This is a genomic window from Paenibacillus sp. ACRSA (assembly GCF_022346845.1).
Lineage (GTDB): Bacteria > Bacillota > Bacilli > Paenibacillales > Paenibacillaceae > Paenibacillus.
The window spans coordinates 865,071-922,741 of record NZ_JAKRNP010000001.1 but is presented as its reverse complement, the minus strand read 5'-3'; the positions used below and the strand labels follow the sequence as shown (position 1 = coordinate 922,741).

Annotated in this window: 54 protein-coding genes (2 of these 54 cut by a window edge); 34 read left to right on the top strand and 20 right to left on the bottom strand. The window is 44.2% G+C overall.

Annotated elements, in window-relative coordinates; all coding sequences use genetic code 11:
- Positions 1 to 25 carry the 3' portion of a hypothetical protein gene (locus MH215_RS04240; RefSeq protein ID WP_239288400.1) on the top strand. 572 nt of this gene lie to the left of the window's left edge, so only the last 25 of its 597 coding nucleotides appear in the window; the start codon falls outside the window, past its left edge; it ends in the stop codon at positions 23 to 25.
- Positions 26 to 205: 180 nt separating this feature from the next.
- Positions 206 to 1,183, top strand: coding sequence for a diaminopimelate dehydrogenase (locus MH215_RS04235; protein WP_481857419.1), 978 nt, complete (start codon positions 206 to 208; stop codon positions 1,181 to 1,183).
- Between the two features lie 225 nt (positions 1,184 to 1,408).
- Here the strand turns inward: MH215_RS04235 and MH215_RS04230 are convergent, their stop codons facing one another.
- Together MH215_RS04230 and gdhA are read right to left on the bottom strand one after the other, a co-directional pair.
- Entirely contained in the window at positions 1,409 to 2,299 is an 891-nt protein-coding gene (locus MH215_RS04230) for a pentapeptide repeat-containing protein (protein WP_239288398.1), read from the bottom strand.
- 205 nt (positions 2,300 to 2,504) lie between these two features.
- Positions 2,505 to 3,881: an NADP-specific glutamate dehydrogenase gene (gene gdhA / locus MH215_RS04225; protein WP_239288397.1), complete on the bottom strand. Its 1,377-nt coding sequence runs from the start codon at positions 3,879 to 3,881 to the stop codon at positions 2,505 to 2,507.
- A gap of 395 nt (positions 3,882 to 4,276) precedes the next feature.
- On the opposite strand from gdhA, the gene MH215_RS04220 reads away from it, so the two are divergent.
- The 5 genes from MH215_RS04220 (at position 4,277) to MH215_RS04200 (ending at position 8,904) form a co-directional block, all read left to right on the top strand.
- Positions 4,277 to 4,750 (top strand): GreA/GreB family elongation factor, encoded by a 474-nt coding sequence (locus MH215_RS04220; protein ID WP_239288396.1) that lies wholly within the window; start codon positions 4,277 to 4,279, stop codon positions 4,748 to 4,750.
- Positions 4,740 to 5,246, top strand: coding sequence for a cation:proton antiporter regulatory subunit (locus MH215_RS04215; RefSeq protein ID WP_239288394.1), 507 nt, complete (start codon positions 4,740 to 4,742; stop codon positions 5,244 to 5,246). The genes MH215_RS04220 and MH215_RS04215 overlap by 11 nt, the downstream gene beginning before the upstream one ends.
- Positions 5,247 to 5,249: 3 nt before the next feature.
- A complete protein-coding gene (locus MH215_RS04210) occupies positions 5,250 to 6,455 on the top strand; it encodes a cation:proton antiporter (RefSeq protein WP_239288393.1) in 1,206 nt (401 codons plus the stop codon).
- A 298-nt stretch (positions 6,456 to 6,753) separates the two neighbouring features.
- Entirely contained in the window at positions 6,754 to 7,680 is a 927-nt protein-coding gene (locus MH215_RS04205; RefSeq protein WP_239288392.1) for an NADP-dependent oxidoreductase, read from the top strand.
- Between the two features lie 486 nt (positions 7,681 to 8,166).
- Positions 8,167 to 8,904: a cyclase family protein gene (locus MH215_RS04200; RefSeq protein ID WP_239288391.1), complete on the top strand. Its 738-nt coding sequence runs from the start codon at positions 8,167 to 8,169 to the stop codon at positions 8,902 to 8,904.
- A 73-nt stretch (positions 8,905 to 8,977) separates the two neighbouring features.
- Here the strand turns inward: MH215_RS04200 and MH215_RS04195 are convergent, their stop codons facing one another.
- Positions 8,978 to 9,178: a hypothetical protein gene (locus MH215_RS04195; protein WP_239288390.1), complete on the bottom strand. Its 201-nt coding sequence runs from the start codon at positions 9,176 to 9,178 to the stop codon at positions 8,978 to 8,980.
- Positions 9,179 to 9,399: 221 nt separating this feature from the next.
- Here MH215_RS04195 and MH215_RS04190 point away from each other — a divergent pair, with 221 nt between their 5' ends.
- Complete coding sequence (locus MH215_RS04190) at positions 9,400 to 9,855, top strand: hypothetical protein (protein WP_239288388.1); 456 nt, start codon at positions 9,400 to 9,402, stop codon at positions 9,853 to 9,855.
- 93 nt (positions 9,856 to 9,948) lie between these two features.
- On the opposite strand, the gene MH215_RS04185 is transcribed toward MH215_RS04190, so the two are convergent.
- The 3 genes from MH215_RS04185 to MH215_RS04175 form a co-directional block, all read right to left on the bottom strand.
- A complete protein-coding gene (locus MH215_RS04185) occupies positions 9,949 to 11,775 on the bottom strand; it encodes an ABC transporter substrate-binding protein (protein ID WP_239288386.1) in 1,827 nt (608 codons plus the stop codon).
- Positions 11,776 to 11,826: 51 nt separating this feature from the next.
- Positions 11,827 to 13,341, bottom strand: a complete 1,515-nt coding sequence (locus MH215_RS04180) for an ABC transporter permease (protein WP_239288384.1) — start codon at positions 13,339 to 13,341, stop codon at positions 11,827 to 11,829.
- A 65-nt stretch (positions 13,342 to 13,406) separates the two neighbouring features.
- Positions 13,407 to 14,849 carry an ABC transporter permease gene (locus tag MH215_RS04175; protein WP_239288382.1) on the bottom strand — a complete coding sequence of 481 codons (1,443 nt, stop codon included), beginning with the start codon at positions 14,847 to 14,849 and terminating at the stop codon, positions 13,407 to 13,409.
- A 145-nt stretch (positions 14,850 to 14,994) separates the two neighbouring features.
- On the opposite strand from MH215_RS04175, the gene MH215_RS04170 reads away from it, so the two are divergent.
- A complete protein-coding gene (locus tag MH215_RS04170) occupies positions 14,995 to 16,737 on the top strand; it encodes an ABC transporter ATP-binding protein (protein ID WP_239288679.1) in 1,743 nt (580 codons plus the stop codon).
- A gap of 110 nt (positions 16,738 to 16,847) precedes the next feature.
- Here the strand turns inward: MH215_RS04170 and MH215_RS04165 are convergent, their stop codons facing one another.
- The 3 genes from MH215_RS04165 to MH215_RS04155 all read right to left on the bottom strand — a co-directional run bounded on the left by MH215_RS04165 (position 16,848) and on the right by MH215_RS04155 (position 19,664).
- Entirely contained in the window at positions 16,848 to 17,636 is a 789-nt protein-coding gene (locus MH215_RS04165) for a hypothetical protein (protein ID WP_239288380.1), read from the bottom strand.
- Between the two features lie 153 nt (positions 17,637 to 17,789).
- A complete protein-coding gene (locus MH215_RS04160) occupies positions 17,790 to 18,551 on the bottom strand; it encodes a LuxR C-terminal-related transcriptional regulator (protein ID WP_239288379.1) in 762 nt (253 codons plus the stop codon).
- Positions 18,552 to 18,599: 48 nt separating this feature from the next.
- Positions 18,600 to 19,664, bottom strand: a complete 1,065-nt coding sequence (locus MH215_RS04155; protein WP_239288378.1) for a suppressor of fused domain protein — start codon at positions 19,662 to 19,664, stop codon at positions 18,600 to 18,602.
- A 134-nt stretch (positions 19,665 to 19,798) separates the two neighbouring features.
- Here MH215_RS04155 and MH215_RS04150 point away from each other — a divergent pair, with 134 nt between their 5' ends.
- The 6 genes from MH215_RS04150 to MH215_RS04125 all read left to right on the top strand — a co-directional run bounded on the left by MH215_RS04150 (position 19,799) and on the right by MH215_RS04125 (position 26,687).
- Complete coding sequence (locus MH215_RS04150; protein WP_239288377.1) at positions 19,799 to 20,092, top strand: antitoxin Xre/MbcA/ParS toxin-binding domain-containing protein; 294 nt, start codon at positions 19,799 to 19,801, stop codon at positions 20,090 to 20,092.
- A 353-nt stretch (positions 20,093 to 20,445) separates the two neighbouring features.
- A complete protein-coding gene (locus tag MH215_RS04145; protein WP_056701609.1) occupies positions 20,446 to 21,903 on the top strand; it encodes a glycoside hydrolase family 1 protein in 1,458 nt (485 codons plus the stop codon).
- 177 nt (positions 21,904 to 22,080) lie between these two features.
- On the top strand, positions 22,081 to 23,514 hold the full coding sequence (locus MH215_RS04140; RefSeq protein WP_275445963.1) for a glycoside hydrolase family 1 protein: 1,434 nt from the start codon (positions 22,081 to 22,083) through the stop codon (positions 23,512 to 23,514).
- A gap of 83 nt (positions 23,515 to 23,597) precedes the next feature.
- Positions 23,598 to 23,771, top strand: coding sequence for a hypothetical protein (locus tag MH215_RS04135; RefSeq protein WP_239288376.1), 174 nt, complete (start codon positions 23,598 to 23,600; stop codon positions 23,769 to 23,771).
- A gap of 23 nt (positions 23,772 to 23,794) precedes the next feature.
- Positions 23,795 to 24,646, top strand: a complete 852-nt coding sequence (licT, locus tag MH215_RS04130) for a BglG family transcription antiterminator LicT (RefSeq protein WP_056701613.1) — start codon at positions 23,795 to 23,797, stop codon at positions 24,644 to 24,646.
- 127 nt (positions 24,647 to 24,773) lie between these two features.
- Positions 24,774 to 26,687 (top strand): beta-glucoside-specific PTS transporter subunit IIABC, encoded by a 1,914-nt coding sequence (locus tag MH215_RS04125; protein ID WP_239288375.1) that lies wholly within the window; start codon positions 24,774 to 24,776, stop codon positions 26,685 to 26,687.
- 225 nt (positions 26,688 to 26,912) lie between these two features.
- Here MH215_RS04125 and MH215_RS04120 read toward each other — a convergent pair whose 3' ends face one another.
- Positions 26,913 to 27,836 carry a LysR family transcriptional regulator gene (locus tag MH215_RS04120; RefSeq protein WP_239288373.1) on the bottom strand — a complete coding sequence of 308 codons (924 nt, stop codon included), beginning with the start codon at positions 27,834 to 27,836 and terminating at the stop codon, positions 26,913 to 26,915.
- A 174-nt stretch (positions 27,837 to 28,010) separates the two neighbouring features.
- On the opposite strand from MH215_RS04120, the gene MH215_RS04115 reads away from it, so the two are divergent.
- Positions 28,011 to 29,354, top strand: a complete 1,344-nt coding sequence (locus tag MH215_RS04115; RefSeq protein WP_239288372.1) for a uracil/xanthine transporter — start codon at positions 28,011 to 28,013, stop codon at positions 29,352 to 29,354.
- Positions 29,355 to 29,426: 72 nt separating this feature from the next.
- Here MH215_RS04115 and MH215_RS04110 read toward each other — a convergent pair whose 3' ends face one another.
- Entirely contained in the window at positions 29,427 to 29,804 is a 378-nt protein-coding gene (locus MH215_RS04110) for a PilZ domain-containing protein (protein ID WP_128103088.1), read from the bottom strand.
- 303 nt (positions 29,805 to 30,107) lie between these two features.
- On the opposite strand from MH215_RS04110, the gene MH215_RS04105 reads away from it, so the two are divergent.
- From MH215_RS04105 to MH215_RS04065, 9 genes are all read left to right on the top strand, one after another.
- On the top strand, positions 30,108 to 30,569 hold the full coding sequence (locus tag MH215_RS04105; RefSeq protein ID WP_239288371.1) for a DUF6386 family protein: 462 nt from the start codon (positions 30,108 to 30,110) through the stop codon (positions 30,567 to 30,569).
- Positions 30,570 to 30,590: 21 nt separating this feature from the next.
- Positions 30,591 to 31,247, top strand: coding sequence for an SMI1/KNR4 family protein (locus MH215_RS04100; protein WP_239288370.1), 657 nt, complete (start codon positions 30,591 to 30,593; stop codon positions 31,245 to 31,247).
- Between the two features lie 38 nt (positions 31,248 to 31,285).
- Positions 31,286 to 31,612 (top strand): hypothetical protein, encoded by a 327-nt coding sequence (locus MH215_RS04095; protein ID WP_239288367.1) that lies wholly within the window; start codon positions 31,286 to 31,288, stop codon positions 31,610 to 31,612.
- Positions 31,613 to 31,794: 182 nt separating this feature from the next.
- On the top strand, positions 31,795 to 32,346 hold the full coding sequence (locus tag MH215_RS04090) for an RNA polymerase sigma factor (RefSeq protein WP_239288366.1): 552 nt from the start codon (positions 31,795 to 31,797) through the stop codon (positions 32,344 to 32,346).
- Positions 32,336 to 33,508 (top strand): DUF4179 domain-containing protein, encoded by a 1,173-nt coding sequence (locus MH215_RS04085; protein ID WP_239288365.1) that lies wholly within the window; start codon positions 32,336 to 32,338, stop codon positions 33,506 to 33,508. Before MH215_RS04090 ends, MH215_RS04085 begins: the two co-directional genes overlap by 11 nt.
- Before the next feature lie 206 nt (positions 33,509 to 33,714).
- On the top strand, positions 33,715 to 34,761 hold the full coding sequence (locus tag MH215_RS04080) for a pectate lyase family protein (RefSeq protein ID WP_239288364.1): 1,047 nt from the start codon (positions 33,715 to 33,717) through the stop codon (positions 34,759 to 34,761).
- A gap of 293 nt (positions 34,762 to 35,054) precedes the next feature.
- On the top strand, positions 35,055 to 36,539 hold the full coding sequence (locus MH215_RS04075; protein WP_239288363.1) for a methyl-accepting chemotaxis protein: 1,485 nt from the start codon (positions 35,055 to 35,057) through the stop codon (positions 36,537 to 36,539).
- Positions 36,540 to 36,758: 219 nt separating this feature from the next.
- The gene (locus tag MH215_RS04070; protein ID WP_239288356.1) at positions 36,759 to 37,817 is read left to right on the top strand and encodes a serine hydrolase domain-containing protein; all 1,059 of its coding nucleotides are present in this window, start codon (positions 36,759 to 36,761) and stop codon (positions 37,815 to 37,817) included.
- A gap of 50 nt (positions 37,818 to 37,867) precedes the next feature.
- The gene (locus tag MH215_RS04065; protein WP_239288355.1) at positions 37,868 to 38,536 is read left to right on the top strand and encodes a Type 1 glutamine amidotransferase-like domain-containing protein; all 669 of its coding nucleotides are present in this window, start codon (positions 37,868 to 37,870) and stop codon (positions 38,534 to 38,536) included.
- Positions 38,537 to 38,669: 133 nt separating this feature from the next.
- On the opposite strand, the gene MH215_RS04060 is transcribed toward MH215_RS04065, so the two are convergent.
- Positions 38,670 to 39,836, bottom strand: a complete 1,167-nt coding sequence (locus MH215_RS04060; protein ID WP_239288349.1) for a serine hydrolase domain-containing protein — start codon at positions 39,834 to 39,836, stop codon at positions 38,670 to 38,672.
- Positions 39,837 to 40,008: 172 nt separating this feature from the next.
- On the opposite strand from MH215_RS04060, the gene MH215_RS04055 reads away from it, so the two are divergent.
- A complete protein-coding gene (locus tag MH215_RS04055) occupies positions 40,009 to 40,452 on the top strand; it encodes an Lrp/AsnC family transcriptional regulator (RefSeq protein WP_239288348.1) in 444 nt (147 codons plus the stop codon).
- Between the two features lie 110 nt (positions 40,453 to 40,562).
- Here the strand turns inward: MH215_RS04055 and MH215_RS04050 are convergent, their stop codons facing one another.
- Complete coding sequence (locus tag MH215_RS04050) at positions 40,563 to 41,762, bottom strand: MFS transporter (RefSeq protein WP_239288347.1); 1,200 nt, start codon at positions 41,760 to 41,762, stop codon at positions 40,563 to 40,565.
- A 229-nt stretch (positions 41,763 to 41,991) separates the two neighbouring features.
- Entirely contained in the window at positions 41,992 to 43,125 is a 1,134-nt protein-coding gene (locus MH215_RS04045) for a hypothetical protein (RefSeq protein WP_239288342.1), read from the bottom strand.
- Between the two features lie 135 nt (positions 43,126 to 43,260).
- On the opposite strand from MH215_RS04045, the gene MH215_RS04040 reads away from it, so the two are divergent.
- Complete coding sequence (locus MH215_RS04040) at positions 43,261 to 43,962, top strand: DUF4274 domain-containing protein (protein WP_239288340.1); 702 nt, start codon at positions 43,261 to 43,263, stop codon at positions 43,960 to 43,962.
- Positions 43,963 to 44,150: 188 nt separating this feature from the next.
- Here the strand turns inward: MH215_RS04040 and MH215_RS04035 are convergent, their stop codons facing one another.
- Together MH215_RS04035 and MH215_RS04030 are read right to left on the bottom strand one after the other, a co-directional pair.
- Entirely contained in the window at positions 44,151 to 44,516 is a 366-nt protein-coding gene (locus tag MH215_RS04035; protein ID WP_239288339.1) for a VOC family protein, read from the bottom strand.
- Positions 44,517 to 44,672: 156 nt separating this feature from the next.
- Positions 44,673 to 46,286 (bottom strand): alkaline phosphatase, encoded by a 1,614-nt coding sequence (locus MH215_RS04030; RefSeq protein ID WP_343224518.1) that lies wholly within the window; start codon positions 46,284 to 46,286, stop codon positions 44,673 to 44,675.
- Between the two features lie 719 nt (positions 46,287 to 47,005).
- Between MH215_RS04030 and MH215_RS04025 the strand changes: the two genes are divergently transcribed.
- Positions 47,006 to 49,243, top strand: a complete 2,238-nt coding sequence (locus MH215_RS04025; protein WP_239288337.1) for a carboxylesterase/lipase family protein — start codon at positions 47,006 to 47,008, stop codon at positions 49,241 to 49,243.
- A 132-nt stretch (positions 49,244 to 49,375) separates the two neighbouring features.
- On the opposite strand, the gene MH215_RS04020 is transcribed toward MH215_RS04025, so the two are convergent.
- Both MH215_RS04020 and MH215_RS04015 read right to left on the bottom strand, forming a co-directional pair.
- Positions 49,376 to 49,936, bottom strand: coding sequence for a DUF1697 domain-containing protein (locus tag MH215_RS04020; protein WP_239288675.1), 561 nt, complete (start codon positions 49,934 to 49,936; stop codon positions 49,376 to 49,378).
- A gap of 31 nt (positions 49,937 to 49,967) precedes the next feature.
- The gene (locus tag MH215_RS04015) at positions 49,968 to 50,624 is read right to left on the bottom strand and encodes a hypothetical protein (protein WP_239288336.1); all 657 of its coding nucleotides are present in this window, start codon (positions 50,622 to 50,624) and stop codon (positions 49,968 to 49,970) included.
- A 180-nt stretch (positions 50,625 to 50,804) separates the two neighbouring features.
- Here MH215_RS04015 and MH215_RS04010 point away from each other — a divergent pair, with 180 nt between their 5' ends.
- Together MH215_RS04010 and MH215_RS04005 are read left to right on the top strand one after the other, a co-directional pair.
- Complete coding sequence (locus MH215_RS04010; RefSeq protein WP_239288335.1) at positions 50,805 to 51,191, top strand: hypothetical protein; 387 nt, start codon at positions 50,805 to 50,807, stop codon at positions 51,189 to 51,191.
- Positions 51,192 to 51,459: 268 nt separating this feature from the next.
- A complete protein-coding gene (locus tag MH215_RS04005; protein ID WP_239288334.1) occupies positions 51,460 to 53,091 on the top strand; it encodes a DUF1593 domain-containing protein in 1,632 nt (543 codons plus the stop codon).
- Positions 53,092 to 53,240: 149 nt separating this feature from the next.
- Here MH215_RS04005 and MH215_RS04000 read toward each other — a convergent pair whose 3' ends face one another.
- Positions 53,241 to 53,813, bottom strand: a complete 573-nt coding sequence (locus MH215_RS04000; protein ID WP_239288333.1) for a TetR/AcrR family transcriptional regulator — start codon at positions 53,811 to 53,813, stop codon at positions 53,241 to 53,243.
- Entirely contained in the window at positions 53,806 to 55,020 is a 1,215-nt protein-coding gene (locus MH215_RS03995; protein WP_239288332.1) for an MFS transporter, read from the bottom strand. The genes MH215_RS04000 and MH215_RS03995 overlap by 8 nt, the downstream gene beginning before the upstream one ends.
- Before the next feature lie 215 nt (positions 55,021 to 55,235).
- Here MH215_RS03995 and MH215_RS03990 point away from each other — a divergent pair, with 215 nt between their 5' ends.
- The 4 genes from MH215_RS03990 to MH215_RS03975 form a co-directional block, all read left to right on the top strand.
- Positions 55,236 to 56,042, top strand: a complete 807-nt coding sequence (locus MH215_RS03990) for an alpha/beta fold hydrolase (protein WP_239288330.1) — start codon at positions 55,236 to 55,238, stop codon at positions 56,040 to 56,042.
- A gap of 23 nt (positions 56,043 to 56,065) precedes the next feature.
- Entirely contained in the window at positions 56,066 to 57,040 is a 975-nt protein-coding gene (locus MH215_RS03985) for a sensor domain-containing diguanylate cyclase (RefSeq protein WP_239288328.1), read from the top strand.
- Positions 57,041 to 57,165: 125 nt separating this feature from the next.
- Positions 57,166 to 57,465, top strand: a complete 300-nt coding sequence (locus tag MH215_RS03980) for a hypothetical protein (RefSeq protein ID WP_239288326.1) — start codon at positions 57,166 to 57,168, stop codon at positions 57,463 to 57,465.
- Positions 57,466 to 57,559: 94 nt separating this feature from the next.
- Positions 57,560 to 57,671, top strand: partial view of a DUF2625 family protein gene (locus tag MH215_RS03975; protein WP_239288324.1) — the 5' portion only. The gene runs 545 nt beyond the window's last position; the window shows 112 of its 657 coding nt (coding positions 1–112); the start codon lies at positions 57,560 to 57,562; its stop codon lies off the right edge, out of view.

Here is a 57,671-nt window from a genome sequence, read left to right as displayed (position 1 = left end):
GACACTTACGTGGGCTGAATCTTGATAGCTGGAACAACTCAATATAGAACATATGATATGTCTTGCCTTACATTGTCGGTGGCTCTGTTGCCACATAAATGTAAGGTTTTTTTCATTTAGAACTGGAAACACAACAGGTTACATGGTATGTTATATCTTTATAGAAAGATAGACAACTACTGACGAAGACAGGAGAGGATTGAACATGGTTAAAGTGGGTATTGTGGGTTACGGTAACTTGGGTAGAGGCGTTGAGAAAGCAATTAAGCAAAATGATGATATGGAACTTGTTGCTATATTTACACGTCGTGATCCAGAGCAGATGGTAGGCGAAGATACATCCGCTCGTTTCGAACATATCTCTGCCGCTGAGCAATACATAGGCAAAATTGATGTGATGTTGCTGTGTGGAGGTTCGGCTACAGATCTTCCGGAGCAGACACCTGTCATTGCACGTCTATTCAACACGGTAGACAGCTTCGATACACATGCGAAAATCCCTGAATTCTATGCAGAGGTGAATGCCGCTGCAGAGCAAGGTGGACATGTAAGTGTCATCTCTACGGGCTGGGATCCAGGATTGTTCTCCATGAATCGTCTGTTGGCACAATCCATTCTGCCTCAAGGTAAAGAATATACATTCTGGGGAACTGGCGTTAGCCAAGGTCACTCTGATGCGATTCGTCGTGTACCAGGTGTCAAGGCCGGAGTTCAATACACTGTACCTGTAGAAGAAGTGATTAACCGCATTCGTGCAGGTGAAACGCCAGAGTTGTCTACTCGTGAGAAACATTTGAGACAATGTTACGTTGTGGCTGAAGCAGGAGCGAACGAGGATGAAATCCGTGAAACGATTGTATCCATGCCGAACTATTTTGCTGACTATGATACAACGGTAACCTTTATTACGGAAGAGCAATTGAAAGCTGAACACGAAGGTATGCCGCATGGTGGATTCGTGATTCGCAGTGGAGTTACGGGAACAGCTTCCAAGCAAATTATTGAATTTGGTCTGAAATTGGATAGTAACCCTGAGTTCACGGCAAGTGTACTGGTTGCATATGCAAGAGCTGCACATCGCCTGAGCGCTGAAGGTCACAAAGGTGCCAAAACAGTATTTGATATTCCACTGGGTCACCTGTCTCCTAAATCCGCTGAAGAGCTTCGTCGTGACCTGCTCTAATCAAGTGGCTTAGAATTTATAAAATGAGAGCTTTACCGCCATACTCACGTTTGAAAAGAGTAGGGGACGGATGAAGTTCATACAAAAGAGCCCGTCCTTCGCTTGATTGAAGGACGGGCTCTTAGTTGTCACATTAGGATCACCAGATAATGCCGGTGAGTGTATTCATACTGCTGCTGTTGTGAGGACGTACGATCTCTCAGTATGCATGCTGTACACTTGATCTTATGGAGTCCAGTGATCAGGCATTGTCAGATGAGTGGGCAGCTTCGTCGCGCTAGTTCCCTTGGCTGAGTTAAGCTGTGACTGTGTTAGAAAAAGACTTCCTCTTAGATCTGCCCCTCCAAGGTCTGCATCCCGTAAGTCAGCACCGATGAAGTCGGCTGCTCTTAAGTCTGCATTTCGTAGATCTGCCGCGATCATAAGTGCTCCCCTGAAGCTAGTACCGCGAAGATCTGCTCCTTTGAGGTTGGCACCTAGATAGTCCATACCACCGGTACGTTTATTACTTTTGGACTTTGATTTAGATTTTCCATGACCCGATGCTGTACCAGTCTGTTTCATGCTGGAGGTCGCTTGGGTACGGATCATCTCGCTTCCTTGCAGCAAGAGCTCACTTATACTGGCTCGATGAGTCGGGATATCGAGCCGTAAAATGGCTGCCGGCTCCAGCAGAGTGAGTTGCTCTGTTTCTTGATATTTTTCACGCAGACGTGAATGAATCGACTTTGTTTCTGGATACGTCAGCATCTCATTCACATAGCTCATCATTTCCTGTAGCTGTCTCATCACAGGTAGGCAGTCGAACATTTCCGAAGCAAGCTCGGGGTGATCCCGCCAGTCCTTACCTGCATATGTAAGCTGTGAGAGCTTCTGTCCCGCTCCAAAACAATCGTATACCGTACAACCTTTAAATCCTTTTTGTCTAAGTTCTGTATGAATGCCGCATCGATTATCGTTGCGGAGGTTCGGGCATGGCGTGCCACTAGATTTATCAAAAGCAAAATCGGAAGATTTGCCATAGGGCAGTGCCACGCAGCATAAGCCAAAACATTGCTCGCAGTCTGCGCTCAGATGCAGGGGGGCCTCCGTGCTGACGAAGGGTTGGTTAGACATTATTGTACACTTCCTTTAATTTATAGCAGGTTCATTTCCTAATCATTACTACTTTACCATCACCGTATTATTTCAACAATTCAAAAAGTAAGGGCAGCGTCCGTCTCACGGATCGCTGCCCTTTGTCATGCACATCTTAATCTGGTGCATATTTATACCGTTACCATACGAACCTGCTCAGACTATTTATGCAGGTTTCGGAGAATTATACAATACCTTGAGCCAGCATAGCATCAGCCACTTTACGGAAGCCAGCAATGTTCGCTCCTACAACGAGGTTGCCTGAGCAGCCGTATTCTTCTGCAGCTTCTACGCAGCTTGTGTAGATGTTTTTCATAATTTGGTGCAACTTCGCGTCTACTTCTTCAAATGTCCAGGACAACCGCATGCTGTTCTGTGACATTTCAAGTGCAGACACAGCCACGCCGCCAGCGTTAGCTGCTTTTGCTGGTCCAAACAGGACGCCTTTTTCGAGGAAGAGGTCAATAGCTGCCAGCGTTGAAGGCATGTTGGCTCCTTCGCCAATTGCTTTTACTCCACCTTCGATAAGTGTAGATGCCGCATGTTCATCAATCTCGTTTTGAGTTGCACAAGGCAACGCGATATCACAAGGAATAGACCAGATTCCTTCACAACCACTGGTGTATACCGCATGAGGATGTTCCTTCACATATTCACTAATCCGGAGACGATTCTCTTCTTTCAGGCGTTTCACGGTTTGCAGGTTAATTCCTTCTGGATCATGAATGTATCCGCCAGAGTCGCTACACGCAACAACTTTGGCGCCAAGCTCCTGAGCTTTTTGGATCGCGTAGATGGATACGTTGCCTGAGCCGGAAACAACAACCGTGCTGTCCTGGAAGCTTAATCCTTTGGCTTGAAGCATCTCGTTCACGAAGTACACACAACCGAAGCCAGTCGCTTCTGTACGAGCAAGGCTACCGCCGTAGAGCAGACCTTTACCTGTCAGGACACCTGCTTGGTGACCTCCGCTAATGCGTTTGTATTGTCCGAACATATAACCGATCTCACGGGCACCTACACCGATGTCGCCTGCAGGAACGTCTGTGTCTGCACCGATATATTTATAGAGTTCGGTCATGAAGCTTTGCGTGAACCGCATCACTTCCTGATCTGATTTACCTTTTGGATCGAAGTCCGAGCCGCCTTTACCTCCTCCGATCGGAAGACCTGTTAAAGCGTTTTTGAAAATTTGCTCAAAACCAAGGAATTTAACAATGCCTGAGTATACGGATGGATGGAAGCGAATTCCACCTTTGTAAGGGCCGATAGCACTGTTGAACTGTACGCGGAATCCGCGGTTAACTTGAACCTTGCCTTGATCATCCACCCAAGGTACACGGAAGGTAATTACACGTTCAGGTTCAACCAATTGTTCCAGCAGACCGTTCTCCATATATTTAGGATGAGCCTCGATGACAGGAATGAGTGAGTCCAGAATCTCTTTTACCGCTTGGTGGAATTCGTTCTCCTGCGGATTTCTAGCGACTACGGATTCATAGACGGAATGAACATATTGTGAAGCGATAGACTGAGTAGATTCTTTCGTTAGTGTGGACACTTTTCTGATGCACTCCTTTGTCGTGTTAAAGTCTGTAATTACCCATTTGCATAAATTGCACAAAAGTTTGTAGTTAAATATACAGGAAATGCTATAAAAATACGAGATAGAAATCCATAAAATGTTTTTTATGACGTTATTAAAATGTTCTATAGATCTACCATATGATGTTAAGGATAGGGTGAGTCTGAAAATTCCGAAGAGCGTGTTTTGAGACACGTCCTAAGGGCAAGTTACCTATTTAGCTGGATTTAATAATTAGTTTTGGTAAGATGGGTGTAGAGGTCTCGGCAATCGGGATCTTCATTTTATATTCAAGGAGGCATACAAGATGTTGCAAAGACTCAGACACATGAACCAAGAGAACAAGGCTTGTATAGGAGGTGAGATCTATTATGAACCATAGATCCCATTGCCATAATTGCAGAGAGATGCTGGTGAGCCAGCTCATTACTTTGGGTGAAGAGAAAAAAACATTTCTCAACGCCTATTTTGACGTGCGTGAACCTGAATGGTTTCAGATGGAACGAATGCTTACTACGTACACAGAACATGTAGAGAAGCTGTTGCTGGGATCAGATAAACTGTTGAATTCAACTGTGCTAATTGGAAGCCGTATCACCTTCGAATATGTGGACTTCCATACATCGGATTCGTTCTGGATCGTAATGCCGGAAGAGGCAGATGCAGATGAGAGTCGCATCTCGTTCCTTTCCCCGGTGGGAAGACAATTGTTGCTTGCTCACAAAGGGGAAACCCGGAGTGTGAATATCCCTGCAGGTTCCATGCGGGTGCGCATTACAGATATTCAATTGCAGCGCGAGCCGGTTACCCGGAAGGTCGAAGGGGGTGCAGATTATGCACTTTAAAGAGACGGATCTGCCGGGCATTGGTCGAAAGTACTGGCTGCACACACGCAGCGGTGAGCATCTGGTGATTGTCATTCATAATGACGAGCGGCGGGATCTTTTTCATATGGAGTCTGGAGATGTACCGGATGAACCTGGAGATATGAGGTCTTTGGTGACACTGGATGATGATGAGGCAAGAGCGGTCGCCGCTATCGTAGGTGGGATGACGTATAAACCGCAATTTCAGGAGCAACGCGAGGTTATGCTAGATGGGTTGCTGATTGAATGGTTGCGGATTGAGCCACACGCAGCAAGTGTTGGGCAGACCATTGGGGATCTGAACATCCGCCAGGCTACAGGCGCAGTCATTCTGGCTGTGGTGGAGAAGGATAGAGCGAAGCAGCTTAACCCAGGGCCTGAGTATGCGTTTACCGCAGGGGCAACCCTGGTTGTTGCAGGAGAGCGTGAGCAGCTTAGAGAGCTCAAACGTTTGCTTGTTGATGGAAGGCTATAGCCTATGGATATGCTCATATTTGAGGTGGGAATTGCCGTTGCGCTAATTACACTTACAGGATTAATATCTGCACGACTACGGTTTTCGGTTATTCCATTTTACATCCTGGTCGGTATGGCTGTTGGACCGCATGCACCACAGTTTGGCATTGTGGATTTACGATTTATCGAAAGCTCGTCTTTTATTGAGTTTATGGGCAGGCTGGGTATTTTATTTTTATTGTTTTATCTGGGACTGGAGTTCTCGGTCTCCCGCTTGTTGAAATCGGGTAAAGCCATTCTTACGGGTGGTATATTCTATGTAGGTCTTAATTTTGTCTCAGGTTTGCTGTTAGGCTGGTTGATGAGCCTGCCCCTTCAGGAAACGATGGTTGTGTGCGGCATTATGACCAGCTCATCTACGGCGATCGTAGCCAAAGTGCTTGTGGATTTGAAGCGGACGGCGAACCCTGAAACGGAAATTATTATGGGCATGATTATGTTTGATGATCTATTCATCGCAATCCATATCTCGATTCTGACTGGACTTGTACTGAGCGGGGCGACCTCGTTCCTGAGTGTGCTGTTAGTATCGCTCTCTGCTCTGCTTTTTATCGTATTGTTCCTGATTATTGGCAGGAAGAGTATCAAAGCTATTGATAAAGCACTCAATATCAAGTCATCGGAATTATTCTTGCTTACCATCATGACACTCCTGTTCCTCGTGGCTGGATTCTCGGAAACGCTCCATGTCGCTGAGGCCATCGGTGCGTTAATGATTGGACTTGTACTTGGTGAATCCAGACATGTCAGCCGAATTGAACAGCAAATTATGCCGTTTAAGGACTTTTTTGGTGCGCTGTTTTTCTTCAGCTTTGGCCTGACCATTGAGCCGTCTTCCCTCGGTGGAGCTGTTGGGATGACAATGATTGCCGTCGTTCTGACTATTCTCAGCAATTACGGTGCAGGCTTGATTGCTGGTAAAATGGCTGGAATGTCGACGAAGGCTTCGTTGAATGTAGGTTTTACCCTAGTTTCGCGGGGAGAGTTCTCCATCATCATGGCGAATATCGGTAAGGCAGGAGGTCTAATGGCTTCCATCCAGTCTTTTGCCGTGTTATATGTGTTAATTCTAGCGGTACTTGGACCTATTCTGACCAAAGAATCTCCTCGCCTGTATGCGAGGTATGAACGGTTCCGGAATCGGGCGAAACAAAAGGAAATCGGCTAAGCGGGTAATTATAATAGCCGTGATAGACATAATAAGCTGCGCGGATTATGTATAAGGCAAGAAAAGGCGCCACATTTCGTTGGAGAATTATCGTCTCCAAGGTGTGGCGCTTTTTTTGCGTAATAAGGGAGAAACCGTAGTTTATGTAACGGATCGTCATTAGCATCCTGACTTATGAAATGAAAATGCTGTGACATCATGTCAAGTAAACCGATGAATGGGGTAATTATAAATAGAGAAGATTAAGAGAATAACCTATCACATGTCATTCCATTTTTAAGAAAGGCAGGGATTCAATATGAAAGCTATAGTGATTGAAGCATTTGGCGGATCTGAGCAATTGAAGGAAAAGGAAGTCGATAAACCGGCATGCGGTGTGAATCAAGTTTTGATCCGCACACAGGCGACATCAGTTAATCCAGTTGATTTCAAAATAAGACAAGGTCACTTGAAAGAAGCGGCAGATCAACTACCGATGATTCTGGGTGGTGACGTCGCAGGTACTGTGGTTGAAGCCGGTTCAAACATTACCCGTTTCAGAGAAGGAGATCGGGTATTTGCACGTCCACGTCAATTCGGAACCTATGCGGAATATGTTGCTGTAGATGGGGATATTGTTGCACGTATACCGGAGCAGTTGAGTTTTGAGGAAGCAGCTGCGATTCCGCTCGCCGGGATGACAGCTTGGCAGGCACTGGTGGATCATGGCCGTTTGGGCAAAGGACAGAAGGTGCTCATTCATGCTGGTGCGGGTGGAGTAGGCACATACGCCATTCAAATCGCCAAATCGTTGGGCGCTGAAGTCGCTTCCACCGCAAGTGCAGCAAACGAAGAATTACTTCGTTCGTTAGGTGTGGATCATTTCATTAACTATAAGGAACAGGATTTCTCCCAGATTCTCTCAGACTACGATGTTGTATTGGATACGATGGGCGGCGACATACAGCGGAACAGCTTCAAGGTGTTGAAGTCTGGAGGACGTCTGGTATCCCTTGTAGAGCAGCCAGATGAGAAGCTGGCGAAGGAAACCGGCGTGACAGGCAGCGTGTTCATGATGGAGCCCAAGGGAGATCAACTTGAACAGTTGGCCGAGCTTGCGGCTGAAGGGAAGTTGAAGTCGATCATTGATGAAACGTATCCGTTAACGGAACAAGGATTGCGCGATGCGCACGAAAAAAGTGAATCACATCACACACGGGGCAAGCTGGTTATTACCGCGAATTAGTTTGCAATTGGTGAGTTGATCAAGCGAGTTAAAGACGAATAAAGGTGAATACTACGGTCGGTAAAATCAATACTTTTCAATCTCAAGATCCTACGCCGTTCTCCACACAGGAGTGCGGTTTTTTTTGCTTCCTTTCGGTTGTATGAAGTTTACAGCACGCGATACTTGTGTGTTCCAAAATAAATTAAATCAATTTCTTCACCAATGTGCAGCGTTGAGATATAATAGAGGTTGTTCAAAAAGTCCGCTTTTGATTACGAAGGATGCCCTGAGGCATCTCGACGTCGAAGATGGAATTCAGCCGAAATAAGTTGATGCTTACGAAGCTTGTTTCCTTCGGAAACAATGTAGTTGCTCACGTAGTTTTGCCTACGCTCCGCTACTCCATTTCTATCTTCATCCCATCTTCACGGTACTGAAAACCATCCTTTTTGAACACGTATTAATAGTGGGAATTTACTCCATTCTACATATGAGGTGATCCTGATGTCGACTGAACTTATTCAAGCTATTCAATTGTTAAAAGAAAAAAAGTGGGTAGATCTGACACATACCTTTGGGCCAGATTCACCTCACTTCTCAGCCTTTGATGCAGCTCAATTTGATACGCTATTCAATCACGACCAAGGATTTTTTGCACAAAGCTTTCGATTTCCTGGGCAATATGGCACGCATCTAGATGCACCGATCCATTTTGTGCGTGATACTCGTTATCTGGATCAACTCGGGTTGAAAGAGTTAGTATTACCACTAGTTGTAATTGATCAGTCGGCAGCCGTAGCGAGCAATCCTGACTTTACGCTGGATGTAGAGCATATCCTAGCATTCGAGCAAGAATACGGTGAGATTGAAGCGGGCAGCTTCGTCGCTCTACGTACCGATTGGAGCAAGCGTTGGCCAAGCCACGAACTATTTAATAATAAAGATGCTAATGGGGACAGCCATGCACCAGGATGGTCGGTGAGCGCACTGAAATTTCTGTTCGAAGAAAGGAGCGTAAAGGCGATCGGTCACGAGACCTTTGATACAGATTCGGCAATAGATTATCGCAGAAATGGAGCTTTACTCGCCGAATACTATGTCTTGGCACAGGATACATATCAAGTAGAGCTGTTGGCGAACTTGGATCAGGTTCCTGCCAAAGGCGCAGTCATCTTCAATCTCGTTCCCAAAGCGGAGAAAGCGTCCGGGTTCCCGGTCAGATCCTTTGCTATTTTGCCATAAATTTAGCTCAGCTACCGTCTTATAGAATCGTATTATGTAAAATGCAAGGGAGGCGAGAGCCTCCTTTTTCTAATTACTTATGATCCGATGATGAAGCTTGATTAAATCGTTCCGTAATTTTCTTCTGTTCCTTCTTGCGCCGAATCCAACGTTTGAATGCATTCTCTGCTTTTCTTCCTTCTAACGTTTCTTTCAAGCCTTGAATCATGAATTCAGATCTGCGTCTGTCATCCCGACTAATCTCGCGTAATTCCTTAATAAATTTGTCGTCCATATCTGCCTCTCGCTTATTCAGGATAGATTTCTATTATACCGAACGTACGTTCTTTTATCAAGTTTTTCCATGATACATATTGTCGAATCCTTGTAGTGACAAGAAGCATAGGAACGTGGTGCACCTTGTGTGAAAATGTTCTTAGTGTTCAGATCTAACCGTCGTGTATAGTAGCGTTTTGGCAGGAGTTTTAATAATGAGTTGAGTGGGAGGCGGAGTTCATGGTACAGCCGACATTAGGCAGATCGTGGTTACTTGCAATGATGCATGGGATATTAGGGGTTGGAGCACTTGCTGGTGGAATAATGTTAATGATAGATCCGACGGGGAACGTAATTGGTTTACCGAATACTTTATTGGAGCATTCTCCATTCGCTAGCTTTCTGATCCCGGGCATATTGTTAATGTTAGTTCTTGGCGTGTTGCCTATAATCATTGGTATTTCGCTCATCCACCACATTCGCTCAGCGCTCTGTGAGAAGCTTAATCTCTTTCCTGACCGCTACTGGGCGTGGACGTTCTCCTTATATGCCGGATTTGCGCTCTTGATCTGGATTATGGCACAGGTGTACTGGATTCAGGCCGCTTCGCTGATCCACTTGATCTATTTTGCATGGGGCATTGGAATTCAGATCGTAACCTTACTGCCTGGGGTACAACGAAGATATTCGCAATAAAAATAGCTATTGAAGATGCTTTTAAAAATTGGATACAAAACGGCTGTACCACGATCAAGAAGAGATCTGGTACAGCCGTTTGTTGTTGACCATTTATTTTGAAGCGTTGTAGTTGCTTAAGAACTCTTTTACTTTTGCTGGATCAGCCTTCAATTCATTCCCTGTGTCAACCAATGGACTTAATGTGGAGAATGCTTTGAGTTTGTTGTTTTTGTAGAACTGTAGAATTTCATCCTGATTGATAGAGTATAGCACAGCTTTTCTCAGGTCACTGCTCTTGGATACTTCACGGTTTGCTGTGTTGAACAACAGGTAAGATACCGCGTTGCTCGGGGTGCTCTGTAGGTGCAGCTTACTGTCACTCTCAACGATGTCATACTTCGTTTCAGGCACGCCGTAGTAAAGGTGGATCTCACCGCTACGCAGAGCAGAAAGTGCGCTGTCTGCATCTGCGATAAACCGTACATTTACTTGTGAAATTTTCGGTGCATACTCGGTTCCTGTGCGATAACCAGGATTTTTGAGGAATACACCTTCATAGTCATTTTTGTATGACAAAATGTATGGCCCGCTTGTATACAACGTATTGTTGTACGCTGCTCCTTCGGTTACTGTGTTTTGATCACCGTAAGGGATGTCTTTGTTCACATCAAAGGATGCCACGTCATAAGTGTTGATGCTTTCTACTTGTTTCTTGGACACGATACCAGCCGATTGGTGAGCCAGGTAGTTCAATACTTGCGGGAACGGTTCAGTCGTAGTCAGTTTGATAACTTGATATTTACCTGCTCCGTTGTCTGCTTTGGTTTTGTCAGATACAAGCTCTGTAATTTTGCTGTCCAATCCTTGCTCCAATGCATCCTTGATTGAACCACCACCACCAGATTGTTGCGTAGATTCCAGTGCGCTCAGGTCTGTAACCAGCTCGGTTTTTTGGATGTGCTCATGCAAGCTGTATGTCCGATGATCAGGTACGGAATCTTTATTTTTGGCACGATCCATGGAGAAGATTACGTCGTCCGCACCAACGCGTTCACCCGTATCCACTGCTTTTTTGTTGTCAATCTTCGCAAAGTTAATATCGTCTCTCAAAACGAAGTAGTACTCGGAGTTTCCATCCGCGATGCTGAAGTTGTGGGACAGGGATCCTTCAGCAGTCAGTTGATCATCATCCGTCAGGTTGACTAGACGTACATACATATTGGTATTCAGTTGGTTGATGGAACCATCGTTACCTTTGATCGGATCAAGAGAGGTTAGAACAGACGCACTTTGCGTCAAGATCAGAGGATCTGTTTCATTTTTGGAGCTGTCTTTGAATTGAATTGGTTCCCAAGCCATTGCACGAGATTTGGACAAGCGTACAGTATCTTGGTTAATCACATCTTTATTAAGTGCCTGATTTTTGAGTGAGTTATAGACTGGAGCGATATACGCTTGATCGGTTACTAAACGTTGCTCCAAATTTTTATACGTTTCTTTGTATTGATCTGGTGTTTGAGTAGCTGCTTCGTCAATCAACTTGTCGATTTCTTCGTCAGCCAGGATGCTGTAGTCTCCGCCTGTTTTGAAAAGTGAACGTACGGCATAGTCTGGGTTCCCCGTCACTGTTGTCCAGCTTGATAAAGCAATGTCATAATTCCCAGCATCCTGTTGGGATTTGTAGCTACCGTAATCCGGTTGCAGGTTCAGCTTCACGTTGAATCCATTCTTAGTCAGTTGGTCACGGATGATGTTTACATCGTTCTCGGAAGAACTTTGTGCCAGCAATGTAATATCTACAGGTGCTTGATTCGTGGTAGTCTCCGTTGTATCCGAAGTTGACGATTCAGCTTGAGTGTCGCTCTTCGTTTTTACGCTGCAGCCAGAGATCACAATAACCAAGATAAGTAGCAGCGAAATGAGTGTACGTTTTTTCATGAAAATACCTCCTGTTGGAATGAAATTAATGAATTATTAAATTTAATGAAGTTATGCTTTTTCAAGCTTAGGATCAAGCGCATCGCGCAGTCCATCACCGAGAAAGTTAAACGAAAGAACAAGTAGAATAATGGCAAGACCAGGATAGATGGCCAGATACGAATGTGTCTCTAGATACGTACTGCCTAGTTTGAGAATGTTACCCCATTCCGGAATATGCGGCTCAACGCCGAGCCCAAGATAACTCAAGCTACTCGTGGCGATGACGGCACCACCAATCGTAAGTGTAGACTTGATGATCATAGGAGCTAGCGAGTTCGGAATGATGTGTTTGAAAATGATGGAACGGTTGTTATACCCGAGTGCACGTGCTGCCTCAACAAATTCAAAGGTAGATACGTAGAGCACGCTCGCTCTCATTGTTCGGGCGTAGGTCGGGATGGAGCCAAGGCTAAGGGCCAGGATCAGGTTGACGGTATTCGCTCCAAATGCTGCGATGATCGCAATTGCAAGCAGGATACCTGGAATAGCGTACAGTACATCAAGCAGTCGCATGATGATATTGTCTGTATGTTTACCATAGAAGCCTGAGAATGCTCCGAGCACCCCACCAATCAATACGGGAATGATGGTCGACATACAACCTACAATGAGAGAAATTCGAGCACCGAATACAATTCGGGAGAACAGGTCGCGTCCAAAATCATCCGTCCCAAGCGGGTAGGCGAGTGAAGGAGGTTGTAATAGGGCTGAGTAATTGTTCTCCACAGCTACGCTATAATCGAACGTGTAGAAGCTACAGATCGAGATCGAGAATAGAAAAACGATGAAGAACAAGCCTGACATCGCAGTTACATTTGGAGCAAGTCGTTCCCACAAATCGTTCCAGAAGTTAGATTTTTGCTTTCCTTGGCGGCGTATCCTTCCAAGAAGGGTAACACCAAGCAACAGAGCAAACAGGTTGCCTGTAATTGAGGTCAGGATAAGCACTACACTGACGATCAGCATCCAGCGAGGAAGCATCTGTGCTGGCGCATACTGGGATACGATGAACAGCACGATCAGATCAATGACCATAATGAGAAGAAGTACCGCCATTGCTGGAAGAAATGTATCCGCCACGTAGGGTTTGAATATATTCAAGCCAGATACGCCAATCACGAAGAGCTGAGTCAGCGCGGTATACACAGCGAAGGTATACTCAACGCTCTTACCTCTTCGAATCAGATGACAAGCAGCCGTGACAATAAAAATATTACCTGTGATGATGGCGAGAAGTTGAATCCACCCTATCCTGCGAGTCCAGATAGAGATTGTGCCATCGCGCATCAGGTCTTTGCGTAATTTATATGTCACGAAGCTCTGAACGAGTGTGAAGAACAGGTAAGCCAGAGATGCAGTCAGAATAAATGGTCTGAACACGTTATCCCCATAATCATAGCTATTGAACATTAAGAGCAATGTCAGAAGTAGCGAAGTGATCCAGGCGAAGTTAGCCTGACTATACTCTGAAGAAGACTTCAGTCGAAAACGCATCTCTTGTGTAATAGAACCTGATTTTGTCATTTAAATTGCACCTGCTTTAAGCGGTTGTAAGAAAGATAAGGAAGACCAGACTTTGAACACGCACTTTAATATTGTTTCATCTTGGAACGTACCCTCGGATCAATAAAAGCGTACATCAGATCGACGATCACATTAATAATTGAAATCGTAATCGCAGTGTATACTACTCCGCCCATAATACTCGGAATATCGGGTATAAATTGCTTATCCACAATGTAGCTGCCCAGACCGCTGATGTTAAACACTTTCTCTGTTACCGCGGCTCCGCCGAGCATTCCGCCAAATTGCAGACCAACAACCGTCACGATCGGAATCAATGCGTTACGAACTGCATGCTTCATTAAGACATGTCGTTCACTAAGTCCTTTAGCCCGAGCGGTCATGACATAATCTTCATGAATGACTTCGAGTGTAGAAGAACGGGTCATCCGTGCAACAGCCGCCGTGAGTCCGGTTCCTAGAACGATAGTTGGCATAATCATGGATAACCAGTTCTGCGGATTAAAGGTAGCGGGTAGCCATTGCATTTTGATCGAGAAATTCAGAATGAAAATAAGTCCTTGCCAGAAGTTTGGAATCGATAATCCGATCAATGCGATAAACATGAACGTATAATCAAACCATGAATTTGGCTTGATTGCTGAGATAATGCCAATCGGCAGTGCGATCACAATGGCAATCAATAGTGAGATGACAGCCAAAGTTAGCGTAATCGGAAACTTCCGAGCTATGGTGGCTGTGACATCCTCATTTCCCGCAAACGACTTCCCAAGATCAAATAAGGCAATGCCTTTGATATTATTCCAGAGCTGCACGAGATAAGGCTGATCTAGTCCATATACGTGATTAAAAGCTGCAATCTGTTCTGGCGTTGCTGTCTCTCCCAGAATGTTAGCTGCTGGATTAAATGGTGAAAGATATAAAATGGTGAATACAAGTGTGGCTACGCCCATTATGACGAATATCGTCATGAGTAGTCTTTCAAATATGTACTTGAGATAGGGATTGCCATACAACAATAAAATGCCGTACATCAGACAGCCTGGAATAAGTGATAACACGAAAAACCACGGATGGTTAATCAGTGAGCGGAAGGTATCCGCCATCGTCGTTCGTTGTTGTCCTTTTTCCCGAAGTTTGAATGTTGTACGCTCGTTCACCTCTTTGCGAAGCGTTTCTTCTAGCCATTCTTGCGTTTCACGTTGGAATTCGCTCTCACTGACTTGCTGCTTGAAGAAGCGATGCTTCCGTCGAAGTTGTTCTTCTATTTCTCCGCGAAGTTGATCTCGATAGGCATGAGTCAGCATTTCCTGTTCTGCTTCTTGCTTAGCGACCTTCCAGCCATCCTGTTGTCTTCTGGATCTCCAGACCAATAACACGATTAAATTAACGGGCAAGCCGAGAATGAATAGAACATATCGATAGGAGGGGTGAAGCAACATTTTGTCGTAGATAAAGCCCAAGGTGTGTGCAAGCCGTGACATTCTGCTGCCTTCTGCTACATTCAACCCAGGTGAACCTCCTTTCATCCAAGTTAAAATTGCATTATTCCGATGGATATAGTATATATTATTTTAGGGTCTACAGATTGTCAAGGAATAATGAGTATACATACGAATGGTTATGAAAATATGGAAGGAAGCAGGTGTTGTGATGCAACCTTTGTTAAAGGTAAATGATCTATCAGTCTCTTTTCATTCCGGGGAGAATGAGTTTGAGGCAGTAAAGAACGTCAGTTTCGAGGTGCGTCCAGGTGAAACACTTGGCATTGTTGGGGAGTCTGGTAGTGGCAAAAGTGTGACTGCTCGCTCCATTATGAGATTGCTGGCATCTCCGCCTTCACGCATGAAACAAGGGGAGATCTGGTTCAAGGGAACGGATCTTGTGAACAAAACGCAGAAGGAAATGGAGAGCATTCGAGGTCGTGATATCGGAATGATCTTTCAGGATCCAATGAGTTCACTTAATCCGACCATTAAGATTGGTAAACAAATTTCGGAGAGTTTGATTAAACATCAGAAGGTATCCAGACGAGAAGCGAAGAAACAAGCGATAGCGATGCTCGAACTGGTAGGTATATCGCAAGGCGAGGTACGGTACAATCAGTATCCACATGAGTTTTCCGGTGGTATGCGTCAGCGTGTCATGATTGCTATTGCACTTGCTTGCCGACCTGAGCTATTGATTGCCGATGAACCCACGACTGCGCTCGATGTAACCATTCAGGCACAGATTCTGGAATTGATGAAAAATATGCAGCAGCAATTAGGCACCTCAATCATCTTGATTACGCATGATCTTGGGGTGGTTGCAGGTATGTGTGATCGGGTTGTGGTCATGAAAAGTGGGGAGATCGTTGAAACGGGCACAACAGCCGAGATCTTTGCAAGTCCGAAACACCCATACACTTCCAGATTGCTCAACGCATTGCCTCGACTGGATGAGAAGAAGAAGCCTAAGCCAATCTCTCTTGTTCCTCGTGACCTGGAGGATGATCAACCTTTGCTGGAAGTGAAGTCTCTTCGCCAGCATTTCAATCTGGGGAAGGGCAATACCTTGAAGGCCGTAAATGACATTAGCTTTCATATTCGCCAAGGTGAGACGCTGGGGGTCGTGGGGGAATCAGGCAGTGGTAAGTCCACGACTGGACGTGCAATTCTAAGATTGCATGAGCCTACGGGCGGTGAAGTGTTGTTTAAAGGGGTTCCGCTGAACCGTCTATCCGCTTCGGAGATGAAGACGATGAGAAGACATATGCAGATTATCTTCCAAGATCCGTATGCTTCACTGAATCCGAAAATGAGAATCATGGACATTATTGGCGAAGCGCTCGATATTCATGGACTGGTTAAGAATACGTCGGAACGTGAGAAGCGGGTGGAGGAATTATTAGAACTGGTGGGGCTTGATCCGTCACATGCCCAGCGTTATCCGCATGAATTCTCCGGAGGACAACGGCAACGGATTGGGATCGCAAGAGCACTAGCGGTGGAACCGGAGTTTATTGTATGTGATGAGCCTTTATCTGCATTGGATGTCTCCATTCAGGCGCAGATTGTGCAATTACTCGAAGAGTTGCAGCAGCGTCTTGGTCTGACCTATCTCTTCATTGCTCATGATCTATCGATGGTTAAACATATCAGTGACCGTGTCGCGGTCATGTATAATGGCAAAATTGTCGAGTTAGCCGAGAGTGAAGAGTTATACAGCAACCCTCAGCACGCCTACACAAAGGCATTGTTATCGGCTATTCCTGTTCCAGACCCTGCGATAGAATCGAAGAAAAAACGAATCGTAAGCGAGGAGCACCGAGATGCTGGTGTGGATCGCTATCAATTGGAACATTCCAGTTGGGTTGAAGTGTCTGATGGGCATTGGGTAGCCATATCTAGTTAGACAAAGCTGTGATCGTGTAGCGTTGTAACGATAAAGAACCCCGACCATGAATCATCGAGATTCTAGTCGGGGTTCTTAGCATATGATGTATGCCTAAAATGGCAAGAAGATTACTTGAATTGTACAGATTTTTTGATCGTATCAATCGATGCTTTGCTATCGTCATCCATGTACGTAAAGATGAAGTTAAAAGCATAACCTTCGATAATCGCACTGTAGTAGTCTTGTGTGATCGTTGTGCCGTCGCCAGCGTCCATCGTGATTTGCATCAGATCCATCTCTTTACCACCGATGGTTTCAGTTGTGATGTCTTTGTAATCATACGGGAACTGACTCGCTTGCATGAATTCTTTTGTTGCTTCGAGATAGTCTTTACCTGTACGAATGCCTTGCAGCAAGCTTACTTTCTCAGCGATTGCCATAGCGGAAGGACCGAGTTGTTGGCCTCCTAGTGGCAATTCAGATGCCATCAACAGATTGAGTGTTTTTTCTTGGGACAACTCCAGTTGTTTTTTCTTTGTTGCATCGTCTCCAGCAATAGCTTCGGAAGAAGCGCTAGTCAACTGATTCATGCCTGCAGCATCTTGGAACTCCCATTCTTCAGGGAATTTCAGGGATACGCCAAAGTAATCGTTGTTGTAGCTACCTTTTTCCGTCGTTCCAAGCTCGACATTTTGGGTGTTATCTTCTGTAGCTGTTTCAGTAGCCGTTTCTGTGTTTTCCGTGTTCTCGGATTCTTCTTTTGCGGCGCTATCTGTATCTGTGCCCGCAGTTGCTGTTTCTGTTTTGGTTGTGTCATCTGTGCTCGTAGCCGTGTCGGCTTTGTCACCGCAAGCGGCTGCAACGAGCAAAATCATGATTAACATGGCAAATAGTGAAGCTTTTTTAGAAATAGACATAATACCCTCCTGATGTGTGTTCTCTTAACTTGAATAAAGAGGCTGTTCAAAAAAGTCCGCTTTTGAACACGCATTTCAAGTGTACATATGTACTCTATAATGTTAGCACACCTGTTCTCTTTTTCCACCTATAGGAATCTATAGGGGTACCTGTTATAAATAAGACAATCGGCTAGCCATTGAAACAGCTTCAGTGCTTGATTGCACACCTAATTTGTTAAAAATCACTTTTTTGTGATGATTGACGGTGCATTCCTTAATTTTTAATTGGAGTGCAATCGCCTTAACGGTAAGTCCGTTCGAGATCATTTCTAGGATCGTTAACTGCCGATTGGTGAATTCCACCGAAGTCTGTCCAGTAGCTTGAGAGGCTTGCAGACTCTGATAGCTATTTTGCATAAAAGCAGGAATGAGCTTGGCTATAGCAATAAGTTCACTCTGCAGATCAGCGTTAATTGTTGACACATCTAAATAACCGGAATGCTTCAGACCCACAGACAGGGGTGTAGCATAGCAGTGCCAGGTTTGGAACAGTGGGTTTTCATGCAGCTCTGGTGGTAGAAATATCGGTTTATGCTGATCCATCGTTTCGGATATAGCGTTGACACCACAGCTCTTAGCCGTGAAGATCATTCCCAGGCGAATAGGAGATTGCTGCACTTCATCGGTTAGATCACTACTGTGATCCATAGCGATGAGAACACCATCTGCGTCCGTAAGGAGGAACAGATATGTCCCTGATAAATTTTCTTTGATATTAGAGATGCTGTGCTGAAAGGCACGGATTAAGAAATGATTGATCTTTAGAATCCGATCGAGATGGGTCTTGGATAAATAGTTGATCTGTGTTGCTTTGGATACAGGCATTTGGGTCTTAGACCAGTGATTGCTTAAAGCGGTTGTTGTCGCACTCATACCGTTTCCTCCTTGCGATGTAACTTGTCGTAATTAAATCTTTTGTTATTAGCCGATCGTATCAATAATGTTCCCATCTGGGTCGGTAATTTCCGTACGTACAATTCGGAAGGTGATACCAGGAAGGGTGTTTAGCTCAAAAGTGTGGGCTTTCGGTTTAAGCTTCTCCATAAGCTCAATGACGGCTGCTTCATTTACAGTTAAGGTAATATCGTTTTCGTTCTCTTGAAAAGATGGCTCATCTCCCGCCTTAAACGTGATGTTCACGTTAGAACCGATTAAAGAGAGGGAGTCTCCTTTAGCTGTGCGACTGCGTAATATTCTGCCGATGAGTCGAGCCTGCTTGGCTCCAACTTGAAGTACTGCAGATCCAGCACCTTGAAGCGTTCCTTGTTGAACGGACGTCCATTCTAGTTGTTGTATGAACAGGAAGGCGGTACTAGAACCTTCTTGCTCGATGCCTCTTGTTACAGCCTCTTCCACGACAGGGATATCCACATAGGAGTTGCGCATGAGATCGGTGACGTATTTTGGCATAAAGCCAGCGCATGCAGCTAAGAATCCACGGGTATTCCATGTCTGTATCGTCTCCAGCTCTCTACAAGTCACGCCGACCATCTGGATGAATTTAACGGCACCGTTCGGTGTAGCTATCTCTTCAAGATCAGGGTCTTCAATAAAAGCAAGCGCAGTCAGCAGTGTGTCAGAGCCGAGGCAGATCGGGCCGTTAGCGTCCATGTAATCGCCTGGATGAAAAATGTTACCGCTATTGAAGACGTATCTTCCGATATTTTGCAACAGGTTGAGCGCCCAAGCGGGCGGTTCTTCTTCCTCTACATTCCGAAGTAGCCGGAAGGTCAGTTCGAATCCATAACCACTGTGATCAGGATCATCCGTTTCTTTATCATAGAGTTCGGAGAAGCCATACGTGACGAAGTGCCAATGCGGCGTCGGTGTCTCCACACGATATGCGCTTATTCCATTGAGTGGATCAGGCCCACCAAGCATATAAGGGATTGCAGTCCCGTAGTGTTTAGGCTCTTGATTACCATAAAGTGCGTGAGCCGCAGCATCAATGGCATCCCAGCCGGAAGTGTTTTCTTCTTGAGACATGATGAATCCTCCTTGACTATTCTTTCCCTCGAAAAACATTTAAAATTAAGTCTAACGGTTGCAGGAGCTGTTTCAAAGCGGCTTTAGGATGAATTTGTGTGAGATAGAACTAGTCATATGGGGAGTGATTTTACATGAGTATGAAAGAAATCTATTTAGAGGAGTTTAAGCAGGATAATTGGGACGCATTCGTTCAATTGTTTGACGAGTTATATGCGCAAGTGGATCCAAAATGGATAGAAAGAGCACGAGTACAGAACATTCCGGTAGATGTGAGTCAGGTACTTCTGTGTGAAATGGGGGAGTATGCATTTAAATGGCTAGAGAAGAATATCCCTGCATTGGGGGACCAAAGTCCTGTGAGTTATTTGGAAACAGAAGAGGGAACCAATGCGCTTAGAGCGGCTATTTTACGTATGCCACGTTAAGGTTATGATGCTACAAAATACACTGGTGTACAGTGAAGTTGATTTTGTGAAATGATTATGTTACGCTTACATCACAAGAGAACACAACAGAATACGTAAACGACATCTTTTGATGGATTGTAACTGCGTAGACAGGCAAAACCTAAACTGATGGTGAAATGAAAGCTCCTTTTTTCGGGATGCTATTTTACCTTGAGTTTAGGTTTTTCTTGTTTTTGCGTAAAAATATACGTGTATATTTTGTTGCGATTGAACAATAATGTCGTGGGTATGGTGTTGATTTCGCTCTCTTTTGGATATTCTATCTTTCTGACTTGTCAATAAAAATACAAATTGAAATGAGGTTGTTATTCATGACCACAGCTAAAAAAGGATTCCCTGAAAACTTCCTATGGGGCGGCGCTACAGCGGCGAACCAATTGGAGGGTGCATTTGATAAGGATGGCAAAGGTCTCTCCACTGCGGATATGATCGCACATGTTCCTAAAGAGAAGCGTACTGGCGGCCATGCAATGGAAATTTCCTCTTCCCGCATTGAAGAGATTCTGGCTGGCAAAATCGAAGAACGTTTCCCTAAACGTTTTGGTATTGATTTCTACCATCGTTTCAGAGAAGATATCGCATTGTTTGCAGAAATGGGCTTCAAAGTATTCCGTTTGTCCATCCACTGGGCACGTATTTTCCCGAACGGTTATGATCAAGAGCCTAATGAAGCAGGTTTGAAATTCTACGATGAAGTCTTCGACGAATTGTTGAAACATGGCATTGAGCCGCTCGTAACGTTGTCTCACTATGAGACTCCGCTCGGTTTGACGCAAAAATATAACGGCTGGGCTGGCCGTGAAGTAATCCAACATTATGTTAGATACGCAGAGACCGTATTTAATCGCTATAAAAACAAAGTGAAATACTGGCTTACTTTCAATGAAATTAACGTAATGGTGTTCAGTCCTTACACTGGCGGCGGAATTCTCATTGATAAAGTAGACAACAAGCTGCAAACCACATATCAAGCGTTGCATCACCAATTTGTTGCAAGTGCATTGGTAACGAAGCTTGCGCATGAGATTATCCCAGGTTCCCAAGTGGGCTGTATGCTTGCACGTATGGAGACATACCCAGCAACTTGTAATCCAGTAGATGTTCAACTGGCTCAGCATGAGAACCAGCTTAACCTGTTCTTCACAGACATGCATGCTCGTGGTCAATACCCGAACTACATGGCTCGTTACTTTGAAGAAAACAACATCGTGATCCAAAAAGAAGCTGGCGATGACGAAATTTTGTTGAACAACACCGTTGATTTCATCTCCTTCAGCTACTACATGTCTGTAACAAAATCAGCTTCCGCTGATTTGGAAGAAACAGCAGGTAACTTGACTGGTGGCGTGAAAAACCCTTATCTGGAAGCTTCCGACTGGGGCTGGGAGATTGATCCGATCGGTCTGCGCGTAACGCTGAACAACTTCTGGGATCGTTACCAAAAACCATTATTCATCGTTGAAAATGGTCTTGGTGCTTACGACAAGGTTGAGGAAGATGGTTCCATTCACGATACGTATCGTGTAGATTACCTGAAGAAGCATATCGAGCAAATGAAAGAAGCGATCAAAGACGGCGTAGAGTTGATTGGTTTCACAGCTTGGGGTCCAATTGACCTTGTAAGTATGTCAACTTCTGAAATGTCCAAGCGTTATGGCTTCATCTATGTTGATCTGGATGATGAAGGCAACGGAACATTGGAACGTTCGAAGAAAGATTCATTTGACTGGTACAAAAATGTAATTGCAACGAATGGTGAGCAACTGTAAAACGTTGATCCCTAGGATATAACCGAATAAACACCAGATGAATTCGGATTGTTACCGCATAAGAAGCGGGCAAAACCTAACAATAAAGGGGCGTACTCATGGAGCTACATGCTCCATAAAGCCCTTGTTGGTTTTTGTCCCGCTTTTTTATGTTTGTTACAACAATAAGAGGAAGGAATGATTGAATTGACTACACCATTTCCAAAAGACTTTCTATGGGGCGGCGCAGTAGCGGCCAACCAGCTTGAAGGAGCATACAATACGGACGGCAAAGGCCTGTCTGTACAGGATGTAATGCCACACGGGATTACAACACCAAGAACTGAGGGGCCAACTGAAGATAACCTGAAGTTGATCGGGATCGATTTTTATAACCGCTATAAAGAAGATGTGAAATTGTTTGCAGAGATGGGCTTCAAAGTATTCCGTACATCTATTGCATGGTCTCGTATTTTCCCGAATGGTGACGAGCTGGAGCCTAACGAAAAAGGGCTGCAATTCTATGATGATCTGTTCGATGAGTGCCATAAATACGGCATTGAGCCACTGGTGACGATTTCTCATTATGAGACGCCACTTCACTTGTCCAAAACGTACGACGGATGGGTTAACCGCAAAATGGTTGATTTCTATGAGCGTTACGTAACTGTGCTGTTCAATCGCTTCAAAGGAAAAGTGAAATACTGGCTGACGTTCAATGAGATTAACTCTATTCTCGAAGAACCATTCATGAGTGGTGGGATTTTCACACCAAAATCGGAATTGTCGAAGCAAGACTTGTACCAAGCCATCCATCATGAGCTTGTGGCGAGTGCATTAGCGGTTAAGCTAGGACATGAGATTATGCCAGAAGCCAAAATTGGTTGTATGGTGCTGAGCATGCCGACTTACCCACTAACGCCTAACCCAGATGATGTTGTTGCAGCTATGCATGCAGAGCAGCGCAATGACCTGTTCGCAGACATTCATGCACGCGGATATTATCCAAAATACATTAATCGCTACTTCAAGGCGAACAATATCAACATTAAGTTTGAAGATGGCGATGCTGAGATTCTCAAACATACCGTTGACTTCATCTCATTTAGTTACTATGTAAGTATCTGTGAGACAGGAGATCCGGAGAAACGCAAAGAAGGTAAAGGAAACCTGTTTGCAGGTGTAATGAACCCTTATCTCAAAGCAAGTGAGTGGGGCTGGCAGATCGATCCACAAGGTTTGCGCGTAACCTTGAACAAGTATTATGACCGTTATCAAAAACCGTTGTTCATCGTTGAAAATGGTCTAGGTGCCGTGGACGAGCTGATTACGGACGAGAATGGCAATAAAACGGTGAATGATGAATATCGTATTCAGTACTTGAATGATCACTTGGTGCAAGTAGGCGAAGCGATTGAAGATGGTGTAGAAGTTATGGGTTACACGTCTTGGGGCTGTATTGACCTGGTAAGTGCATCGACTGCTGAGATGAAGAAACGTTATGGCTTCATTTATGTAGACCGTAATAATGATGGTTCAGGTACATTAGAGCGCTACAAGAAGAAATCTTTCCACTGGTACAAAGAAGTAATTGGTACGAATGGTGCAAGTCTTAAAGGAACGAACGAATAATCGTCCTGGTTCTAAAGCCTCAGCCCATCTTCGCGGTACGTAGCGTCGAATTTTGTTGAATATGAGCTGGGAGTGTCTTGCTTATGTTAGATTATAAGACATTAACCGCTTTCACAAAAACATTGTCATATGCACAATTCTGTGGTAAGATGGGACCTAAGGCTAATGAATACGGATTGTTACTGTTCAATCAGGCAAAACCGGAGGCAGGACATGTTCTCGTGACCTGCTTTGGTTTTGCCTTTTACTACTTTTGACGGTGCAAGGTGATGTGGAGAAAATGAAAATTGAGAAGGTGCTTAATAACAACGTAGTTACTGTGATCGATCCGGGAGGAAACGAACTGGTCGTCATGGGGCGGGGAATTGCCTTCAAGAAGCATACCGGTGAAACGATAGATGAAAGTCTGATCGAGAAGATATTCTCATTGGAGAGCAAGGAAGTATCGCAGAAGCTCAAGACGCTCCTGTCGGACATCCCTGTTGAATATGTTGAATGTTCTGATGAAATTATTCGTTATGCAGAGACGGTGTTAGGTGAGAAACTGCATGAGAGTATTTATATCTCACTAACGGATCATATTCATTTTGCCATTGATCGGCATCGTCAAGGATTACAGATCCGCAATGCTCTATTTTGGGAGATCAAGCGCATGTACCGCAAGGAATATGCAATCGGTCTCAAGGCACTACAGATTATTGAAGAAACGTTGGGTGTACTTCTGCCCGAAGATGAATGCGCATTTATCGCTATGCATCTGGTCAATGCCCAGATGAACGGGGAGATGCGAGAAACCATCAGCATCACGAATATTGTCAAAGACATACTCAACATTGTAAGACGTAGCTTTGTCATTGAGCTTGATGAAGATTCTTTAAGTTATTATCGCTTTTTGACTCATTTGAAGTTCTTTGCGCAACGTGTATTACAAGGGACGGCAATTGAGGATAAGGAAGAAGATAATCCGCTTCACGATCTCGTAAGTAAACAATATCCTGAGGCACATGCTTGTGCAGTAAGGATTAGTGATTATACTCGTAAGATCTATAATCGGGTATTATCCAAAGAGGAAATACTGTACCTGACCATTCATATTGAACGTGTGGTTAGGAATGAACAAACAATCGAATAAATTTGGGATTGTTACTGCAAAAAAGGCAAAACCTAAACGTTGAATAATGATAAGCTTACTGCTTTGTCATTATTCAGTGTTTAGGTTTTTTTTAAACCTTCATTACACATCAAAGGAGCAATTCACAATGGATAAACAACAATTGTCCAAGGACATTTTGAAGTTGGTTGGTGGCGAAGAGAATGTTGATCAAGTCACACACTGTATGACAAGACTTAGATTTAACTTGAACGACAACAAAAAAGCAGACAAAGCAACACTGAAAAATACACCAGGTGTTATGGGTGTTATGGAGAACGGTGGACAGTTCCAGGTCATTATCGGTAACGATGTGCCTGTAGTGTATAACGCACTGGTAGGTAACATGTCCAAAGGTGCGAACGCTGGATCTTCTGGTGCTTCAGCTTCAACTGGCGAGAAGAAAAAGAGAAATCCAATAAGCGCGTTGTTCGACTTCATCTCAGGTATGTTTACACCAATCCTGCCTGCGATTACCGGTGCAGGTATGATCAAAGGGATCGTGGCGATCCTTGTCGCACTTGGTTGGTTGTCTGATACAAGCTCAACGTATATCATATTGTCAGCCATTGGTGATGGTGCTTTCTACTTCTTGCCAATCATTCTAGCAGTCAGTGCGGCACGTAAGCTGGGTAGTAATATGTACATTGCTGCGGCGCTTGCTGCGGGAATTATGCACCCGACCATTACAGCTTTGCTAGCTGATGGCCACAACTCATCGTTTATGGGGATTACAGTAATTGCAGCAACGTATTCTTCTACAGTTATTCCGATTGTTCTTGCAGTTTGGATCGCTTCATATGTAGAGAAAGCTGTTGACCGTGTTATACATGCTTCACTTAAATTGCTCATTGTTCCAACGGTTACCCTGCTAATTATGGTTCCTCTGACACTGATGACTGTCGGACCATTGGGTACAGTTCTTGGTAACGGACTATCTGGTGGTATTTCCTGGTTGTTCGATAATATGTCCATTTTTGCAAGTATCTTGATCGGTGGTACGATGTCACTATTGATCATTACAGGTATGCACTATGCTTTGTTGCCAATCGTCGTTGGTTCGATGACAACATTAGGTTACGATTTTATTATTCCATTGATGTTCGCAGCTAACTTGGCACAAGGTGGTGCAGCATTTGGTGTGGGTCTCAGATCCAAAAATGCACAAACCAAGTCGCTCGCGTATTCCACGGGTTTGACTGCTATTATGGGAATCACCGAACCTGCAATGTACGGAATTAACATGAAATTCAAAAAACCGTTTATCGCAGCTCTAAGCGGTGGTGCTATCGCTGGTGCGTTTATGGGGATCTTCAATGTTAAATCTTATGTTATTACAGGACTTGCGGGTCTTCCGAGTATCGCAGCATTTATCAGTCCAGCAGTAAGCACATTGATCTATGCTCTAATTGGTGGTTTGATTGCAATCGTAGCGGCAGCCATCATTACGTACATCTTGGGCTTCAAAGAAGACAATGCTCCACAACCGGCTGCAACAACACCGGCTGCTGAGCCTGCTACAGCAGCAACAACTGCTGCTCCAGCTGTAACTGAAGAAGCAAAAGCACAGGATGAGCAAATTTTCAGCCCAATGACTGGGGAAGTTAAACCACTTAGCGAAGTACCAGATCCAGCATTCTCGGAAGAAATTATGGGTAAAGGGTTTGCTATTCAGCCGACAGAAGGACGTGCCGTATCTCCAATTAACGGAACAGTGTTCTCCTTGTCGAAGAGTGGACATGCGATTGGTCTTGTAAGTGATACGGGTGCAGAAATGCTGATTCATATCGGGATCGATACCGTGAAGCTGAAAGGTCAATTCTTCTCTCCTAAGGTTCAAGCTGGAGCGAAGGTGTCCGTAGGTGACGTATTGATGGAGTTCGACCGGGAAGAGATCGAAAAAGCCGGTTACACGACAATTACACCTGTCATTATTACAAACATGCATCAGTATGAATCCATTGAATCTGCTGGACGTACAACGATCACAGAGAAAGAATTGATCTATACGGCTAAAGCATAAGCACTGGTTAAATAAGAATAAAAGCAGCAGCCCTACGGAGGATATTCGTAAGGCTGCTGCTTTTTTTGAGCAGATTTAATTTGTTAATACGTATTGAAAAAAATCGGAGTTCAGTAACCGTTCTTCGACTGAATTCTATATTCAACTTGATAATGCCTGAAGGTACCCATGATTAAAAGCCTACTTTTTGAACAACCTTGACCTTCCTCAGCTCCTTAAATCTACTTAGCTATCCGCTTGCAAGGTGCTTGGTGACTTCTCGGTGATGGACGGCAGAATATCTTCAACCATTTGTACAAAGTGCTGAGCGGGCTTGGATAGATGACGATGATGCAGCCATACAAGCGCTGATCCAACGGTTGAGGATTGGTCAATAATGCGATAGATATGTAAGGCATGTTCATGATGTAGTTGAAGGACGGTACGTGGCACGATTGAACTTGCAAAACCTAGACGTACTAGCTCCATCAGCATCGCAACATCCGAGCATTCCCCCATAATGGATGGACTTACGTGATGTTCACGAAATCGATCGAGAATTAGTTCAAACATCCCTAGCCCTTCCGTGCTTGGTAATAAGAGTGGAATGTGAGCGAGCTGCTTCAAATAAGTCTCACCGTTCATCCCCGTTTCAAGAGGTGTAGCCGAGATATAGTAGAGAGGCTCGTGGGGTAAATGCAGCACTTCGTAATGCTCTGTTCGTACGGGCATCCGTACACAGGCCAGCTCTATTTTGCCATCATCCAGCAACTGACACAGTTGCGCAGATTCATTTTGCTGAATTTTATAAGTAACCTTTGGGTGTGTCATTCGAAATTGTTGAAGTACCCGGGGCAGCAGACTGTCCGAGATCGTATTCATGCCTAGGTTGAGTTTACCGCGGACACCTTGGCGAAAGTCCTGTATTTCCATGACGGCTTCTTCCATGTATTTGGTTATCGTAATGGCATATTCATAGAAGCTTCGACCAGCTTGTGTCAGTTCCATTGTCCGTCCTTGGCGCTCAAATAAAGCGACACCTAGTTCTTCCTCCATCAGCTTAAGTTGCTGACTTAAGGGAGGTTGTGCCATGTGCAGTCTTCGTGCTGCTGCGGTAATTTGCTTCTCTTCGGCAATGGCTATAAAATAACGACATTGTTTAATATCCAAAAGGATGCTCCTTACTAACAAGTATATGTAGATCATATAGAAAGCCAATAAAACATGTATTTTTAATATACTACATCTCCATGGTACTATACATAAGGTTTAGACATTTACCTAGTGAGGTTGGGCTAACATAAGCCGTGGAATATTATCGTATCACGAAAGGAATCAACACGTATGACCAAACAACAAGAGCATCTACGAACTCCAAATGTAAAACAATTCTCTTCTTCCGTTCTTGCAGGTATCCAATGGTTTTTCTTCTTATTTACAAATACCGTTGTTGTGCCGTTATCCATTGGGCATAATTTTCAACTTACACCAGAAGCTATTGCTACATCGATGCAGCACTCCTTTTTGCTGACAGGAGCTGTTTGTATCTTACAAGCGATATGTGGACATCGCTATGCGGTAATGGATGGGCCCTCAGGGCTGTGGTGGGGGTTGACACTTAGCTTAACGGTCTCCGCTTCATCCGCAGGAATGAGCCTCGAACGGGTTGGCGGAGGACTGACAGCAGGCTTTATACTGGCTGGATTAACGATGGCTATCCTAGGTTGGATGGGTGCTTCTCATGTGCTTCAGAAGCTGTTCACGCCAATGGTTAAAAGTGCGATGTTATTTTTATTAACCATTCAATTGACCATGAATTTCTTCAAGGGCATGATTGGATATACGGAGTTTGGCACATTTAATCTACCGGTTGCGGCATTATCTATACTCATTGCGGTTCTTGTTGCGTGGATTCAGTTGAAGGGGAGAGGCAAGCTTGCCAATTATGCGATCCTGATCGGTATTATTGCGGGTTGGATTGCTTATCGTATAATCATTCCTGGACACCAGAGCACCGAGACACGAGCAGTGGGTGAGTTCTTCACCTTTTTTCCATGGGGTACGCCGAAGTGGGAGCCTGGAATCGTCATTACCGCTTTTTTTGTTGGGCTGGTGAATATGACGAATTCCATTACAACCTTAGGGGCTGTGGAGAAAATGTATGGGGTCCAAACGACGGCTCAGCAGTATAAACGTTCCTATGGATGGACTGGAATGTTTACGGTTATCGCTGCATGTGTGGGAGTAATTCCCTTTGGTGCATTTGCTTCTTCCATCGGGTTTCTGGAGAGCACCCGTATTTTGCGTCGATCAGCTTTTATACTGGGAGCTGGGTTGTTATGTATGTTGGGGCTGATGCCTATGTTGACGAGTTTCTTTGCTCAAATGCCACCGAGTGTGGGCAGTGCTGTGCTATTTGTAGCTTATTTGCAAATGTTTGGTACGGCAATACGAACGCTAGAAGGCACGGTCTTCAATTCCAAAACGATTTATCGTATTGCTCTTCCCATTCTTACGGGTGTTGCGATTATGAACATACCAGCGGAAGCATTTCAGGGTCTGCCCATCTATCTCATTCCTATGATCAGCAATGGTCTCGTCATCGGTGTGGTGATATCCCTTGTGTTGGAATCTACGGTGAAGTGGTCTAACTTGGATAACTCAGCCAAGCCAAGTAAAGCGGCTTAAAGTTAGGAATATAACTCTTTTTCAACAACAGTCCTATCTATGGTATAGGGCTGTTTTTTTTGTCATTTGTACCTATTTGACGATAATTCTATTTTGTCCTGCAAGCATACGCATTTCTCTAAATAAACGTTCTTGCTGGTCTTCGGCAACCTCAAACTCAACGCCATAGTGCCAGTGGTTTCCTTTTTCCGCACCCCAACGCAGTAAACCCTCCATATATAAAGGTTCTTCCGTTAATGTTGTATCGAGCCCAATTCGGATCTCATTGGAATCTACGTTTAACCGGAGCGGGAAGGAGAGCTGACAGCCAGAACGACTGATATCGCATAGCTCGGCTTGAATGGGTTTGTCTGGAGCAGGTGACCCGTTAATGCTTATAATGTACACTTCCGATGTTATAGGTTGCTTTAAAAAATAGCGAAAAGGTGTTTTTCTCTGGTTGATTGACATGTGCTCCTCCATATATTTCAAAAAAGTCAGTTATCGTTATATCGTCAAAAGAACAGTAGAAATGAAGAGAAGTGAAGGAAGTCAGGAGGGTAGGGGATCGCAAAAACAAATAAATATACTCCGTATCCTGATGAGTCCCGAGAGATGGTACAAGGGAAAGATCGTTCTCAAGTTCCTTTAACAGTTGGAGAGAGCTTGATATAATGCTGAACATAGTGTGCAAGAAACTCGTATTATTTAAAAGGGTTGAACGATTACATAGAACACACAATTCAGATGTGTTATAGAGAAGAGGGGCTTAACATGAGACAAGCACCATTTAGCTTTATTACAGATACGGCCACCATGTGTATATACGATTTGGGTACATTGAAACATCGTTTGCAGGATACGGTGGACTGGTGGTCGATTCCGGAGGATGAACTGGCCGAGGTTAATGCTGGACATTGTCTTTTTATTAATCTGGGTGCAGATGGAGCATATGATGTGGATTGGAGCCTGAACGTCTCCTTATCAGAAGGGGAACGCACGGGCGAAGGGGATGTTTACCATCTTAACGTGCCTACAGGCAAGATCTTTATGGGTGCAGCAGAGGATGTTACAGCGGACGAGCTTGAGCCTGATGAGGCGTGTGAAGGCGTGCTACTGGAGATTGAACCAGGCAATTATGCCTGCATCATATGGAGGGAGAACAATCATATCCATGTGACGTTGGAACCCAGCGTGAAGGGCAGTAATCATTTGGAAGATTTGATACGCATCTGACTGAATTAGGAGGAGCAAAGGATGTACGAACAACAATTAGCACGTATACAGGACAAGCTGCATACACTGCGAAATGCTGATGTAGAGCTAAGTTTGTTCGGAGCGGAGAGTCATGAGTATGTGCTTGATCCGGTATGGACTACGGAACAGATGAAGCAATTTGAGCAGAAGTGGAAGGTGCAACTGCCGGAAGATTATCAGGCTTTTTTACTAACGGTAGGTGCAGGTGGTGCAGGTCCTTATTATGGGCTGGAGAAGCCCGAGGATGGGGTATATGCGGTGCTGGGTTATGGTGATGAGTTAAATGCGATATCCGATCCTTGTATATTAACGGAAGCATGGAATTGGGATTATGACTGGTATGATGATAGCCGAACAGAAGAAGAGTGGAGCCGTCTTGAACATGAATACTATGATCCAAAGTGGTCTGCCGGGATGCTGCGTATCAGTGACTTTGGCTGTGGAGTTTCTATGAATCTGGTCGTCAAAGGTTCTTCCTACGGAGAGATCTGGGCAGATGATCGTGCCAACAGTAACGGAATCTATCCGGATCATTATATGGGAAATAAGGAACGACTTTGTTTCCTGGACTGGTATGAATTGTGGCTGGATCAGTCATTGTTAGAATGTGAGGAACAAGTAAAAGAATCGAATGCAAACATGAAGGATGAAGCTTGAGAACAATGTAAGGTGAGCTAGGAAAGGGAGGCGTACATATGGGCTGGGAGTATGGAATCCAGGTAACACCTGCCGTGAAGATTCCCGAAGTTATAGAACGACTAAGCAATGTTATTATTGTGCCTGAAAACTATAGCATAGAGCGCACTCCAACAGGATTTGCCATTGTACAGGATCATGTGGCTTGGCCGGAAGTGATGCAGTTGTCGATTGAACAAGCTGCCGGACTTGAAGAACTTGAAGACGGTGCACAATATATCTATTGTTTATTCCATATCGGAGGCGAGCTAGCTTCCACTTGGTTAAGGCAGATGCAGACCGAGACAGAACGTATAGACGGATTGAGTGAATGGTTTGAACTCTAATGTTGTTTGTGACTTGTAATCAATTGAGGTTTCCACATGTTGCATTGTACTGATTATGAAAGAGGCTTCTCCCATGGGGCTAACCCCATCTAAGGAGAGAGGCTTTTTTTGCTATAAAAAAACCGTTTGGGCAGTTCACCCGTCATTACATATAGAAAGAGAGAAGAGGAGGGGTTACGAGGTTGGGAACCAATGCTGAGATGAAAAAGATGGTTTTCATTCAGACGAACGATGAAACGGTGTTTGTTCAATCCATCATGGAGCATCAGGATACATTGTTCTCTATTGCCTACAGTTATCTGCGGAATCGTCATGATGCATTGGAAGCCATTCAGGAGATGACATGCCGGGCATGGATGAAACGCAGATCTCTCAAAAATGAGAATGCATTCAAATCCTGGATCATCCGCATTCTGATCTACATCTGCATTGATGAACAGAGACGGCGTAAACGCACCACGCCGATTGCAAATGAAGAACTGGATGATGCATTGACAGATGCTGCCACGGGATATGGGATTGACGCCGATCAATTGGCGATCCGCACTGTGCTGCAATCGATTAAACCGAAATATCGTCATGTGTTGCTGCTAAAATATTACAACGATATGACGTTAGCTGAAATTGCAGCAATTCTTGGGAAACCCGAAGGTACGGTTAAGACATGGCAGCACAAAGGGCTGGAACAGCTTCGTAAATTGATGAAAAACCGGGGGGATTGGCATGGATACTAGTCCAGAGGAAAAGGTATTAATCGCGGATGCTGCCCGGTTACAGCGGGATGTGCGGCAGATGAATAAGTCCGAGACCACCCATGCGATCCAGCGTGGACTCGCGAGGGCGCGTAGGGCGAGGAGACATGATCGAAGCCTAGCGATGAAGTGGATTTCGGTGCTTCTTGTGGTGGTCATTGGTGGAGCTTGGCTGGTGTCAGAATTCTATGAGCGTACACCGAAGCAACTAACAGCAGGAGAGCAAGCAACGTATTGGGAGAAGCTTGAGCCTTTTCGTACCTTATTTCAAAGGGATACTGATCGGAGCACAATGGTGTCTGCTATTAATCATGGCTATGTGCAGATGGTTGACCGGACTGTTGTATCAGACTCCTATGAGCTCACGGTGAATGCAGTTACGGCAGACAGGACCAGATTAATTGTGTTATACACAGGTAAGACGGATGCCACGCAAGATATTTACTCCGTGAACCAAGTGAAGGTTGTAAATGCGGAGACGAATCAATCTCTTGGATCAATGCAAGGCCTCAATGTACCGACAAACGAAAATACGATATATGGTCGGACGTACGTTATGTTGGATCCGAATGAACCGATGCCTGAGAAGATAACGATGACCTATCAAATTTCGTCCAATACTCCCAATGTTGAACAAGGTTCAGCTACAGTCAAAAACGAGACAGCTCGATTTTCGGAGCAGATGAATATCTCATTTACATTGGATTCAAGATTTGTTAAAGCTAAGACAGATGTGATAAAGCCTAACTATTCATTTACATTGGAAGGTCATTCGTTTTTGTTATCTGAAGTAGAGATGTCACCACTCTCAACAAAAGTCCTAATCCAAATGGAGAACAGTGAGAACATGGATGATGAAGAGAAACAGTCCATGATGGATCTGATCAGGGGAGTCAATATAAGGTCTATAACAAAGGATGGTCGAATCACATCACTAGGTTCATTCTCCAATTATTTTTCTGGAGACGCTTTAGTATCTCTAGGATCGGATCGTGTCTCGGAAGATGGCATAATCTATATTCTAGGTAGTAATTTGTTGGATGACCCTCAATCACTAACATTCAGGCTTCATTCTCAGCCGGGCAAAGTGTATGATTCAATGAATGAAGTGGAGAAGGATATGTTAGAGATCAAAATTAAATAGATGCGAAAATTTGATAGCGAATAAAATCAGGACGAAGCACCTTCTTTCTTCGGAGGAGAGTGCTTCGTCTTCTTAAATGTGCAGACCCAGTGCGTTGTTGCGAAATAAATAAAAATTATATTTTTTGCATATTTTGTATTGTCACATGACCAGTTACACGATATAATCGTGTTGCAAGGAAAAAAATTACAAAGGATGGTGGAATTTTGAAGAAGTTTTCGGCTCTTTTACTCGCGGTCACTTTATTGTTGTTAACCGTCTCCGCAGCTCCTCCTACTACATACGGTGCAGCCAACTTCCCGAATACGGGAACGAACGGGTTGACGGGTTTTGCCGGTAACGCCAAGAGTGTATCTGGTGTTTCTAAGTCGGCTGTTACAGGTGGTAAGAATGGCCCGATTATCTACATTAACAATCTGAACGACCTCAGAACACAAGTGGCAGATACAGCGCCTAAAATTTTGGTCATTGAGAAAAATATCTCTTCATCCACCCTGCAAAAAGTCAACTTTGGTGCCAACAAAACGATTGTGGGTTCCTACGACAATCACAAGCTCACCAACATCAACTTTAGATCCACAGCTAGCTCAAGCAATGTGATTTTCCAAAATTTAAGATTTGAACACTCTGCCAATATTAACGCGAATGATGACATCCAACTTTACATCACTTCAGGTAACAACTACTGGATTGACCACGTGACGTTTGCGGGTCACAATTATAACGTCAATGGTAGTGATGTGGACAAGCTGCTCTACGTTGGAGATCGTGCCGATTTTATCACCATCAGTAATTCTAAATTTTCGAATCATAAGTATGGCGTTATCTTAGGTCACCCTAACGATGGAAACAGCAGCTATAATGGCGTTCCCCACATCACAATGTCCAACAATTACTTTGAGAATATATATGTGCGTGGTCCTGGGCTGTTCCGGTATGGCTATTTCCATTTGAAAAACAATTATGCTAACAATTTTAGTCAGTCCATTACAGTAGGAGAGAAAGCGCGTATTTATTCGGAGAACAACTACTTTGGTGCTGGTGCGGAAAAAGGCGGCATCGTAGATGATAAAGGCAAGGGCGAGTTCACCGATACAGGTAGTACGCCTGCATTGAGCGCGAAAACTTCTCCAAAAACGAACTGGAGACCTAGCACGAACTACAGCTATCAAGTCCAATCTGCAAGCTATGCTAAAGACTTTGTAACGAAATATGCAGGTTCATCGAATACCACTCTTGTATTCGGAAAATAGGAATTACTCAAAGAATAGACCCCCATCGGTGATAGGGGTCTATTCTTGTTTTATATTAGATGAGCATGTCTCTAGATATCAAAAGTGTAATGAATGTAAAATTTATATTTAATTTAAATTAGTATATGCCGATATAATATTAGCGTGTATTGCTCTCAATAGATAGAATGCGTCAGATCCAAAGATAAATGAGTCTGTGAGTATGCATCTTTTTAAGAGTGAGGCATGAGAAATGAATGTACATATGAGTTTAAACGATGGTGTTTGATTTTAACTAAAAGGGCGGAGAATGAATGAATCGTTACGATGAAATTATGTGGAACAGAAACAAAATCATCACTATCATCTTATGGTGTGTAGTAGCACTGGGGTTTGCGATGCTCTTTATGCATCCAAAGTTAATTGTTTCGAACATTATCGCGATTTTGTTCGCATCCTGGACTACTTACGCTAATGTGAAGAAAAAGCACATTCATCTAATTCCATGGATCATTACGATTCTTATAATTGGATGTGGGATTTATGGCGGATGGGGAAGTAACCAATCCATTATGACCATTTTGATTTCTTCCGTTTTACTATTGTATCCAGATAAGAAAATGTTTCTGATTGGCTTCTTAGTGATGTATGCGAATGATATTCTTAAGTTGTTCATTCTTCCAAGCACGACGGCCGAAGTTTTTAATAAAAATATGACTCAAGTCATTCTTGTCGGAGCAATTGGTGGGATTCTATTTTTGGTTGCACATATGTCTCAGAGGCTCTTCCGTGAAAGTGAAAAAAGATGGGCTGAGGTCGAGCAAACTCGTGTCAGGGTAGAAGCGATGCTAGAACGGGTTAAAGTTTCGGTTACAGGATTAACAAGTTTCACAGATCAATTGAAGCTTAAGGTTGATGAAACTGGTTCAATTATGAATGAGGTAACGATTGGATTCAGTGAAGTGGCAAAGGGTGTGGAGTTCCAGGCCACGAGTGTAGCGGAAATATCAGGCTCCTTGTCCCAATCCGATCAGCATATTCGAGACGTAGCGGTTAACTCGTCTAAAATGAAGGAATTATCTTCGCACATGACCCAAAGCACGCAAACAGGAAGTACTCAAATGGAGCAGTTAAACGTACAGATGCAGGGGATTTCTGATCAAATTAAGATCACTGCGGATGATATGGAACGATTCAATCAAGAGAGTGAGTCTATGACCGTACTATTAAGCAGCATCACGGAAATTGCCAGTCAGACGAATTTACTTGCCCTTAATGCTGCTATTGAAGCGGCTCGTGCTGGAGAACAAGGTCGTGGTTTTGCCGTCGTTTCGGAAGAGGTTCGCAAGCTCGCTGAACATTCCGGACAGTCGGCACAGGAGATTGCTACGGTGTTGGCCAGATTGAAAGTACAGACTCAGACTTTGACAGATCGATTTATTAGTATCCGAGAGTCATTGTCAGAAGGCCAAGAAACTGTAGAAACAGCTGAAGATGTATTCCGTACGATTAATGGCAATTCTCAGCATGTCCTGAGTCAAGCGATGGATATTGAAGGTAGCTCGGCGACCATGAAAGATGCTTCAACCAAAGTAGTCAATGAAGTCGCTGAAATTTCGAGTGTGACGGAGCAATCCAGTGCAGCGGCAGAAGAGATTCTGGCAAGTATGGAGGAACAGCGCAATCTTACGCAGAACATCGTGAGTAGCTTTGATGAGTTGGAATTGTTAATCAGGAGTTTGAATGAATTGGTAGCGGATGATGAGAATTCATCGGATGTTATTGTTCCAAGTGAGTAATCAGCATAAGTTTGAAGAATTATGATTCGAGGTAAAATAGAGCCTGTCCTAACGTAATAACGTAAATGGATAGGCTCTTTTGGTTTTCATTAAGTTGAAGGGCAGGAATAATAAGGGTTGTAAACGAATACATAATGTGGCGTCCAAAATAAGTTGATTAACGTGATTTAACCGTTTGAGTAATGTAGCATCATAAACTAAAAGGAGTAACTTCACCCTATGCAGAATTTACATAACTTTGTTTCAGATTACACGCAAGATAAGAAGTACTTACATCTTGCGATCGGGATGATTAGAGGGGACGATATTAAATACTTTTCGTTTAGTAATGATAAAAAGAAAAGTATAGTTCCTGTTGAGAATAGGTTATTTGAAATCGGCTCTATAACGAAAGTATTTACATCCATTCTTTTATTAGCAATGGAGGAAGAGAACTTGCTTTCCTCGGATGACATGGTTGGTAAGTTCCTGCCAAACGTTAAGAACGATTATTTGAATAGAATTACCTTGAAGAACCTTGCTACTCATACCTCGGGATTACCGATTCTGGCAACCAACCATAATATGGCTAAGAAAAGAGCGGATCCTTATTCAATGTATACTGAGGAAGATTTAACTGCTTTTTTAGCTACAGCTGATTTCACCGATGGCATTGATTCATTTGGATATTCCAATCTTGCTGTGGGTCTGCTGGGCAACATTTTATGTAAGGTGTCAGGAAGGACATATGATGAACTGTTAAAAAGATATATAACTGAACCGCTAAATATGAAAGAAACAGCCGTTATGCTTAATTCGGAACAGGATAGCAGATTTTTGAATGGACATGCTTCAACGGGCAGAAGAGTCCCTCATTGGAATCTTTCGATACATGAAGGAGCTGGTGGGATCAAGTCTTCTATTCGTGATATGAGTTTATTGGTTCAAGCCAATCTGAACGATGATCATCCGATTGCCTCTATACTAGCCAAAAGTCATCTTCCGAACACCATTGGCAATGCTAATCTTTATTTTGGCTGGGCTGGGGATAACATTCAAGATAAAGAGGTTCTCTGGCATAACGGAGGTTCAGCGGGTTTTAACAGCTATTTAGCTTTCAATAAGGAACTCCGTGTAGGAGTAGTATTACTATCCAATTATTCTTTTTTCTCAAACGTGCTTATTGATCATTATGTTGCTCAATTAAAGAAATGGATTACTAGAAAAGAGCCAGTTCAAGCAATAATGATAGACTCTGTAGGTATAGAAATACTTGAAGCAATGTTAAGTAGCGAATAAACTAGGGACGAGCCATTAAAATAATAATACATATATGGAGGTAACAAAGTTTGAATACTCACTATTATTTCAGTTGGTTTAATCATTTTTTTCCAGAGAAGCTGGTCAGATTGTTGCATGAGGATATTACAGACAGACAATCGCTTGTCATGATTAGCGCTGATCCTTCTAACTATGAAGATGATCAGGTTAACTTTAATGATATTTCGGAATGGACATGGTTGAAGCAGGCTGACATTATGTTCGATGAAAATCATTTCGTTGATTACCGTATGCCGAAGGAAGATGCCCAGCGTTTCATTCAGAACGCTTCTGTCATTTTTTGTTGCGGTGGATATCCTGTTTTGCAGCACGATTTTTTGGCGGATTATGAATTAACGGATGTTATTAAGAACAGCAATGCCGTTATCATAGGTGCCAGCGCGGGCTCGTTAAACATGGCTGCCAAATGGTTGAACTTGGAGACTACTAGCGACGAAGTTGAAGCAAGCACTATTTACGAAGGGATGGGCTTTGATCATTTTGCCTATGAATCTCACTCTCAACGCGACTACGCCACGTTTGTTCAAGGCTACCTGAACCCTTTGTCAGAGGAAATGGATGTTTATGCGGCAGAACAGGAGAGCGCTATGCGTGTGAAGGACGGCAAAATAGAAACAATGGGGCCTATATATTTAATTTCCCACTCAAAGATTCAGAAATTGGCTGAGACGCTCTAATTAGGGTGAGTGCTGTGGCTTGTGACCTGACAGCAAGCTTTCATATCTCCGTACGTATAGTTTGGCAGAAATATAAATTTTAAAGACCGACTTCAATGGCGGTCTTTCTATTGGCCTAGTAGAGATGTACGATTCACTTCATTTCTCGAATACCTTTATAGACAGATTCGCATAGCTCCGTTGTAAACCTGCCTGACATCCCTTCAAGCGCCGTATTGGTGAACGCTACGACACTAAGCTCCTTACTCGGATCAACAAACCAAGAGTGCCCATAGGTACCGCCCATCCGCCACGTTCCTGGCGATTCAGGTGTATTGGCTTCCCCTGAGTCTTTTAGTAGCGTGAATCCAAGTCCGAAACCTCTCCCTGGCCAGTAGGGCATCTCAAGGTTACCAATTTGGTTGGTTGTCATTTCTGTGACAAGAGCCTTCAGCAGAATTGGATGTCCTCCTTGCCGCAAAGCTTCCAGCAGTTTAAGAAAGTCCCCTGCACTGCCAATCATACCGGCTCCCCCGGAAGGGTAAGCTGCCTTATCGGTAAACCTATTGGGTGAAAGGAGGAATCCTGCTGTCCCCTCGATGAAAGGAATGGTATCAAAATCATGCAGGCGCCGTGGCTCTCCAGTGCTGTCTGCGTAAGCTGTAGTCAACCTGTCTGCATCCACAGCCTTGAAATCGGTGTCCATCATTGAAAGCGGATGAGTTACAAGCACCCGTACAGCTTCACTAAGCAGCATACCAGTTACCTTTTCGATGACCGCTCCGAGCACGTCTGTTGCTATGGAGTACCTCCACATTTTCCCTGGCTCATATAAAAGCGGGACAGATGCGAGTCTTTGCAGATTCTCTTCAAGTGTAATTCCTACCAAATCCATGCCGTCCGATACCCCCGCAAGCTCATAAGTTCCCTTTTCCTCTTGGAAGAAACGGTAAGTTAAGCCTGCGGTATGTGTCATCAGATGGCGTACGGTCATTGGAACATACTGTCCGTTTGGCAGTTTGGGACGAAAGATGGGCAACCATTTTTCCACCAGATCGTCTAACTGTAATCTTCCTTGCGAAACTAATACTAGGGCTGCTGTTGAAACGATTGGCTTGGTTACCGAAGCATATCTAAACAAAGCATTTTCCTGCATCGGTCGTTTCTGCTCGCGATCTGCATAACCAGCAGATCTGCTGTAAACGAGGTTTCCGTCTAACGCAATTTGCACAACTGTACCCACGATTCTTTTTTCCTCTAGTGTGCGCTCAATTACCTCGTTGACGCATTCGTGCAACAATTTCGGATCTATATTTCTCATGTGTCTCATCCTTTTCCTGCTGTTATTCACTTGCTTATATATAGCAAGTGAGTTTATTATATAAATAATCTCTGTTACCTTACATATAAGAACCAAGTTAGATGGAGAAACTTCCAATGATTATAAAGGCATTTAGAAGAAGTAACATTTAAATTAAAGGGGTGTAATTTTCTTGGATGAGATCGATAAAAACATTTTACTCCATTTACAGAATCAGGCTAGATTATCAATGACGGATTTAGGAAAGCTGGTGGGGCTGTCTCAGCCAGCCGTTACGGAGCGTGTAAAACGCATGGAAGAAAAGGGAGTTATCGAGGAATACCGGACTGTCATTTCTTCGCAAAAATTGGGTAAGCAATGCACGGCCTATATGCTTATTCGAACCCGGAATTGCTATCCTTTTCTTGATTTTTGTCGTTCTTCACCGGAGGTTACAGAGTGTTACCGGATAAGTGGGGAGCATAATTATTTATTGAAAATCCTCACAGAAACAACCCAGGAGCTGGAGGAGTTTGAAAACAGGTGTGATCAATACGGCACCTATACGACTCTAATCGTGATGTCTTCACCGATCGCTTATAAAAATCTGATTGGAGAAACAAATTTGCTTGCATAAGATGTATTTCTATATTGCTAATTTCTATAAACTTCCCAAAAAGATGAGTCCGCTCTGGCTGGAGTGGATTCATCTTTTTGGGGTCTAAGTTATACATTCTTATGATTTCTTTAGGAAGGGAAGCCATGCTTTTTAGCTAGCCAAGCTGCAAGCAAGGAGGGGAGCAAGAGGACGATTAATGACCCGGGAAGGAAACCAGCTCCAAACAGCTGGAGAAGAAATCCTCCGATCATGCCTCCTCCTCCAATTGCCACATTCCATGCGGTAACCAGCATAGATTGTGCTATATCTGCGCTTTTCCCCCCAGCTTGTGCTATTGCAGTTTGCAGCAAAGTGGCTGCTCCGCCAAATGTAAGCCCCCATGTTGTAACACCAAGAATGATGATTGCAGGTTGATTCATTCCAATTCCCAAGGCTACAGAAGCCAAAGCAAATCCTGTGATGCTGATTAACACCAATATTCTTAGGAAACGGTCAATCAGCATGCCTATCACCCAAATGCCAACAACCGAGGTTATTCCGAAAATAAGAAGAATTAGATCCACTCGCTCCGCAAACACGGTTTCCGCAAGATAGGGTGCAATATAAGTGTACAAAATATTATGAGCTAATACCCAAGTCAAAACGACGAACAAAATCGTCCGTATACCAGGAACAAGGAAAATTTTGTACAAAGGGAGTTGATCACCCGCAGGCTCACCTTCATAATCCGGTACCTTCCAGAGCACCCAGCCAATAAGAACTACAGCTAGTAATGATACTCCTCCGAAAATGAAGCGCCATCCTGTATAAGCACCGAAAAAAGTGCCCAGCGGAACGCCCAATGCTAACGCCAAAGGGGTGCCAATCATGGCTACGGCCATTGCTTTACCTTTCAGCGAATCAGGCACCATACGACGTGCATAGCCAGCCGTCATCCCCCACAGCACACCTGCCGACACACCTGCGAAGAAACGCGCGACAAGTGTCAACGCATAAGAGGAAGATAATGCGGTGATCGTGTTAAATACTAGAAAGCCGATAATGCACAGCATCAGAAGCGGCCGGCGTCTCCAACCGCGGGTAGCGGTTGTCAAAGGAATTGCGGCAAGAAGAGATCCAACCGCATAGAGAGTGACCAATTGTCCGGCGAGAGCTTCTGTGACCCCGAGATCCTGTGCAATTTGCGGTAGTAATCCCGCAGGCAGGCTTTCTGTAAGAATACAGATGAATCCTGTCATAGCTAAGGCTAGTAGCCCGACCCACGGAAAACGTAAGGAAGACGACAGATTAGCATCGTCTTGTCTTATAAGAGCAGTGTTTGAGTTCACGAAAAAATCTCCTTTGTTTATTTTTAGCCGCTTAATAGAATCTGGCTTTCGTATAAGCATATAAAAATAAAACATTTCTCTACATGGCTGATTAAAGGAGAATGAAGCGAAATAAGAGGAAAATACGTTTATTTATTTAGTAATTCCATGATTGTAAAGGTGAAAAGGCAGCATCGCTAGATGCCGCCTAATAATGAATCGTAATTGATGAGAACTAACCGATTAATATTTACGCCGAATTCGAATCATACCTCCAAGCGAGTAACCGATGTGGGGCATCTACAGACAGACCAATAAAAAGCTTAGCTTGGCGATGATACAACTGTGGGTGAACTTCTGTCGTGGTGGCATCACAATTCAGGGTAGAGCAATTCCATACGTGCAGATCAAGCCCATATCTCCATGTAAAAAGCTTATCTTGATCTGCGGCCATGCCCGCTTGAGCATGGGGGAAGACACCTTCTATCGGACTCGTTGTGCTGAAGGCAGGCACAGAAGTGATGACACCCATTCGCTCACCTGTCTGTACATTAAATAAAATGATAGCGGGTGACACGCCTTCTTCCTCCCAATCTTCTTCATCGACCATTTCTTCATCTACTTGACCCCAGATTGCTATGGTATTGGGGGTGACCCAAGCGTATGGCAGATCCCAATCCATGGTTTGCCATAGATTATGTATGGATGCTCCGTCCTCGGATTCCCATACATGGTTTAACCAGTTTTCCAAACTCCAGGAACGGGCAATACCTAGAGGTGCCCATACCCATCCGCTATCTACAATCCATTTTTGATCAGGAGACACGCTTAATTTACCATGAAAGTAATCGAGATAATGTTTACTTGTAACAGGCTCGTCCGTGTTCTGATTGGAATCATTATTATATTTTGGAGTGGGTCTACCTGTAAGGGATGTACCACGGAGAACATCGGTTAGATCTAACCGATTCCACTCTGTGCCGTGGACTAAGATTAATCGCCGATCTATATAAGCAAAGCTTAGTGGGTATGTAGATACATCATAATGATAGTCGTCTCGCGACAATCGCAGGATTTCTTTCCCATCTAATAGATCATATACAGCTGCATGTTGCCCATACACATTAGATACTGCAGCGAAAGCTCCATCTGGACTAATAACGATCTGAACAGGATGAAGTAGATTCAGATCAGGGATGTTCGTTTGCAGAATTCGTTCGGTTACTCCGGTATGTAGGTTGAGCTTCCATAACTCAGCAAGGTCATTTAAGGCAAGTACCATAATCTGCTCTGGGTCGTGGGATTCTTCGGTTAGTTCTTGGATGGTTATTAATGTTCCAGGTGAAGGATGAAGCTCAGGAAGTGGAACGGGATAAAAAGACATGATGCACCTCCGAAATAAGGGTTTTACAAGATTTGTACACGGTGTTCAAGATTCAATATAATAGGGAGAAGAATATATTGTCAAAAGCTTAAACAACATACATAGGATTAGAGGAATAGGAGGCAGGAGAACCTGATGAATTGGGTGGAAATTAGCAAAATAAAAGATGTGAATCAAATTCGGGAAGCAGTCCAAGGTTTGAATATCAATGAGAGAGATGAGCGGGGGCGGACACCGTTGATGCTCTGCTTAACTGCGCGCATGCCTGCTGCAGGCATACGCTGTATATTAGAACAGAACCCAGATCTGGAGATTGAAGATAAACTTGGGGATACCGCACTCAAAAAGGCCATACGATTCAAGCAGATGGAAGCCATTTCGCTGCTACTTGAATTTGGAGCCAAGCTAGATTCTCCACAGGGCATTCTAGGCACGGCCTGGAACGCTGCAAGGTCTAATCCAAACATCGCTGATCTGCTATTAGATACACCGGGTGCAATCCGGTTAAAGTTAACCGAAGACGAGCAGAGCAAGGTGGATGCCATTATATACGAAGAATCGATAGAGAAGGCCATTGCGAAGATTCGTGGACTGGATTCCGCAGTGCTGGTGCATGCCGTCGTTAGCGAATATAACTGGGATGATGGGCCAGAGCCGATGCTGGCTGTTTGTGGACATCCCGCATGTGCAGAGATTACATTGCTGGATATGCTAGAGTTAATGGAAGCAGACTACTGGCTTGAAATGGATGACGAAGAGGTGCGTCAGCGCGTTGACGGGCCTGCTTATCGCCGGCTTGCAGAACAATTGTATGATAGACAGTCCACAAGGAGTTGAGACAGTAATGAGCTCTAGTGTCGAGAAAGCCTGGTGAGCGAATTGCTGATCACGTGAGCCGTGAGCCAAGGCAAGTTGAACAGTGACAACAACGATTAGCAACTCAAGTTAGTGTCTAGCTGGGGCTACCCTACTAAAACTTAGTTTCATCGATCCAGAGCATTGAGGCTCGAACCGCAGCTTGCTGATCATACATGTTCAGCAAGCTGTACCTCGAATCCGTCTGGGTCAGTAATGTAAATAAAGCGCAGATGAGGATTGGGCTGAATTGGACCACGCACAATCGGAATATCCAACGCGTTCAGTTGCTCGATCGCGTCCTCTAAGGAGTTCACTTCATATCCGATTGATATGCCAGCCTCCGGTTTAAGGATGGATTCGCTGCCCTCGATCAGTTCCAGCTTCGTTTCATTTTCTATGCCAAGCATAGCAATCTGTCGTCCGCGACTTTCGAATCTGCGCTGAATTGGAAGTCCTAGCTTTCCGTTATAGAACTCAAGCGAGTTTTCTAGGCTGCTAACACGCAAGGTAATCCAATTTAATTTAATTAACATGGGAGAATCACTCCTTTTTACGTCATATGTAGAAACATTACGTTTATTATACGGCAAACATAAGTGATGCAGATATACTATACTAGCATATTTTAGATGAATGAAAGAGCCCGCACATCATTGTGCGGGCTCTTTTGGCATTTTAATCCTATATTTTTATTGAATCAGATCAACAGCCATCTGTGGTACAAATGCATCAACGCCGTTATACACGATAACACCGTCCAGCATAGTTTTCTTACCGTTCACAAGAGCGATGTTTTTGTAGATTTGCAGTTCCAGCTTGGTGCTACCTTTTGTTACAAGGATTTTAGGGTTCTTCGCATCCGTCAGATCCAGCTTGTACGTTGCACCTTTAGCTGTAAATGCTTGCTTCGCAGGTACAAATAGCTGTTTGCTCACGCTGTCCAGATCAAGGTTAAGCACACGAGCCATGTATTTCGCTACATCGGTGTTGTCGATCACGCCAAATGGACGGTCATTGTTTGGAGCATACGTATAGAGAACTACATCTCCACCCGTGTGTCCACCAGATGTCCAGCCAATTCCCGCACGTTTACTGATCATTGGCCCAACGACATAGTTAAGGCTACCTGGCTTCGCTTCTTTGATTGCTTTCACTTCTTCAGAAGTCAGGTCAGAGATGCCATAGTATTGTTTCATTACAGCTTTGATGTTTGTGCGCTGTGCATTCAGCTTCGCTTCAACACCTTCACCGGTCAGTTTGGCTTTTTTCAGAGGGCCGATAAAAGTGGACAAAGGCTCTTCGTCGTACGTACCTGTCGTTAAATTGTTACCGATTGTAAGTCCGCCGTTACCGTGGTCTGTTACTGCTACAACAACGGTTTCTTGATTGGACTTGGCAAAGTCCATAGCCGTTTTCACTGCATCATCAAAAGCAAGAACATCACTAATGATACCGATTGGATCGTTGGCATGTGCTGCCCAGTCTACTTTACTACCTTCAACCATAAGGAAGAAGCCATCTTCATCTTTGGAAAGAACATCAATCGCTTTAGAAGTCATTTCTGCAAGGCTTGGTTGTTTGGATGGATCGCGATCCATATTATAAGACATACCTGCAGGTGCAAACATCCCCCACAGCTTGTTAGAGTTAGATGCTTTCATTGCTTCAGGCGTAGTTACATAATCATATCCCAGTGCTTTAATGGATGAGACGAGATTTTCGCCATCTTTACGACCAGCAGGCTCAAGATAACGGCTACCACCACCGAGAACAACGTCCATACCATTGTAAACTTGTTGTTTGCTCAGAGCGTCGTAGTTTTTACGATCAGGATAATGAGCCGAGAAGTCAGCTGGCGTAGCGTGCATAATCTCAGAAGTTGAGATGATTCCCGTAGCTTTACCCGCAAGTCGGGATGCTTCAAGAATGGAGGCTACCGGCTTCTTGGCATCACCTGGTGCAATTGCTTTCTGTCCAGGCATCGTCGCTTTGTCCGGCAGGACGCCAACATAGCCCGTGTGAGATTTGTGCCCTGTTGCAAAAGCTGTTCCTGCTGGCGCCGAGTCCGCAATCGGCGCATCCGCGGAGTGAGTACGTACCAGACCACTTGCCATAGAATCCAGTGTAAGAGATGAACCCTTGTACCAGCGAGCAAGAGCGGTAGCATCATTAGCCATTCCGTCTGGGATCAGGATAATCACATTTTTGATTGGGGATGCACTGGTCGTGCTGTCCTCCACAGCCCAAGCGGCACTGCTTCCACCGAGGGTAGCGGTTACAATCGTAGTCACCGCGAGCATCATTTTTGCTGCACGAGCGTTAAAGCGAGTTAACATGAACACAGCCTCCTATAATATATGTATAGTTTGGTATCCAGAACCAAGTGTAATCAATGAATGATAAATGAGCGTTACCTGTAGATTAACTAAATGTAAATTTTACGATTAGTTTTTAGATGGCTTACTAGACAGAGGATGGAGGCATTGAAGTTTAAGTCGAGAGTTGTGATGTAGGAGACATCATATTGATCGAATCGTTTAGCGTTGCTGACATATCCTAGAGACGTTTTTCATGATTCTTATAAATTTTTGTAAAAATATAAAGTGCGAAAAAATATATTGCGAACGCTTACATTATGTGCTAACATCACCATAACAACAGGATTGTAACCAACTCCGGGCAATACCTGTTATGTTTTTGAATACGCTTACTTATAGTATTATTGAATGACCTCATATTCTCAGGGTTGTTACTGAAGACAGGCAAAACCTGAATTGAGGGCAGAAGACACGCTGTAGCGACGTCTATTTGCCTTCGATTCAGGTTTTTTTATACAGATAAACGCCTGATTGGTATTATTTTCGCTTGAAACGCCGTAGCAGAATCATAACCGGAAGGGGGACATTTTCGGTTCACAGACAGAGATTTAGGATGATCTAGGTTTGGAATACTATGGTTATCCGTAATGATATGCCATCGTATATTCCATCACACACTATCTGACAGCGAGGAGATTTACGACATGAAAAAAATCAAACGATCCATCGCGGTAGCAACCGTTCTAGGTTTATGTTTATCAGCAATGCCTGCCTATGCAGCCGGAGCTTCAGCTCCAGTTTCCAATGCAGCGATCGACAAGCTGATCTCATCCCAATTAATTAAAGGCAATGGTCAAGGGGTTAATGCAGCGTATCTGAACAAAAAAGCTACACGTATTCAGGCCGCTGTTTTGTACTTGCGTTTGACTGGATTGGAAAAAGAGGCACTTGCCTATACCGGGACAGATACGTATGTAGATGCGGCATCAGCTGGGAAATTCCTACAGCCTGTTGTTGGTTATCTGAAACAGCATCCTTATCTAGGAATTGCTGATGGAGCGAACGTATTTAAACCCAATGCGACACTTACGTCTGAAGACTATGCAACACTGTTATTAAAAACGCTCGGTTATGAAGCTGGCACAGATTATAAGCAAGGTGAGGCAGTATCCTTTGCGGCATCGAAAGGAATCAATGCACTCCAAGATGGCAAGGGTCCACTCTCGAATCGCCAAATGGCTGAGGCAACAGCGCAGGCCTTGCAAGTGCAACTCAAAGATGGGAGCGGCACACTTGAACAGCGCTGGCTGAAGCACCAGCAGGATCAAGGTTTTACGCCACAAACACTTCAGCAGACGAAATATGGCTCCATTGATGGCAAGAGTTATGAACAGTACGGAACACTTGGCTGGCTGGGTGTACCTTATGCAGCACCACCTGTAGGAGAGCTGCGCTGGAAAGCGCCAGTTGAACCAAAAGCATGGACGGGGACACGTGAAGCGAAGGAATTCGCTGCCAACAGCTTGCAACTGTCTGGGCAAAATACGGTAGGTAGTGAAGATTCACTCTATTTGAATATTTGGAGACCCGATACAACGAGTTCCAAACTTCCGGTAATGGTATTCCTGCACGGCGGCGGGAACATGACTGGATCAGGCAAGGACTTCCAAGGCGAACAAATTGCACGTAATACAAACAGCATTATTATTTCGGTGAACTATCGTTTAGGTGCGCTTGGATTCTTCAAGAATGAAGCGTTGGAGACAGGTAATGCTCTGGATGATTCCGGTAACTATGGACTACTTGATGCGCTTCGTGCATTGGAGTGGGTACAGGATAATATCGAAGGCTTCGGTGGTGACACGGATAACGTAACGCTGGCAGGTCAGTCTGCAGGAGCGCGGGACGTGCTGGCTACGCTCATCTCACCACTCGGAAAAGGACTATTCCAAAAAGCCGTTGCATTCAGTGGTGGATTAACGACTTCAGCACCAGAAGCAGGTGAGCAAAAGTCGGAAAGTGCTCTGGAGAAATTGCTAGTAGAGGAAGGCAAAGTAACTACCCCCGAGGAAGCTAAAGCATGGATCGCGAAGCAGTCTAAGGAACAATTAGCTACGTATCTACGTGATCTGCCTGCGGACAAGCTAGTTAAGGTGTTTGGTGGCACGGCAATTCGGATGGAGCCATTCCCACACCTGTTCCGTGATGGCACCGTCATTCCAAAAGAGGGCTTCTCTGCTCTGGAGCAAGGCAATTACACTAAAGTTCCAGTGTTGCTTGGTAGTCTGGATACCGAATTCGCGGCATTTGCCTTCGGTGATCCGAACTTCTCCCCATCGATTAACGATGGAACATTGTTCACAGATAAAACGAAAGCGGAACAATATGCTGCCGCTATTCAGTATGGTAGTGAAGCGTATGCCGGATTTAATGCTGAACGGGTAGCCGAGCGACTGACAAATGTTGCAGGCCAGCCTTCCGTTTATGCATATCGGTTTGCATGGGGTACACAGCCTGGTGTAATCTCGGAACGTTTGCAGACATTGCTTGGTGCTCCTCACGGCGCAGATATGGACTTCTATACAGGGCATGCAGCGGGTATAGCTGCGTACTTCCCGGAAGGGTACTTCAGTGAGGCGAACCAACCAGGTCGTGACCAGTTGTCCACAGCTATGGCGGCCTATTTGAAACAGTTCTTGTATACAGGGCACCCTGGGGATGGCGGATCTGCCAACCTCGCAGACTGGACACCTTGGACGAAGAATGCAGCGACACCAATTATGCGTTTAGATGCAAGCAATACAAAGGCCGAGATTGGCATGTCTTCACAGTACTATCAAGGCAAAGAAGAAGTCATGGCGAAAATGAAGAAAGAGTTGCCTGAAGAGACGTACAAGCTGCTGACGGAAAAAGTATTTGCAGGCCGTTTCTTCTGGGAATAAGAAAAGTTTTAGTGTGTACGACTGAACTGTAAAAGAATAACAAAAGGGACAGGAGAGATAATCTCTTGTCCTTTGTTGTCTTTAACTATTTCAATATGTAGCATCGTTGAAAAGTTACTAATGTTACTAGGATTAGGATTTTTCACTTGCAGCGAGCATCAAGATATAAATCTGGCGAGTCGTATTGACGTTGCGAACGGTCATTTGTTTGTAGATAGCCGAACCTGCCAGCTTATTCATTCCACTTTTGGTGGCATCTTCGCGACTTACGCTGTACAGTAAGGCACCTGAGATATAAATTAATGTGCCAATGCCTGGTTTCAGGGGCAGCTTGTCCAGAATAGACACGTCATTGATCTCATCCCAGAGGAACATAACATCACTCTTCGCTTGATCGTCATTGCTCCATTCCTCCGGCAGTGCGGTAATAACGGTCTGCATTTCATGGATATTTCGCACCACAACTCGGATCTGTAAGCCAAAGTCCGTCGCAATGGCTTCCTGAAGAATGTGTGCCAGCTCTGTATTGGCATTCTCAAGTTCTGGCTCATAAGCAAAGATAATGTTGCCTGAGTTGATATAGGTCACAACCTGTTGCATGCCAACCTGCTCAAATGTTTCCTTGAGCTGCTTCATGTTAATTTTATTATTTCCACCAACATTAATACCTCGCAGCAACGCAACATAGATCATATCCATATCTCCATTTCCTCTAATGTTCGAACTATTCTTGTAACGATAGATAGGCAAGTAGGTGAGTTACATATTCCTTTTCTCCAAGCAATTCCTGCAATAGAGGTATGACATGTTCCAGATATTCTGGTTTGGTCTCATACGTGTCCTCATCCTTCACTTCTCCCTCATAAGCTCGCGCGGCTTCGATGAGAATGGCAAGTGCATGGAAAAAGTCCGCCAATGACCTCGAGATTGGCTGAGGTTCTCCACCTACAAAAGCCGCATACACAGGCGATTCTGATGCTTGTGTATCCACAATGAGAGGATCATCATTCAAATTGGCTATGACCACATGCTGCGGCTCCCAGTCTGGCGATTCCTGATAAGGCTCTTCCATACCAATCCAATGGTAGCCCAACTGTTGACGATAGAGATGCTCAGGTGCAACAAAAAATAGCAGGGCAGCATCACCGATCTCTACAGCAGCGCTTTTCATTTTAAGAGTGCCCTCAGCCTTAGCATCTACCATCTCATAGTTGGAGTAAAAGTACATCAATTCGGGAGAGAGCGGAATTCGCTCATCGATAACAGGTACTTGCTGGTTGGAGAGGGGGCGTATATCATGTTCTTTGAATAGTCCATAGGCTTCATTGTATACATTCTGTTGCTCGATAAAACGGTTTAATGCTGTATTTAGTTCCTTCATCGTATTCTAATCCTCCTAATCAGACGATGGACGGCACTTGCATTTGCACTTGTACTCGTCGTGTTTCCTTCGTGTATTGTTGTTCTGTAGCTAAGCATTAGTTTACATGAAAATAGTGGAAGGTGGCATTTATTTTCGAATCTGAATTTATTCCATATTGTAGAGGTAGCAGAGGTGATCATGATGAAAAAGAAACTGCGAAACATAGTTGTAGGTGGTCAGACATATAAGTACATCATTACAGCTAGAATAGTCAATAACACAGCTAAGTTAGAACTCAAAGTGTTCAGTGACGGTTCCAAAATACATGCACTGCGTGTTCAATTCCACACATGGGATGATGCAATCATAGGGTATGTATTGAATAGTGGAGTTTTGTTGTTCAATCATCGCACAGGTGTGAAGGAAGACTACAATCTGAATCATCCGGCGAGGATTAGGCAATGGATTGAAGTTGCTGTACAGCAAGGCTGGGATGGAACGACTAACCACTATATTGAAGATGGGCTTAAAGAGCTGGAGCAACTGGGGTTCGAGGTAGAATGGCTTAGACCACTGGTAGGATAGCGTAGAAAAGATAGAACGAAATTAGGTCTATATGACCTTTTTCATGCTGAATGCGTTTACAAGTAAGCGTAATCATGCTATACTTCCAGTCAGTTAAAGGATTGTTACTGCATTCGCAGGCAAAACCTAAATATCGATATGTGTAGGCAATGACCTACCCATGTTGATGTTTGGGTTTTTTTTGCTTTATATGGCTCATATTAAGCACAGAGATTGAACAGGATAATCCGAACACACATCACCACGAGAACGAGAAGGGAGAATAAGCATGAATAAGAAAACAGGGTTTAGCATGTTGGCTGCACTCTTGGCTTGCATGCTCATCATGAGTGGTTGTACATCTACAACGCCACAAGCATCAGATAATCAAGGGAATCAAGCGACAGAGCAGGAAGATACTCAACCTGAGCAGACAACAGATAACGAGAAACAAAAGGCAAGAACGGTGATTACGACGGATGGAGAAGTGGATGATATGAACTCTGTCATTCGTTATCTCTATTATGCCAATGAGATGGACCTAGCCGGAATTGTGCTTACAAGCTCCGTTTATCACTATGCTGGTGATAAGGAGGCAGGCATCGAACCGTTCCGCTGGACTGGAACCCAATGGCTCTATGATATGCTGGATGCTTACGAGGAGATTTATCCGAACTTGAGCACGCATGCAGATGGTTATCCTAAGCCAGAAGATATTCGAGCCATGACCAAAATTGGCAATATCTCTGATAAAGGTGAGATGGAGAAGGAAACAGAAGGTTCAGAATTATTAAAAACACTGTTTCTCGATGACGACTCAAGGGACTTAGTTGTACAGACCTGGGGAGGAACGAACACAACCGCTCGGGCACTGAAATCCATTGAAGAACAATATAAGGATACTGCCGAGTGGGCTAACATTCAGAAGAAGGTCAGTGACAAGTTGCTGCTCTATATTATCCTTGACCAGGATGACAGCTATAACGAATATATTGCAAAGAACTGGCCAGATATTCGTATTTTGAACGACCAGTCGAACTTCTGGCATTTTGCCTATGCATGGAAGATGCATGCCGAAGAAGTAAACAGCAAACTGCACGGTGAGTGGATGAAAAAAAATCTTCTTGACGGACATGGCAAGCTGATGGATATGTACGCTACGATGGGTGATGGCAAAATGATCGAGGGTGAATTAGAAGAGGAACAACGTGGCAGCGCTGATTACCTCAAGAATAATCCGCAGTATGACAAATATGATTTTATCTCCGAAGGGGATTCCCCATCTTTCTTCTATTTAATTGATAACGGTCTTCGCAGTATGGAAGATCCATCGTATGGTGGCTGGGGTGGACGCTTTGGCGTCGTTAACGATAAGCTCTACCGCAATAATGTATTGGACTACGATCCGTACTCCAAACGGTATGAAGCCGAATATTCTCTTATGAGATGGTTTGATGACATTCAGAATGATTTTGCGGCTCGTGCGGATTGGGGTGTAACAGATCAGTATGAGAATGCGAATCACAACCCAACACTCACGATTAAGGAAGGGTTGGATCTGACTGCTGCGCCAGGCGAAGAATTAACGCTGCATGCGGAAGGGCAAGACCCAGATGGCGATCAGCTGACGTATGAATGGTGGAGATATTTTGAAGCTGACACCTATCAGGAATCCAAGGAACAGGAAGGCAAGGCAACACCAGAGATGGCTGGAGATTTGCAACTTGGATTACAGCGCCCATTGGCCAAGGATGAGAAGTTAGATGAGCTTGAACTGCAAGGGAAGGATACAGATACAGTAACGTTCAAAGTGCCTGAGGATGCCAAATCTGGTGACACTCTTCACATCATCGCAGAGGTGCAAGATAACGGTGAGCATAACTTGAAGCATTACCAACGTGTCATTGTAACAGTGCAATAAACCATTCGAATGGATTGAACCTTATTCATGCAGATGAATTCGTGCAGAAGAAGAAGCAAGCCCTGATCTTAATGATCAGGGCTTTTTTATCAAGAAATGCTTTTAAATGTGACTAAGATAATTTAACTGTTCTAATGAACACGATCGGCTTACTTGCGCTGTATGCCTGACCAAAATACATTCCAAGCGATGGCTAGTGCCTGCTCATACGACTGACGTGTCTCATACACGAGCTGAACGTCAAGTCCATCCATCAGGGTCACGAAGGCAACCGTCGCCTCTTCTGGACTTAGACGAATATCTGTAGCCTGTACGGTGGCAAAAGTAGCCGACAATTCTTCCTTTAGTGTGCCAAGATAGGTTCGATACTGAGCCAACACAAAATCATGAACCTCCAGTGGCGTAATAAAGGAAAGAATGTACATAAAAGCGACATTAGGATGGGTCAAAAAGCGGTTTTTGTGCTCTAACAAAAAGGAATGCAGCTGTTGTTCTAACGGAAGTGTGCCTGACTCGCTAAAAAATTGACGTACAAATTGTTGCTCTTCCTGCACGACCTCTTCATAGATCTCCAGCAGTAATGCTTTCTTCGTTGCATAGTGGTAGGCAAGGGACTGTTTGCGAATGCCGGCCTCCTCTGCAACCTGTGCCATTTTGGTTCCTTCATATCCATAACGGTTAAAGTGTTGGATCGCAATTTCTTTGATACGTTGTTTACTCAATGTGTACCTCCAATGGACGGTTCTTGATGCTCTTTTGTTTAGAGCTGTAGATTAGATACAGCAAAATATACACCACAAAAATACCTATGGATATAGCATACACCATTGTATAAGAAAATGCAGAGGCAACGACCCCTAATACCAGTGAACCCCCTCCAATGCCGAGGTCGAAGAAATTAAAGAAAGAGGCCATCGCATTTTCATGCTCATGTTCTTCTACTAGATTAACGCACCAAGTCTGAATTGCCGGGAATATCGCCCCAAAGCCAAAGCCATATAACGCAGCAGCGATGAGGAATTGAATTTCGTTTTGGGCGACGATCAGAACCAAAAGTCCAGCGATAGCAAATCCCGCCGCAGGCAGCAGCACAGAACCGGGTCCGAACTGGTCAAACATTTTGCCAGAGAACAACCGAACCACAAAGCTGGCAATCGCTACGATAAAGAAAAACCATGCAATATTGGTAAAGCCTCTTTCGTTAGCAAATAGGGCAACAAAGGACATGATCGCGCCAGCGGCAATACCAACCAGCATAATGAGAAGGGAGGGGAAAAGAACCTTTTTCTCAATCAATTTAACTGTAGCGGGAGGTGCAGTCTGTGCTTCAGCTTCCAAAGTCTGTTTAGGCTTACGAGATACAAATACAGCCATAAGCAGTGCAAGTAATAAGATGCACATACCACCCATGAATAGGCTTTGATAGCTGGACTTCAGCAGTAATGTAGTTCCGACCAGAGGGCCAATGGACACTGCTACTGTTTCGCCTACACCAAAGTATCCCATCCCCTCACCACGACGAGTTTTGGGAATATTTTCGGTTGCAATTGTTGCGAAATACGTAGTTGCTAAGCCGAAACCGAAACCATGGATCACTCGAAACACAAGAATCATGCCTATACCTGACGAGAGGTAGTATGCTCCAGTCATTAGTGCACAGATGGCGATACCGATAATCAACCAATACTTTTTGTCCATCCAAGTGGCAAGCACAGCAGTAAAAGGGCGAACAAGAATGGCAGAGAACATGAAAATTCCTGTAACGAGTCCGATCTGTGATGCTTGTCCCCCAAGGGTTGAAACGAATAAGGGTAAGGTAGGGAGGAGCATTTCAAAGGCCATAAATAACAATGCGTTGGCCAGCATAATGAAAATAAACGATCTTCCCCATAACTTTTGTAAAGTCGTTCCTGGTGCTAGTGTACTCATAATCTTCCTCCGTATGATGTTCTATGCGATGAAGCATGTTGAAATGATTTTATCTGACGATCGTCAGTTTGTAAAGAGTGGGTTATCATGAGTGTTCTATCATTTGAATAATTAACAAGTGAAAAATTAATGTTTTTAGCCATATTCCAACATTTTCCGATATAATAATGGAATAAAATGAAGGTGTAGAATACTACCTCAGAGAGGTGATTTTGATGAGTATTGACGTTCTCGAGCGCAACAATGTGAAGGTACTTGGTACGGGAAGCCAAACGATTGTGTTTGCACATGGCTTTGGATGTGATCAGGATATGTGGCGTTACATCGTGCCTAGTTTTGTGGACAACTACCGTGTGGTATTGTTCGATTATGTAGGCTCAGGGCAATCTCAAATTAATTATTATGATGCTGGAAAATATAATAATCTTCATGGCTATGCCCAGGATGTATTGGAGATTATGGAAACGCTAGATATACGAGATAGTATTTTTGTAGGACATTCTGTTAGCAGCATGATTGGTATGCTTGCTTCCATTCATGAAACGAAATACTTTGATCGACTGGTCATGCTGGGGCCTTCCCCACGTTATGTGAATGATCTTCCGAATTATTACGGTGGATTTGACAAACGGGACATTGATGAGTTGCTTGAAATGATGCAGTTGAATTTTATCGGCTGGGCTAGTTATCTCGCACCAATTGTGATGCAGAACCCGGATCGGAAAGAGCTAACTGAAGAACTGGAAAAAAGCTTTTGCTCCAGAGATCCGCATATTGCACGACAATTTGCTGAAGTGACATTTTTCTCGGACTGCCGTGTCAATCTGGAACAGGCCTCGGTTCCATCTCTAATTCTGCAATGCTCGGATGATAGTATAGCTCCAGTTGAGGTTGGAGATTATCTGCACGCGCATCTGAAGAACAGCCGATTACAACAGATGACGGCGAAAGGACATTACCCTCATCTAAGTCAGCCTGAGGAAACAAGCCGTCTGATCAAAGACTACTTGGCAAGCGTTTAATATGAACGAAAGGCAGTTGTTACATGGATATCCAACTAGACCAGGCTCCTTGCGGATACTTCTCTATCTCGGATTCAGGTATTGTGCGATCAGTAAACCAGACATTGCTAAATATGCTTAAGGTAGAGCGTAGCGAATTGCTGGGGAGACACATTGAGTCGACTATGTCGGTAACGAACAAATTGTTTTTTCATACGTATTTCTATCCTTATATTCAGCTATACGGGCATGTGGATGAAATGTATTTTTCTTTTCGCACCAGTGACCACCAGGATGTCCCCGTTCTTCTGAACGGTGTTCGGCAGACGCGCGATGGAGAAAGCGTGGTGGACTGTGTTGTCGTTGTCATGCGCAAACGAATTGAGCATGAGAAGGATATTTTGCAGACCAAGACCAAGCTGCAGGAATTATATCAGGCGACACAAGAAGCCAACAAAGAGCTTGAACGTTTACACCAGGAATACGAGGTAAAGCAACAAGCACTACTTAAAGTAAACGACCAATTAGAAGCAATGGCATCCACAGATCCATTAACGGGTCTCAAAAATCGGAGGTTCTTCCAGAATAGCTTGCTGGCAAGCTTGATTCTGTTAGAGCAGCAGCAACGCCATTTCTCCCTGCTAGTGATCGATATTGATCATTTTAAAAGTATAAACGATACCTATGGACATCCAATCGGTGACTTGGTACTTGGAAATCTGGCTGGATTGCTGCAATCCATGTCACGCAGTAGCGATGTGGTCGCAAGATACGGCGGGGAAGAATTTGTTATCATCCTAGCAGATTGTGATCATGACCAAGCCATGGAGGTTGCAGAGCGATATCGTTCTGAAGTGGCTTCATCCGACTGGGGTCAATATAACATTACCGTAAGTATCGGTGTTGCTACGGCGGTACAAGGGGATACGGACACCTCTGTGTTCCAGCGCGCAGATACGGCACTCTATGCTTCTAAGACAGCAGGACGAAACCGCGTAACCCATGCCGATCATCTATAAAAGGTTGTTCAAAATAGAGCCTGTGGTTTAATCGCGGGCTCTTGTTGTTTTTTTTTGTATAGACAGAAAGCAATCTACACAGGTAATGCAAACTCGAAGCCGGATGAAGGGGGGGATATTTCAGCATGAATGAAATTTTGAAGATCGATAAAATGTACACCCCGTATCTAGTTCTGGCGATTGATGCAGTCAGAGCCTCGGAGCTAGCGAAGCATTGGAATGTCGATATTACGAGATATCACATTCAGCTGACCCTGGAGAACGATACAAGGCAGTATGGCAAGCCCTATTATTCCGTGTGGTTCTATCCTCATGAGATTACTCCGGACAATTGGATGGATGGTAGCTGGGAAGAGATGGACTTATGTGTGCATTTGGATTGTGAATGTGGTGACGTATTGAGGGTACACGGTGGTAGAAATTGAAATTGACGAATGTACAAACAACGAATGAGAGAAAAGTGTATGGTCGTATGAGTCACGGAAAATAGTGTGAACGATGTTAAGGAGGAGTACCACGATGCAGAAATTATCTTTACATGAACTACTGGATCTGGAGAACGATGCATGGCCCGAACTCAAGCAGCTATTGGAGGAAGGCAGCAACACACATGCCGTTATTCCAGCACAAC

Coding starts and splice junctions, on each gene's coding strand:
- MH215_RS04070 (WP_239288356.1), top strand. CDS start 36,759: ATGCAGAATTTACATAACTTTGTTTCAGATTACACGCAAGATAAGAAG.
- MH215_RS04100 (WP_239288370.1), top strand. CDS start 30,591: ATGTACGAACAACAATTAGCACGTATACAGGACAAGCTGCATACACTG.
- MH215_RS03980 (WP_239288326.1), top strand. CDS start 57,166: ATGAATGAAATTTTGAAGATCGATAAAATGTACACCCCGTATCTAGTT.
- MH215_RS04135 (WP_239288376.1), top strand. CDS start 23,598: ATGTTAGATTATAAGACATTAACCGCTTTCACAAAAACATTGTCATAT.
- MH215_RS04220 (WP_239288396.1), top strand. CDS start 4,277: ATGAACCATAGATCCCATTGCCATAATTGCAGAGAGATGCTGGTGAGC.
- MH215_RS03995 (WP_239288332.1), bottom strand. CDS start 55,020: ATGAGTACACTAGCACCAGGAACGACTTTACAAAAGTTATGGGGAAGA.
- MH215_RS04040 (WP_239288340.1), top strand. CDS start 43,261: ATGAATTGGGTGGAAATTAGCAAAATAAAAGATGTGAATCAAATTCGG.
- MH215_RS04095 (WP_239288367.1), top strand. CDS start 31,286: ATGGGCTGGGAGTATGGAATCCAGGTAACACCTGCCGTGAAGATTCCC.
- MH215_RS04105 (WP_239288371.1), top strand. CDS start 30,108: ATGAGACAAGCACCATTTAGCTTTATTACAGATACGGCCACCATGTGT.
- MH215_RS04030 (WP_343224518.1), bottom strand. CDS start 46,286: ATGATGCTCGCGGTGACTACGATTGTAACCGCTACCCTCGGTGGAAGC.
- MH215_RS04190 (WP_239288388.1), top strand. CDS start 9,400: ATGGTACAGCCGACATTAGGCAGATCGTGGTTACTTGCAATGATGCAT.
- MH215_RS04180 (WP_239288384.1), bottom strand. CDS start 13,341: ATGACAAAATCAGGTTCTATTACACAAGAGATGCGTTTTCGACTGAAG.
- MH215_RS04025 (WP_239288337.1), top strand. CDS start 47,006: ATGAAAAAAATCAAACGATCCATCGCGGTAGCAACCGTTCTAGGTTTA.
- MH215_RS04210 (WP_239288393.1), top strand. CDS start 5,250: ATGGATATGCTCATATTTGAGGTGGGAATTGCCGTTGCGCTAATTACA.
- MH215_RS04110 (WP_128103088.1), bottom strand. CDS start 29,804: ATGTCAATCAACCAGAGAAAAACACCTTTTCGCTATTTTTTAAAGCAA.
- MH215_RS04060 (WP_239288349.1), bottom strand. CDS start 39,836: ATGAGAAATATAGATCCGAAATTGTTGCACGAATGCGTCAACGAGGTA.
- MH215_RS03990 (WP_239288330.1), top strand. CDS start 55,236: ATGAGTATTGACGTTCTCGAGCGCAACAATGTGAAGGTACTTGGTACG.
- MH215_RS04230 (WP_239288398.1), bottom strand. CDS start 2,299: ATGTCTAACCAACCCTTCGTCAGCACGGAGGCCCCCCTGCATCTGAGC.
- MH215_RS04015 (WP_239288336.1), bottom strand. CDS start 50,624: ATGAAGGAACTAAATACAGCATTAAACCGTTTTATCGAGCAACAGAAT.
- MH215_RS04045 (WP_239288342.1), bottom strand. CDS start 43,125: ATGTCTTTTTATCCCGTTCCACTTCCTGAGCTTCATCCTTCACCTGGA.
- MH215_RS04010 (WP_239288335.1), top strand. CDS start 50,805: ATGATGAAAAAGAAACTGCGAAACATAGTTGTAGGTGGTCAGACATAT.
- MH215_RS04005 (WP_239288334.1), top strand. CDS start 51,460: ATGAATAAGAAAACAGGGTTTAGCATGTTGGCTGCACTCTTGGCTTGC.
- MH215_RS04145 (WP_056701609.1), top strand. CDS start 20,446: ATGACCACAGCTAAAAAAGGATTCCCTGAAAACTTCCTATGGGGCGGC.
- MH215_RS04035 (WP_239288339.1), bottom strand. CDS start 44,516: ATGTTAATTAAATTAAATTGGATTACCTTGCGTGTTAGCAGCCTAGAA.
- MH215_RS03985 (WP_239288328.1), top strand. CDS start 56,066: ATGGATATCCAACTAGACCAGGCTCCTTGCGGATACTTCTCTATCTCG.
- MH215_RS04020 (WP_239288675.1), bottom strand. CDS start 49,936: ATGATCTATGTTGCGTTGCTGCGAGGTATTAATGTTGGTGGAAATAAT.
- MH215_RS04085 (WP_239288365.1), top strand. CDS start 32,336: ATGGATACTAGTCCAGAGGAAAAGGTATTAATCGCGGATGCTGCCCGG.
- MH215_RS04185 (WP_239288386.1), bottom strand. CDS start 11,775: ATGAAAAAACGTACACTCATTTCGCTGCTACTTATCTTGGTTATTGTG.
- MH215_RS04195 (WP_239288390.1), bottom strand. CDS start 9,178: ATGGACGACAAATTTATTAAGGAATTACGCGAGATTAGTCGGGATGAC.
- MH215_RS04140 (WP_275445963.1), top strand. CDS start 22,081: ATGATTGAATTGACTACACCATTTCCAAAAGACTTTCTATGGGGCGGC.
- MH215_RS04125 (WP_239288375.1), top strand. CDS start 24,774: ATGGATAAACAACAATTGTCCAAGGACATTTTGAAGTTGGTTGGTGGC.
- MH215_RS04235 (WP_481857419.1), top strand. CDS start 206: ATGGTTAAAGTGGGTATTGTGGGTTACGGTAACTTGGGTAGAGGCGTT.
- MH215_RS04075 (WP_239288363.1), top strand. CDS start 35,055: ATGAATCGTTACGATGAAATTATGTGGAACAGAAACAAAATCATCACT.
- licT (WP_056701613.1), top strand. CDS start 23,795: ATGAAAATTGAGAAGGTGCTTAATAACAACGTAGTTACTGTGATCGAT.
- MH215_RS04165 (WP_239288380.1), bottom strand. CDS start 17,636: ATGTCTATTTCTAAAAAAGCTTCACTATTTGCCATGTTAATCATGATT.
- MH215_RS04115 (WP_239288372.1), top strand. CDS start 28,011: ATGACCAAACAACAAGAGCATCTACGAACTCCAAATGTAAAACAATTC.
- MH215_RS04170 (WP_239288679.1), top strand. CDS start 14,995: ATGCAACCTTTGTTAAAGGTAAATGATCTATCAGTCTCTTTTCATTCC.
- MH215_RS04155 (WP_239288378.1), bottom strand. CDS start 19,664: ATGTCTCAAGAAGAAAACACTTCCGGCTGGGATGCCATTGATGCTGCG.
- MH215_RS04215 (WP_239288394.1), top strand. CDS start 4,740: ATGCACTTTAAAGAGACGGATCTGCCGGGCATTGGTCGAAAGTACTGG.
- MH215_RS04200 (WP_239288391.1), top strand. CDS start 8,167: ATGTCGACTGAACTTATTCAAGCTATTCAATTGTTAAAAGAAAAAAAG.
- MH215_RS04150 (WP_239288377.1), top strand. CDS start 19,799: ATGAGTATGAAAGAAATCTATTTAGAGGAGTTTAAGCAGGATAATTGG.
- MH215_RS04205 (WP_239288392.1), top strand. CDS start 6,754: ATGAAAGCTATAGTGATTGAAGCATTTGGCGGATCTGAGCAATTGAAG.
- MH215_RS04160 (WP_239288379.1), bottom strand. CDS start 18,551: ATGAGTGCGACAACAACCGCTTTAAGCAATCACTGGTCTAAGACCCAA.